Origin of the sequence: Paraburkholderia mimosarum LMG 23256 = NBRC 106338 (assembly GCF_000739815.1) — a bacterium.
Classification (GTDB): domain Bacteria; phylum Pseudomonadota; class Gammaproteobacteria; order Burkholderiales; family Burkholderiaceae; genus Paraburkholderia; species Paraburkholderia mimosarum.
Genome location: NZ_BBJJ01000043.1, coordinates 1 through 56771, shown reverse-complemented (window position 1 = coordinate 56771; position 56771 = coordinate 1). Strand labels below are relative to the sequence as shown.

49 protein-coding genes and 3 pseudogenes (1 of these 52 running past the window's edge) are annotated in these 56771 nt (G+C 66.1%); 32 read left to right on the top strand and 20 right to left on the bottom strand.

What is annotated here, in order from left to right:
- Positions 1 to 869, top strand: the 3' portion of a protein-coding gene (locus BMI01S_RS25380) for an MFS family transporter (RefSeq protein WP_028231872.1). Its footprint begins 436 nt before the window's first position; the window shows 869 of its 1305 coding nt (coding positions 437-1305); its start codon lies off the left edge, out of view; its stop codon occupies positions 867 to 869.
- A gap of 24 nt (positions 870 to 893) precedes the next feature.
- On the opposite strand, the gene BMI01S_RS25375 is transcribed toward BMI01S_RS25380, so the two are convergent.
- Complete coding sequence (locus BMI01S_RS25375) at positions 894 to 2312, bottom strand: aminotransferase-like domain-containing protein (protein ID WP_028231873.1); 1419 nt, start codon at positions 2310 to 2312, stop codon at positions 894 to 896.
- 83 nt (positions 2313 to 2395) lie between these two features.
- On the opposite strand from BMI01S_RS25375, the gene BMI01S_RS25370 reads away from it, so the two are divergent.
- The 4 genes from BMI01S_RS25370 to kch all read left to right on the top strand — a co-directional run bounded on the left by BMI01S_RS25370 (position 2396) and on the right by kch (position 6213).
- Positions 2396 to 3355, top strand: a complete 960-nt coding sequence (locus BMI01S_RS25370; RefSeq protein ID WP_255217823.1) for a DMT family transporter — start codon at positions 2396 to 2398, stop codon at positions 3353 to 3355.
- A 108-nt stretch (positions 3356 to 3463) separates the two neighbouring features.
- The gene (locus BMI01S_RS25365) at positions 3464 to 4006 is read left to right on the top strand and encodes a GNAT family N-acetyltransferase (RefSeq protein ID WP_028231875.1); all 543 of its coding nucleotides are present in this window, start codon (positions 3464 to 3466) and stop codon (positions 4004 to 4006) included.
- Between the two features lie 141 nt (positions 4007 to 4147).
- A complete protein-coding gene (locus tag BMI01S_RS25360) occupies positions 4148 to 5035 on the top strand; it encodes a mechanosensitive ion channel family protein (RefSeq protein ID WP_028231876.1) in 888 nt (295 codons plus the stop codon).
- Complete coding sequence (gene kch, locus BMI01S_RS25355) at positions 5032 to 6213, top strand: voltage-gated potassium channel protein (RefSeq protein WP_028231877.1); 1182 nt, start codon at positions 5032 to 5034, stop codon at positions 6211 to 6213. The genes BMI01S_RS25360 and kch overlap by 4 nt, the downstream gene beginning before the upstream one ends.
- A gap of 33 nt (positions 6214 to 6246) precedes the next feature.
- Here the strand turns inward: kch and BMI01S_RS25350 are convergent, their stop codons facing one another.
- Positions 6247 to 6828, bottom strand: coding sequence for a putative glycolipid-binding domain-containing protein (locus BMI01S_RS25350; protein WP_028214167.1), 582 nt, complete (start codon positions 6826 to 6828; stop codon positions 6247 to 6249).
- A gap of 281 nt (positions 6829 to 7109) precedes the next feature.
- Between BMI01S_RS25350 and BMI01S_RS25345 the strand changes: the two genes are divergently transcribed.
- The 7 genes and pseudogenes from BMI01S_RS25345 to BMI01S_RS25320 all read left to right on the top strand — a co-directional run bounded on the left by BMI01S_RS25345 (position 7110) and on the right by BMI01S_RS25320 (position 13011).
- Positions 7110 to 8075, top strand: coding sequence for an urea transporter (locus tag BMI01S_RS25345; protein WP_063619613.1), 966 nt, complete (start codon positions 7110 to 7112; stop codon positions 8073 to 8075).
- Between the two features lie 10 nt (positions 8076 to 8085).
- Positions 8086 to 8862, top strand: a complete 777-nt coding sequence (locus BMI01S_RS25340; protein ID WP_028214166.1) for a class II aldolase/adducin family protein — start codon at positions 8086 to 8088, stop codon at positions 8860 to 8862.
- 45 nt (positions 8863 to 8907) lie between these two features.
- Positions 8908 to 9096 (top strand): 4-oxalocrotonate tautomerase, encoded by a 189-nt coding sequence (locus BMI01S_RS25335; protein WP_028214165.1) that lies wholly within the window; start codon positions 8908 to 8910, stop codon positions 9094 to 9096.
- A gap of 400 nt (positions 9097 to 9496) precedes the next feature.
- A pseudogene (locus tag BMI01S_RS42045) lies at positions 9497 to 10933 on the top strand (cytochrome ubiquinol oxidase subunit I); the annotation flags it as partial.
- 39 nt (positions 10934 to 10972) lie between these two features.
- A complete protein-coding gene (cydB, locus tag BMI01S_RS42040) occupies positions 10973 to 11977 on the top strand; it encodes a cytochrome d ubiquinol oxidase subunit II (RefSeq protein ID WP_167334433.1) in 1005 nt (334 codons plus the stop codon).
- The gene (locus tag BMI01S_RS25325) at positions 11952 to 12143 is read left to right on the top strand and encodes a hypothetical protein (RefSeq protein ID WP_028231878.1); all 192 of its coding nucleotides are present in this window, start codon (positions 11952 to 11954) and stop codon (positions 12141 to 12143) included. The genes cydB and BMI01S_RS25325 overlap by 26 nt, the downstream gene beginning before the upstream one ends.
- Before the next feature lie 88 nt (positions 12144 to 12231).
- Positions 12232 to 13011, top strand: a complete 780-nt coding sequence (locus BMI01S_RS25320; protein WP_154671344.1) for a hypothetical protein — start codon at positions 12232 to 12234, stop codon at positions 13009 to 13011.
- 7 nt (positions 13012 to 13018) lie between these two features.
- On the opposite strand, the gene BMI01S_RS25315 is transcribed toward BMI01S_RS25320, so the two are convergent.
- On the bottom strand, positions 13019 to 13696 hold the full coding sequence (locus tag BMI01S_RS25315) for a methyltransferase family protein (RefSeq protein ID WP_028214160.1): 678 nt from the start codon (positions 13694 to 13696) through the stop codon (positions 13019 to 13021).
- A 96-nt stretch (positions 13697 to 13792) separates the two neighbouring features.
- Positions 13793 to 14659, bottom strand: a complete 867-nt coding sequence (locus BMI01S_RS25310) for an arylamine N-acetyltransferase family protein (RefSeq protein ID WP_028231879.1) — start codon at positions 14657 to 14659, stop codon at positions 13793 to 13795.
- 305 nt (positions 14660 to 14964) lie between these two features.
- Between BMI01S_RS25310 and BMI01S_RS25305 the strand changes: the two genes are divergently transcribed.
- From BMI01S_RS25305 to BMI01S_RS25280, 6 genes and pseudogenes are all read left to right on the top strand, one after another.
- Positions 14965 to 16479, top strand: coding sequence for a carbohydrate porin (locus tag BMI01S_RS25305; RefSeq protein WP_028231880.1), 1515 nt, complete (start codon positions 14965 to 14967; stop codon positions 16477 to 16479).
- 92 nt (positions 16480 to 16571) lie between these two features.
- Positions 16572 to 17732 carry an NHL repeat-containing protein gene (locus tag BMI01S_RS25300; RefSeq protein ID WP_042290943.1) on the top strand — a complete coding sequence of 387 codons (1161 nt, stop codon included), beginning with the start codon at positions 16572 to 16574 and terminating at the stop codon, positions 17730 to 17732.
- Positions 17733 to 17734: 2 nt separating this feature from the next.
- Positions 17735 to 19042: an iron uptake transporter deferrochelatase/peroxidase subunit gene (gene efeB / locus BMI01S_RS25295; RefSeq protein WP_028231881.1), complete on the top strand. Its 1308-nt coding sequence runs from the start codon at positions 17735 to 17737 to the stop codon at positions 19040 to 19042.
- A 32-nt stretch (positions 19043 to 19074) separates the two neighbouring features.
- Positions 19075 to 20094 (top strand): iron ABC transporter substrate-binding protein, encoded by a 1020-nt coding sequence (locus BMI01S_RS25290; protein ID WP_028231882.1) that lies wholly within the window; start codon positions 19075 to 19077, stop codon positions 20092 to 20094.
- Positions 20095 to 20149: 55 nt separating this feature from the next.
- A pseudogene (locus tag BMI01S_RS25285) lies at positions 20150 to 21791 on the top strand (ABC transporter permease).
- Positions 21792 to 21809: 18 nt separating this feature from the next.
- The gene (locus BMI01S_RS25280; RefSeq protein ID WP_028231883.1) at positions 21810 to 22859 is read left to right on the top strand and encodes an ABC transporter ATP-binding protein; all 1050 of its coding nucleotides are present in this window, start codon (positions 21810 to 21812) and stop codon (positions 22857 to 22859) included.
- Here the strand turns inward: BMI01S_RS25280 and BMI01S_RS25275 are convergent.
- Positions 22847 to 23716, bottom strand: a complete 870-nt coding sequence (locus BMI01S_RS25275; RefSeq protein ID WP_028214153.1) for a LysR family transcriptional regulator — start codon at positions 23714 to 23716, stop codon at positions 22847 to 22849. The two genes, BMI01S_RS25280 and BMI01S_RS25275, sit on opposite strands and share 13 nt — an antisense overlap.
- Positions 23717 to 23862: 146 nt before the next feature.
- Between BMI01S_RS25275 and BMI01S_RS25270 the strand changes: the two genes are divergently transcribed.
- Positions 23863 to 24789, top strand: coding sequence for a DMT family transporter (locus tag BMI01S_RS25270; protein ID WP_028231884.1), 927 nt, complete (start codon positions 23863 to 23865; stop codon positions 24787 to 24789).
- Between the two features lie 28 nt (positions 24790 to 24817).
- Here BMI01S_RS25270 and BMI01S_RS25265 read toward each other — a convergent pair whose 3' ends face one another.
- Complete coding sequence (locus BMI01S_RS25265) at positions 24818 to 26119, bottom strand: MFS transporter (protein ID WP_028231885.1); 1302 nt, start codon at positions 26117 to 26119, stop codon at positions 24818 to 24820.
- A gap of 217 nt (positions 26120 to 26336) precedes the next feature.
- On the opposite strand from BMI01S_RS25265, the gene BMI01S_RS25260 reads away from it, so the two are divergent.
- Genes BMI01S_RS25260 through mdcH form a run of 8 tightly spaced genes read left to right on the top strand, consistent with a single transcriptional unit; the run spans position 26337 to position 33342 of the window.
- The gene (locus tag BMI01S_RS25260; RefSeq protein ID WP_028214150.1) at positions 26337 to 27116 is read left to right on the top strand and encodes a GntR family transcriptional regulator; all 780 of its coding nucleotides are present in this window, start codon (positions 26337 to 26339) and stop codon (positions 27114 to 27116) included.
- Positions 27100 to 28773: a malonate decarboxylase subunit alpha gene (gene mdcA, locus BMI01S_RS25255; RefSeq protein WP_028231886.1), complete on the top strand. Its 1674-nt coding sequence runs from the start codon at positions 27100 to 27102 to the stop codon at positions 28771 to 28773. Before BMI01S_RS25260 ends, mdcA begins: the two co-directional genes overlap by 17 nt.
- A gap of 5 nt (positions 28774 to 28778) precedes the next feature.
- Entirely contained in the window at positions 28779 to 29735 is a 957-nt protein-coding gene (locus BMI01S_RS25250; RefSeq protein WP_042290947.1) for a triphosphoribosyl-dephospho-CoA synthase, read from the top strand.
- Complete coding sequence (locus BMI01S_RS25245) at positions 29723 to 30037, top strand: malonate decarboxylase subunit delta (RefSeq protein WP_028214148.1); 315 nt, start codon at positions 29723 to 29725, stop codon at positions 30035 to 30037. Before BMI01S_RS25250 ends, BMI01S_RS25245 begins: the two co-directional genes overlap by 13 nt.
- On the top strand, positions 30034 to 30915 hold the full coding sequence (locus BMI01S_RS25240) for a biotin-independent malonate decarboxylase subunit beta (RefSeq protein WP_028231887.1): 882 nt from the start codon (positions 30034 to 30036) through the stop codon (positions 30913 to 30915). Before BMI01S_RS25245 ends, BMI01S_RS25240 begins: the two co-directional genes overlap by 4 nt.
- Positions 30912 to 31727, top strand: a complete 816-nt coding sequence (gene mdcE, locus BMI01S_RS25235) for a biotin-independent malonate decarboxylase subunit gamma (protein WP_028231888.1) — start codon at positions 30912 to 30914, stop codon at positions 31725 to 31727. Before BMI01S_RS25240 ends, mdcE begins: the two co-directional genes overlap by 4 nt.
- Positions 31727 to 32413, top strand: a complete 687-nt coding sequence (locus tag BMI01S_RS25230) for a malonate decarboxylase holo-ACP synthase (RefSeq protein ID WP_028231889.1) — start codon at positions 31727 to 31729, stop codon at positions 32411 to 32413. The genes mdcE and BMI01S_RS25230 overlap by 1 nt, the downstream gene beginning before the upstream one ends.
- A complete protein-coding gene (mdcH, locus tag BMI01S_RS25225) occupies positions 32410 to 33342 on the top strand; it encodes a malonate decarboxylase subunit epsilon (protein WP_036020518.1) in 933 nt (310 codons plus the stop codon). Before BMI01S_RS25230 ends, mdcH begins: the two co-directional genes overlap by 4 nt.
- A gap of 142 nt (positions 33343 to 33484) precedes the next feature.
- Here the strand turns inward: mdcH and BMI01S_RS25220 are convergent, their stop codons facing one another.
- A complete protein-coding gene (locus BMI01S_RS25220) occupies positions 33485 to 34093 on the bottom strand; it encodes an alpha-ketoglutarate-dependent dioxygenase AlkB family protein (protein WP_028214143.1) in 609 nt (202 codons plus the stop codon).
- Positions 34094 to 34187: 94 nt separating this feature from the next.
- Entirely contained in the window at positions 34188 to 34520 is a 333-nt protein-coding gene (locus tag BMI01S_RS25215) for a hypothetical protein (RefSeq protein WP_028231890.1), read from the bottom strand.
- A 409-nt stretch (positions 34521 to 34929) separates the two neighbouring features.
- Here BMI01S_RS25215 and BMI01S_RS25210 point away from each other — a divergent pair, with 409 nt between their 5' ends.
- Together BMI01S_RS25210 and BMI01S_RS25205 are read left to right on the top strand one after the other, a co-directional pair.
- Positions 34930 to 36099, top strand: a complete 1170-nt coding sequence (locus BMI01S_RS25210; protein WP_028231891.1) for a metallophosphoesterase — start codon at positions 34930 to 34932, stop codon at positions 36097 to 36099.
- A gap of 111 nt (positions 36100 to 36210) precedes the next feature.
- The gene (locus BMI01S_RS25205; RefSeq protein ID WP_036045867.1) at positions 36211 to 37302 is read left to right on the top strand and encodes an AI-2E family transporter; all 1092 of its coding nucleotides are present in this window, start codon (positions 36211 to 36213) and stop codon (positions 37300 to 37302) included.
- A gap of 45 nt (positions 37303 to 37347) precedes the next feature.
- On the opposite strand, the gene BMI01S_RS25200 is transcribed toward BMI01S_RS25205, so the two are convergent.
- The 6 genes from BMI01S_RS25200 to BMI01S_RS25175 all read right to left on the bottom strand — a co-directional run bounded on the left by BMI01S_RS25200 (position 37348) and on the right by BMI01S_RS25175 (position 46947).
- On the bottom strand, positions 37348 to 38790 hold the full coding sequence (locus BMI01S_RS25200; protein ID WP_042290939.1) for a heavy metal sensor histidine kinase: 1443 nt from the start codon (positions 38788 to 38790) through the stop codon (positions 37348 to 37350).
- Complete coding sequence (locus BMI01S_RS25195) at positions 38787 to 39476, bottom strand: heavy metal response regulator transcription factor (RefSeq protein ID WP_028214139.1); 690 nt, start codon at positions 39474 to 39476, stop codon at positions 38787 to 38789. Before BMI01S_RS25195 ends, BMI01S_RS25200 begins: the two co-directional genes overlap by 4 nt.
- 156 nt (positions 39477 to 39632) lie before the next feature.
- Positions 39633 to 41144 (bottom strand): efflux transporter outer membrane subunit, encoded by a 1512-nt coding sequence (locus BMI01S_RS25190; RefSeq protein ID WP_042290937.1) that lies wholly within the window; start codon positions 41142 to 41144, stop codon positions 39633 to 39635.
- A gap of 2 nt (positions 41145 to 41146) precedes the next feature.
- Positions 41147 to 42418, bottom strand: a complete 1272-nt coding sequence (locus BMI01S_RS25185; protein ID WP_042290935.1) for an efflux RND transporter periplasmic adaptor subunit — start codon at positions 42416 to 42418, stop codon at positions 41147 to 41149.
- Positions 42415 to 45645, bottom strand: coding sequence for an efflux RND transporter permease subunit (locus tag BMI01S_RS25180; protein WP_028231892.1), 3231 nt, complete (start codon positions 45643 to 45645; stop codon positions 42415 to 42417). The genes BMI01S_RS25185 and BMI01S_RS25180 overlap by 4 nt, the downstream gene beginning before the upstream one ends.
- Before the next feature lie 246 nt (positions 45646 to 45891).
- A complete protein-coding gene (locus BMI01S_RS25175; protein ID WP_081723502.1) occupies positions 45892 to 46947 on the bottom strand; it encodes a LysR family transcriptional regulator in 1056 nt (351 codons plus the stop codon).
- 387 nt (positions 46948 to 47334) lie between these two features.
- Here BMI01S_RS25175 and BMI01S_RS25170 point away from each other — a divergent pair.
- Together BMI01S_RS25170 and BMI01S_RS25165 are read left to right on the top strand one after the other, a co-directional pair.
- Positions 47335 to 47739: pseudogene (locus BMI01S_RS25170) on the top strand (MgtC/SapB family protein); the annotation flags it as partial.
- Positions 47740 to 47926: 187 nt separating this feature from the next.
- On the top strand, positions 47927 to 48178 hold the full coding sequence (locus tag BMI01S_RS25165; RefSeq protein WP_028214136.1) for a GlsB/YeaQ/YmgE family stress response membrane protein: 252 nt from the start codon (positions 47927 to 47929) through the stop codon (positions 48176 to 48178).
- Positions 48179 to 48268: 90 nt separating this feature from the next.
- Here BMI01S_RS25165 and BMI01S_RS25160 read toward each other — a convergent pair whose 3' ends face one another.
- The 3 genes from BMI01S_RS25160 to BMI01S_RS25150 all read right to left on the bottom strand — a co-directional run bounded on the left by BMI01S_RS25160 (position 48269) and on the right by BMI01S_RS25150 (position 52552).
- Positions 48269 to 49801: an acetyl-CoA hydrolase/transferase family protein gene (locus tag BMI01S_RS25160; protein ID WP_028231893.1), complete on the bottom strand. Its 1533-nt coding sequence runs from the start codon at positions 49799 to 49801 to the stop codon at positions 48269 to 48271.
- Positions 49802 to 49995: 194 nt separating this feature from the next.
- Positions 49996 to 50217 (bottom strand): hypothetical protein, encoded by a 222-nt coding sequence (locus BMI01S_RS25155; RefSeq protein ID WP_028214135.1) that lies wholly within the window; start codon positions 50215 to 50217, stop codon positions 49996 to 49998.
- Positions 50218 to 50347: 130 nt separating this feature from the next.
- Complete coding sequence (locus BMI01S_RS25150) at positions 50348 to 52552, bottom strand: FUSC family protein (RefSeq protein WP_028231894.1); 2205 nt, start codon at positions 52550 to 52552, stop codon at positions 50348 to 50350.
- A gap of 169 nt (positions 52553 to 52721) precedes the next feature.
- Here BMI01S_RS25150 and BMI01S_RS25145 point away from each other — a divergent pair, with 169 nt between their 5' ends.
- Entirely contained in the window at positions 52722 to 53735 is a 1014-nt protein-coding gene (locus tag BMI01S_RS25145; protein WP_042290931.1) for a LysR family transcriptional regulator, read from the top strand.
- Between the two features lie 73 nt (positions 53736 to 53808).
- Here BMI01S_RS25145 and BMI01S_RS25140 read toward each other — a convergent pair whose 3' ends face one another.
- The 3 genes from BMI01S_RS25140 to BMI01S_RS42590 form a co-directional block, all read right to left on the bottom strand.
- On the bottom strand, positions 53809 to 54915 hold the full coding sequence (locus tag BMI01S_RS25140; RefSeq protein WP_028231895.1) for a cupin domain-containing protein: 1107 nt from the start codon (positions 54913 to 54915) through the stop codon (positions 53809 to 53811).
- Positions 54916 to 55173: 258 nt separating this feature from the next.
- Complete coding sequence (locus BMI01S_RS25135; RefSeq protein ID WP_051381479.1) at positions 55174 to 56262, bottom strand: amino acid permease; 1089 nt, start codon at positions 56260 to 56262, stop codon at positions 55174 to 55176.
- A 313-nt stretch (positions 56263 to 56575) separates the two neighbouring features.
- Positions 56576 to 56771, bottom strand: a 196-nt coding sequence (locus BMI01S_RS42590) for a hypothetical protein (protein WP_042290929.1), incomplete at its 5' end; no start/stop codon positions are given.

The following is a 56771-nucleotide window of genomic DNA, read 5'->3' as shown; positions in this document are numbered from 1 at the left end:
ATATGAGCGAAGTCGCGCTCAAGGGCCGACGCGGCTTTTTCGCCTCGTTCCAGTACGTCACGCTGATCGGCGGGCAACTCTGCGCGCTCCTCGTGCTCGTGATCCTGCAGCAGACGCTCTCCACTGAAGAGCTGAAAGCGTGGGGCTGGCGCATTCCGTTCGTGGTCGGCGCGTGCGCCGCGCTGGTCTCGCTCTACCTGCGCAAGTCGCTCGACGAAACCTCGACGAGCGAGTCGCGCCGCAAGCGCGACGCGGGCACGATCCGCGGCGTGTGGCAGCACAAGGTCGCGTTCTTCACGGTGGTCGGGTTCACGGCGGGCGGCTCGCTGATCTTCTACACGTTCACGACCTACATGCAGAAGTACCTGGTCAACACGGCCGGCATGCACGCGAAAACCGCCAGCAACGTGATGACCTGCGCGCTGTTCGTCTACATGCTGATGCAACCGGTGTTCGGCGCGCTCTCCGACAAGATCGGCCGCCGCACGTCGATGATCCTCTTTGGTTCGCTTTCGGTGCTCGCCACCGTGCCGATCATGCACGCGCTCAAGGACGTCTCGAGCCCGGTGGCCGCGTTCGTGCTGATCATCGTCGCGCTTGCCATCGTCAGTTTCTACACGTCGATCAGCGGCCTCATCAAAGCCGAGATGTTCCCGCCCGAAGTGCGCGCGATGGGCGTCGGCCTCTCTTATGCGGTCGCCAACGCGCTGTTCGGCGGCTCGGCCGAGTACGTCGCGCTGTGGTTCAAGTCGGTCGGCAGCGAGACCACGTTCTACTGGTACGTCACGGCACTCTGCGCGGTCGCGCTCGTGGTGTCGTGCCGCATGCGCGATCCGGGCAAGGAAGGGTATCTGCGCCACGAGCCGTGATCCGGCGCTCGCGCAGCCGGTGTCTCACGCCGGCTGCGCCGCGCGCTCCATCGCACGCTGCAACGTCTCATAGACTTTCGGTCGATTGCACTGCGAAACGTTGAAACGCAGAAACGCGCCCGCGCCGCGCGACACGCTGAACACATTGCCGGGCGCGAGCACCACGCCGTCCGCCAGCGCCTCGCGCGCGATGCGGGCGGCGTCGAGCCCGTCCGGCAGCTGTGCCCACACGAAGAGTCCCGCCTGGGGTCGCGTCCACGCGGTCAGGCCCGCCGCCGAAAGCCGCCGCAGCGTCTCGCCCATGGCATCGGCCAGCTTCGCGCGCAGGCCGTCCATGTGCCGCCGGTACGTGCCGTCCACGAGCAGCCGGTGCACCAGCTCGGCCGCCATCTCCCCATTGCCGAACGAAACCGCCAGCTTGAGATCCACGAGCGGCTCGATCCAGTCCGCGCGCGCCGCAATGAAGCCGCAGCGCGCCGCGGCCGACATCGTCTTCGAGAAACTGCCGATCGTGACGACGCGCGCGAGCCCGTCGAAGGCCGCGAGACGCGGCGCGGGCTCGATCTCGAAGTCGGCGAAGATGTCGTCCTCGACGATCAGCAGGTCGTGCTCCTCCGCGAGCTTGAGCAGCCGATGCGCGACAGCGGGTGCGAGCACCGCGCCGGTCGGGTTGTGGATCGCCGAATTCGTGACGTAGAGGCGCGGTCGCGATTCGGTCAGCGTGCGCTCGAACGCGGCGAGATCCGGTCCCGCTGGCGTGTACGGCACGCCGACCACGCGCACGCGGTGCGCGCGCAGCAAGGCCTGGAAATTGAAATAGCACGGGTCGTCCACCAGCACGGTGTCGCCCGGCTCCAGCAGAAAGCGGCACACGAGGTCGAGCGCCTGGGTGCCGCCGTCGGTCAGCACGATCTGCTCGGGCGCGGCCTCTACGCCGTGCTGGCCAAGCCGCCAGGAGAGCTGCTGGCGCAGCGCGGACAGGCCAAGCGGCGAAGCGTAATCCGTGAGTTGCGCCCGCGGATCGCGCGCGATGGCGCGCAGTGCGCGCCGCACGGCGTCCTGCGGCAGCCACGAGGCGGGCAGCCACCCGCAGCCGGGCCGCAGCGCGCCAGGCTCGGTCTCGAGCGACTGGCGCGTGAGCCAGAGCGGGTCGATCTCGCGGTCGAGCTGCGGCCCGAGCGCGGCAAGCGCGAGCGGCGGCGCGTGCCCGGCCACGAAAAACCCCGCCCCGCGCCGCGCGACGAGCACGCCTTCGGCGACGAGGCGCTCATAGGCGTCCACCACCGTCGAATTCGATACGCCAAGCTGCTCGCCCATCGCGCGGATGGACGGCACGCGCGCGCCCGCCGCCAGCGCTCGCGCGGCAACGCGCTCGCGCAGCGCGTGCATCACCTGCTCGACGCGCGTCATGGGCACGGGTTCCACCGCCGTTTTGCCATTCATCTGTACTGCTCCATGTTCAATACAGATCGGACGAATTGTACTGATCTGTAGCTTACCTTCTACCGGCGAGGCGCGCATCATCGATGCTGGTTCCCGTTGCCTTTTCCGGCTCAGCACTCATGCGCAAAACGCTCGACTCCACCACCGACGGCTGGCTCTGCGGCCTCGCCGGCGTCCTCATCTTCAGCGGCTCGCTGCCCGCCACGCGGCTCGCCGTGCTCGGCCTCGACCCGCTCTTTATCACCGGGGCGCGCGCCACCATCGCGGGCGTGCTCGGCGCGCTGCTGCTTCTTGCGCTTCGCGCGGCGCGGCCCGCACGTGCCGAGGTCGGGCCGCTCGTCATCGTTGCGCTCGGCGTGGTCGTGGGTTTTCCGCTCCTCACCGCCCTCGCGCTTCAACACGTGAGTTCGGCTCACGCCATCGTGTTCGTCGGCTTGCTGCCGCTCGCCACGGCCGTGTTCGGTGTGCTGCGCGGCGGCGAGCGTCCGCAGGCCGCGTTCTGGCTCTTTTCCGCGGCGGGCAGCGCGGCCGTGGTGGCCTTCGCGATGCGCCACGGCATCGACGCCTCCCCGCTGGGCGACGCGCTGATGCTCGCTGCGATCGTCGTCTGCGGGCTCGGCTATGCGGAAGGCGCGCGCCTCTCGCGGCGCCTGGGCGGCTGGCAGGTGATCTGCTGGGCGCTCGTGATCTCGCTGCCCGTCATGGCGCCGCTCGCGTGGTGGCTGTGGCCCGCATCGCTCGCCGCCGTGGGCGCCACCTCGTGGTGGGGGCTCGCCTATGTGTCGCTCTTCAGCATGCTGATCGGCTTCGTGTTCTGGTATCGCGGGCTCGCGCTCGGCGGAATCGCGGGCGTCGGGCAATTGCAACTGCTGCAGCCACTCTTCGGCTTCGTGCTCGCCGCGCTGCTGCTGCACGAAACCGTGCCGCCCGCGATGATCGCCGTCACCGCGGTCGTGATCGCGTGCGTGGCAGGGGCGCGACGCTTCGGGCGCGCAACGGCCGCCTCCCCGTCCCGCAACGGCACGCAGACCCAGCGCGCATGACGACGGTTTGACGACTTGCGAGCCGCCTGTTTTTTGGCGCGCTTCAAAAGCGCGCCAGGGCGGGGCATAGTGCGAGTTGCCACTCTCCTTCGCGTCTTGCTCGAACCGATGAACCCACACTCCGCCGCGCCAGCGCATGTGCGCGACGCCACCACAGACGACTTTCCCGCCATCGCCGCGATCTACGCGCACCACGTGCTGCACGGCGCGGCCTCGTTCGAGGAAACACCGCCCTCGCTCGACGAACTCCTGCGCCGTCATGCCGCCGTGCGCGAACACGGCCTGCCCTGGCTCGTCGCGGAGATCGACGGCCGCGTGGCGGGCTACTGCTACGCCACGCCTTACCGGCCGCGCCCGGCGTACCGCTTCACGGTCGAAGATTCGATCTACATCGACGAGGCCTTTCGCGGACGCGGTCTCGGACACACGCTCCTCGGCGCGCTGATCGATCGCTGCGAGGCGGGCCAGTGGCGGCAGATGATCGCCGTGGTCGCCGACCCGCGCGGCGGCTCGCTGAAGTTGCACGAGCGCCACGGCTTCGTGCTGACCGGCACGCTGCGCGGCGTCGGCTTCAAGCACGGCGAGTGGCGCGACACGGCGCTCATGCAGCGCACGCTCGGGCAAGGCGCGGACGCACCGCCCAAAGGCTGACACAGCGGCTGACACAGCGCCCGAAAACGCCCGGCGTTCGGGCGCGCGCGCGCCGCAAGTGAAACGCCGCTCGTACAATACGTCCTTTCGCAACGGAGCCGGGCCTCGCGCCGCTGCTCCGAAGACAAGGACTTTTCACCCATGCAATCCCTCCTCGTCCAGGTACACCCGTCGAACTGGAGCTTCCTGTGGGACGCGCTCGCCGCGCTCGCGCTGCGCCTGTGCGCGGCCGCCGCGATCCTGTGGATCGGCTGGTGGGTCTCGCGGCGCGTGGCCAACTGGATCGCGCGGCGCGGCGGCGGCATCGACCCCACGCTGCGCCCCATCGTGCGCGATACGGCCGTGTGGGGCGTGCGCCTCATCGCCGTGATCGGCGCGCTCTCGCAGATCGGCATCCAGACCGCCAGCATCGTCGCGGTGCTCGGCGCGGCCGGTCTCGCCATCGGCCTCGCGCTGCAAGGCACGCTCCAGAACATCGCGGCCGGCATCATGCTGTTGCTGCTGCGGCCCTTCAGGGTGGGCGACTATATCGACGGCGGCGGCGGGAGCGGCGTCGTCGCGGGCACCGTCGAGGAAGTGAATCTCTTCACCACGCGCCTCACGAAACCCGACGGCATCTGCGAATACGTGCCGAACGGCGCGCTGTGGAGCAATTCGATCCGCAATTACAGCCGCAATCCCACGCGGCGGCTCGACCTCGAAGTGGAAGTGTCGGTGCGCGACGACGTGAACCACGCGATCGACGCGCTGCGCGCGCTGGCCGCCGCCGACCCGCGCGTGCTGGCTTCGCCCGCGCCGCAGGTGATGGTGATCCGCTTCGACGACAGCATCGCCGTGCTCAATGTCCGCGTGTGGTCGAACATCGACACGTTCTGGGAAATGCGCTGGGAGCTTTCCCGCAAGGTGCGTCAGACGCTCAATGACGCGCAATGCTCACTGCCGCTGCGCACGCGCGAGCTGCACATCGTGCAGACGCAAGCGGCCGATGCCGGACAAGACCAGCGACAGGTCCAGCAATCGCCGCAATGAAGGCGTTCGCACGCCGCCTGCGCGGCTACGCCAGAGGAGTCGTGCCGCACGGCTACCTGGCCTTGCTGATGGTACTGGACGGCCTGTTGCTGGTGCGCCCCGTCGCACGGAAGGCGCTCGAACACGCGCGCGGCAACTGGTTCGACGACTGGATCACGCTCATCAACGCGTTCGGCGTGCTCGCCCTGCCGCAGGCGCTGGCCGCCACCGGCCTCACGATGATGTCATTCGGCATCGCGCTGCGGGCCCGCGTGGCGTGGGTGCTCTCGCTGGTGCTGCTAGCCGGCGCGGCCAGCATTTGCCTATGGGGCGACTATCGCAGCCACGCGCTCGCCGCCTTCTCGCTTGCAATCGCCTGCGCGCTCATCTATTACTGGCGCCGTTTCGATCGCGCGAGCGTCGCCGCGGGCTCCTTGTTCGCATTCCTGAGCATCGGCTCGTTGATCGTCTACGCGGTGTTCGGCGCGCTGTATCTCGGCGACGACTTCGCACCGCCCATCCGCAACCTCGTCACTGCGTTTTATTTCTCGATCGTGTCGATGTCCACGGTCGGCTACGGCGATATCGTGCCGCACTCGGACACCGCGCGGCTGTTCACGGCTTCGGTCATCGTGCTGGGCATCACCGTGTTCGCGACCTCGATCAGCGCCGTGATCGGGCCCGTGATCGGCGGGCATCTGAAACGCATCGTGAAAGGAGGGATTTCCAACGTGACCCGCAAGAACCACTATCTGATCGTCGGCGCGTCGCCGCTCGCGCATAGCGTGTACGCGGGGCTCCTCAAGCGCGGCTATTCGGCAACCGTGATCGTCGCGCCCAATAGTCCCCACACTTATCCGAACGAGGCGGACCTCATCGTCGGCGATGCGAGCGACACCGCCACGCTGCACAACGCGGGCGCAGAGACGGCGCTCGCCGCGCTCGCGCTGCGCTCGGACGACGCGGAAAACGCCTTCGTGATACTCGCGATCAAGGAGATCGCGCCGAAGGTACGCACCGTGGCTCTCGTGAACGACAGCCGCAACCTGCAGCGGCTGCGCCTTCTGCAACCCGACATGGTGTTTTCGCCGCAACTGCTCGCAGGCGAACTGCTCGCGCGCACGCTCAACAACGAGACCATCGACAACACGCTGATCGAGCAGTTGCTGTTCGGCAAGAGCACAGGCGCCGCGGCTTGACGTTTTGCGTCTTTCGTTTCTCCTGGCCCGGCCCTACCGCTGCGGCAACGGCAAGCGCCGGAACAGCGTGGGATAGTCGATGACGAGGCCGTCTTCGTCCACACGCAGATTCGCCGTGAAGTCGCGGAAAATGCCCTCGTAACGGTATTCCCGGTCGCGCTCGATGCAGACGTACGCCTGCTCGACGGGCCTCGGCTCCAGTTCGGGCGCGGCGATGTACACGACGCGGATCGGCTGTCGCTCGCCGCGTGCGAGGCCGAGGCGCCGGATGGGCAGCGTGTTCGTGAACGGCGTCGCGGCGATATCGATGTCGATGCAGCCTTCGAGCGCGTGCAGCACGCGCCCCTCGCCGTCTTGCCAGTGACCCTCGCCGTCGCCGTGAAGCACGAGCGAGCGGCCGCCCATCACGCGCAGCGCGGCCCAGCGCACGCGCCAGCGCGCATCGCACTCGATCGCGTAGCACAGGCCATAGGACTTGCCGTAGCGCTCGCCTGCGACCACGCTTTCGGCACGGATCGTGGCGCCTTTCTCGCCAGACTTCGGGCCGTAGTTCGCATCGAACGCCAGGTGCTCGATGCCCTCGCCCGTCTCGGATGCCCAACGCACTTCACGCATTGCTCGCCTCCTGTTCGGCGGAGTGGGTGCAAAGCCCTTCTCCGGCCCCATGCGGAGCTGTGGTAACAGTCATCGCCGCTTGCGTATCGTAACGCGGGTGCTCGCGAAGCGAATACGGCGTGGCCACCCGCATGGCCCGCGCGAAAAATATCGACTATCAACCTGCGAGCATGCCCGAGACCGCCTGCATCGCCTATGATCGCCACTCCGGCCGTCCGCGCGCGCCTCGACGGCTCAGGATCCGGCCTTATCCACCCATACCCGCAAGCCACGCGTTCGCGATGCCCGCCCGTTCTCCCGCCGATTCCGGCACCATCGCATCAGCGCAACCGGCCGACGCCGCCGGCAGCGCTTCGGGCGCGCTGTTGCGCAGCCTGGGCCAGGTCGTGCTGCAAGCGCATGCGGGAACGGGCGCGTGCCTGCTCGCGGCGCTCGCGCTCACCGACTTGCAGCTCGCCCTGGCCGCGCTGCTCGGCGCCGCCGCGGCCAACGTCTGCGCGCTCGTGGCGGGCCACGCGCAAGCGTCGATCCGCGACGGCCTCGCGGGCTACAACGGCGCGCTTGCCGCGCTCGCGGCGTACACCTTCGTCGGCGATGCGGGCACGGCGGCGGCCATCGCGCTCATGGCGGGCGGCGCGACTGCGTGGATCGCCGAGCCGCTGAGCCGGCACCTCCTGCGCGTGCGGCTCGCGCTCTATTCCGCGCCCTGCCTCGTTGCGACCTGGATCTGGCTGCCGCTGCATCCCGGCCCGGTAACCACCGCTGCAGCGAACGCCGCTGCACTGTCCGCCCCGGATGGCACGCTGCTCGTGCTCGCTACGCACGCCGCAGCCGGCGCATTGAGCGGCCTCGCGCAAACCACGTTCGCCTCGGGCGCGGCGGCCGGTCTGTGCGTGTTTGCGGGGATCGCGTGGTCGTCGCGGCGCGCGGCGGCTTATGCGCTCTGCGGCGCGGCGCTCGCAAGCGTCGTCGAACTCGCTTGCGGCACGACGCCGGACGCCGTCGGCGCGGGTCTCGCGGGCTTCAACGGCGCGCTCGCCGCACTCGCGCTCTGCGCGCTCGGCGCACGCGCCGCGATCTGTGCGACCATGCTCGCTGCGGCTCTGCATCTGGCCGCCGTGCGCTGCGGACTGCCCGCGCTGAGCGCGCCGTTCGTGCTGGCAAGCTGGTGCGCGCAAGCCGCGTCGCGCCGCTCGCGGCCCATGCGCGCGCCACTGAGGCCATCTGAAACGCCCATCGCCCGCTGAAGGAGTCGCCATGTCTTTCGCCCATCGCCCGACGAGCACCTGCGCCGAAACCGCGCCCCGCTCGGCCGCCGAGCAGCAGTTGCGCATCGATCTCGCCGCCGCTTACCGCCTCATCGCGCTCAACGGCTGGGACGACCTCATCTATACGCACGTCTCGGCTGCGGTGCCCGGCGAGCCCGGCCGTTTTCTCATCAATCCCTTCGGACTCGCCTTCGACGAAGTGCGCGCCTCGAATCTCGTGAAGATCGACACCGAAGGGCGCATTGTCGGCAAGAGCGAGCACCCCGTGAACGCGACCGGCTTCGCGCTGCACGCCGCGGTGCATCTCGCGCGGCCCGACGCCGTATGCGTGATGCATCTGCACAATACGGCGGGCATCGCGGTATCGATCCAGCGCGACGGCCTGCTGCCGGCCTCGCAGCACGCGCTGCGCTTTTACCGCCAGCTTGCGTGGCACGACTACGAAGGCCTCGCCTTCACGCCCGCCGAAGCTGCGCGCCTCACGGAGAGCCTCGGCGCGCACCCGGCCATGCTGCTGCGCAATCACGGCACGCTCACGACCGGCCGCACGGTGGCCGAGGCCTATGTGCTGATGGCGACGCTCATCAAGGCCTGCGAAATCCAGCTGCAGGCGCAGGCCGGCGGCGTGCCGCTCGTCGTGCCGCCGGCCGGGGTCGCCGAACGCGCAGCGGAGCAGTTGCGCGACGGCGGCGCCGTCGAAGGCGCGCTCGAATGGCCAGCGCTCCTGCGCAAACTCGATCGCATCGATTCGTCGTATCGCGACTGAGGCCTCTTTTTTCATCGCCATGCCAACCTTGCCACGGAGACCCCCATGCCGACTTTCCATATCGAGATGTTCGAAGGCCGCAGCGTCGAGCAAAAACGCCAGCTCGCCGCGGCGTTGACCGAGACGACCTGCAAGGTGCTCGGCGTCGAGCCGCAATCCGTCGACATCGTCTTTCACGACGTGAAGCCGGAAAACTGGGCGACGGCCGGCAAGCTGTGGAGCGATCCGCGCTGACGCCTCGATTTCAATCGGATTCCTTATCTTTCCTTGCCGCGTTCGCAGCGCTCGCGCGGCAAGGCGCGCCTGAATTCCCACACGATAGCCTGGCGCCGCACGCCGAGGCCCATCGACGCACCCCGCTCCACCGCGCGGTCTATTGACGCAGCGAGCCACCCTTCTGCCGCCCCTCAGCGCAATGAACGTTTAATCTAAATTGATCGTTATCAATGCGTTAGCGCATGTTTTAGTTTCATCGAGCTTGACCAGTGCGACATGCTGGCACACGTCGCAGTGCAGCAGAATCGCCACGGTTCCCCTAGGCTTACGTCCATCGCACGCAGAGCCGCGCCCCGCTAAAGGCGCCTCGCGAAGATTTCACCAGCGTTACTCCGGTACGTAAGCAACAGGCACGCACATGCACACGTCACTTTCCGCCTTCGACCTGGCCCGGCTGCAGTTCGCCTTCACCGTCTCGTTCCATATCGTCTTTCCGGCGCTCTCCATCGGTCTTGCGAGCTTCATCGCCGTGCTCGAAGGCTGCTGGCTCAGAACGCGCCAGCCGTTCTACAAGGACCTTTGCCTCTTCTGGTCGAAGGTCTTCGCCGTCGCCTTCGGGATGGGCGTCGTTTCCGGCGTCGTCATGAGCTACGAGTTCGGCACGAACTGGGCGGGATTCTCGTCGTTCGCGGGCCCCGTCACCGGGCCGCTGCTCATGTACGAGGTCATGACCGCGTTCTTTCTCGAAGCGGGCTTCCTCGGCATCATGCTGTTCGGCTGGAACCGCGTGAGCCCGCGTGCCCACTTCGGCGCGACGCTGATGGTCGCCGTCGGCACGCTCATCTCCACATTCTGGATTCTCGCCTCGAATAGCTGGATGCAAACGCCACAAGGCTTCGAAATCATCGACGGCCGGGTCGTGCCGACTGACTGGTTCAAGATCATCTTCAATCCGTCGTTTCCGTACCGTCTCGCGCACATGGCGATCGCCGCGTTCATCGTGGCCGCGCTCGTCGTGGCCGCGAGCGGCGCGTGGCACCTGCTAAAGGGCCGGCGTGACCCCGCCATCAAGAAGATGTTTTCGATGGCGCTCGGCCTCCTGCTCGTGCTCGCGCCGGTGCAGGCCTTCGTCGGCGATGCGCACGGCCTGAACACGCGCGAATATCAGCCCGCGAAAATCGCCGCGATCGAAGGACTGTGGGACACCGAACAGGGCGGCACTGCGCTCAACCTCTTCGGCATTCCCGACATGCAGGCGGAAACGACGCGCTACGCGGTTTCCGTTCCGCACCTGGGCAGCCTGATCCTCACGCACAGCTGGGACGGCGAGATCAAGGGCCTCAAATCGTTTCCCGCCGACGAGCGGCCCAATTCGCTGATCCTGTTCTGGAGCTTCCGTGTCATGGTTGGCTTAGGTATCCTGATGATCGCGCTCGGCGTGACCGGCTGGGTGCTGCGCCGCCGCGGCACGCTCTACGAATCGCGCGGTTTCCAGCGCTTCGCACTCGCGATGGGGCCGACCGGCTTCATCACGCTGCTCGCGGGCTGGGTCACGACCGAAGCCGGCCGCCAGCCCTGGGTGATCTATGGCGTGATGCGCACGGCGCAAGCGGTGTCGCCGCTCACGGCGCAACAGGTGGGCGTTTCGCTGATGGCGTTCGTGGCCGTCTATTTCCTCGTGTTCGGCACGGGCATTTACTACCTGCTCAAGCTCCTTCGCACCGGCCCTGCGCTGCCCGGCGAGACGCCGCACGAGCCGCACGAGCCGCATGAACCGCGCCTTGCCCGCCCGGCGCTCGCCGCGAATCAGGCAGCACGCCGCCCCATGTCCGCCGCCGATCAGCTGATCGACGCTGAGGCTCCCCGCATTCATCGTTACGAGGCTAGCAAGCAAATGGATGTCACCGTCATCTGGGCCGCGATCATCGCGCTCGGCGTTCTTCTCTATGTGGTGCTGGACGGCTTCGACCTCGGCATCGGCATCGTGTTTCCGCTGTTCCCCGACGAGGAGGAACGCGACCTCATGATGAACACGGTCGCACCCGTCTGGGACGGCAACGAGACCTGGCTCGTGCTCGGCGGCGCGGGGCTCTTCGCCGTGTTCCCGGTCGTCTACTCGACCGTGCTCTCCGCGCTCTACCTGCCGCTCGTTTTCATGCTCGCGTGCCTGATCTTCCGCGGCGTGTCGTTCGAGGTTCGCGCCAAGGCCAATCGTACGAAACATCTGTGGGATCTCGCGTTCATCGGCGGCTCCACGGGGGCGGCGTTTTTCCAGGGCATCGCGCTCGGCGCCTTCCTGCAAGGCATTCCGATCGACGACGGCCGCTTCGCCGGCGACGCCTTCGGCTGGCTCACGCCGTTCAGCCTGCTCTCGGGCTTCGGGCTCGTCGCGACCTATGCACTGCTCGGCTGCTGCTGGCTGGTGGCGAAAACCGAGGGCGACCTGCAACGCCGCCTGCACAAGCTCGTGTGGCCGCTCACGGTCATGCTGCTCGGCTTCATCGCGCTCGTCAGCCTGTGGACGCCGCTGCAGGACCCGGCGATCGCAGAACGCTGGTTCGGCTCGGGTCTCTTCTGGCGGCTCGCGCCGGTGCCGCTGCTCGTGCTCGCGTGCGCCGCATGGATGCGCTGGGCCGTGCACGCGCGCCATCACAAGACGCCGTTCATCGCGGCCATCGGCCTCGTGCTGCTCGGCTACGCGGGCCTGCTCGTGAGCCTGTGGCCCTATGCGATTCCGCAAAGCCTCACGCTCTGGGAAGCGGCCGCGCCGCGCGAAAGCCAGGTGTTCACGCTAGCGGGCGCGGCGTTCATTCTGCCCGTCATCCTCGCGTACACGGCGCTCAGCTACTGGGTTTTCAGAGGGAAAGTGCGTCATGGCGACACCCATCACTACCACTAATGCGAAGCGCGGGCGCCTTCGCCGCTCGAGTCGCTCCAGCCGAGCCTTCCCTGGCTGGCTCTGGTTCGTACTTCTCTGGTGTGCGGGCGCCGGCGCGGCCGTCTCGCTCGGCTTCGCGTTCAAGGTCTTCATGAACCTCACGCTGTTCGCCGTCAACCAGGCGTAAAAGCGAACGGAACCTGGCGGCAGGCGCACCTTCGTTTCCGGCGTGCCGCGTTAGACTGTAGGCTCTCTGTTATCCGTGTCAAAAGTCCATGCAACAGATGACCTTCATGGAATGCGTCAAGCGCGCGTGGGCGAGCGCCTGGCAGGCCGCCGTGCAAATGCCGCTGCTCGTCGTGGGCACCTTCATCGCCTACGCGGTGCTCGGCTGGTTCGGGCTCGCCGGGCGGCCCGTGCCGGCCGAGGGCGTGGCTCCCTCGGGCGCGCTCATCGCGCTCGGCAATCTCGCTTCGCTTCTGAATTCACTGATCTACCTCTGGTTCACGCTCAAGATCTCGCGCTTCGTGCTGCTGGGCGAGCGCACCACGCCGCTCATGCCGGCGCGAGCGAGGCCGTTCCTGCGCATATTCGCGGTCGGCCTCATTCTGGCGGTCGCGCTCATCGGGTTCGCGCTCACGCTCTGGTTCGTGCTGCGGCCTCAATACCAGGGCGGCGCGGCGTTTCTCATGCTCGTGGTCATCGCGGCCTGGGTGTTCGTGGCCGTGCGCCTTTCGCTGCTTTTTCCGGCACTCGCGATCGGCAGCCCGATTGCCTTCGGCGCCGCCTGGCGCGATAGCCGCGGTCACTTCTGGAGCCTCTTTGGCGTGATATTCGTCGCCGCGCTGCCGGTTGCCGTGTGCGGCCTGCTCGTATTGATCGTCATGGGCCTCGCAGGCGTTTCCCCTGCGATCGTGCAGAAGCCCGGCTGGCTCACGGCGCTCGCGATCGGCCAGAGCATCGGCAATATCGTGTTCGCGCTGCTCACCACCACGGCGCTCGCCTGGCTTTATCGCCGTTACGCCGACGCCCTGGCCGCACCGGCCACGCCATAGCTGCGCACTACCACACGCCCGGCACGAAGCGGTAACGCACGCGGTCCAGATACGCGCGGTATCCGGGCAGGTTCTCCGCGAGCGTCTCTTCCTCGCGCACGGCGCGATAGCCGAGGCCCACGACCATGAACGGCACGCACGCGAGCCCCCACCACGATCCGAGCATGAGCGGCGTGCCAACGAGAAAGAGCAGCGCGAAGCCATACATCGGATGGCGCACGTAGCCATATGGGCCGCTGTCGCTGACCGTATGTCCGCGCTCGCGCTGGATCTTTACGACCGGCGCCGCATAGCGGTTCGCCGCGAAGACCGCACGCGTCGCATAGATATCGACGAAGATGGCGACGGCGCCCAGCACGCTTAGCCACAGCGGCACGCGCGACCAGCTCATGCGCACGGCGTCGATGCCCATCAGGCAAAGCCACGCGCAAAACCCCACGGACACGCACAGCATGAACACGCGGTCCCACGCCTGCTGCTCGCGTTGCGCAAGCGGCGCGAGGCGCTCGGCCAGCAAGCCGGGATCCTCGCGCGCGAGCCACAAGCCGATCCACACGCCGCAAGCGGCCCACTCGAGCAGCCAGAGCCAAGCCGCCGTCCACGCGATCGTGCCCGCGGAACCGAAGAGCAACACGCCCATCAGCCCGAACCAGATCACGATTTTCACGATCAGCTTCGTCATCAGCGGTTTGGTCATCTGCGGCTCAGTCATGATGCCCTCCTTGCGCGGCGGCGCAGTGTGCGCTTCGCACGGTGCGCGACTGCTTGCGCTCGCTCGCGCTTATCGCTTCTCCATATGCGTCGACATGCGTGCGAAGAGCGCGTCGGCGTCCAGGCGCTGCGCCGCATCGCCACGCGCGCAGTCGATGCCGAAGCGCTCACGCAAGCATTGCGCGAGTTCCTCGCCATTGGCGATCGTACGTTCCTCGCTTACGCGGCCCTGGGCGTCGCGCTCGGTAAAGCGCTCGTTGAACAGGATCACCCGACCGCCTTCGCGCGCAATACACGCGATCACGCTGAACGTGAAGAACGAATCGGGCGAAGCGGACGTGTACCAGTTCGCCATTTCGTAATCGACCCACTCGGCAGGCGTCAATTCGAAGCGGTAAAGGTCGATCCATTCGTCGCCATCGTGCAACTGCAACTTGCGCTCGTTCGCCGACAACGTCACGAGCCGCGCCGGTTCATGCGGCGTTGGCTGTGGCGCGTCGGTCGAGAACGAAAGCGGTGCGCGCAGCGTCGCGGCGCCGAAGCCCACGTCGACGAGCCACGCGTCGCCTTGCGCCTCCACGCGCAGCAGCATATGCGTGCGCGGCGTACGCGCTTGCGGTTCACGTCCGTACAGCACACGTGCGGCGAGCGGTGTCACCGTAAAGCCCAATTGCATGAGCGCGTGCGCAAGCAACGTGTTGTGCTCGAAGCAGTAGCCGCCGCGACGCCGCGTCACGAGCTTCGCGACGATGTCCGGGAGCTTGATCGACACGCGCCGCCCCGCCAGCGGATCGAGATTCTCGAAAGGAATGGCGAGCGGGTGCAACCGGTGCAGTTCGCGCAGCACGGCGAGTGTCGCGGCGCGCGGACCGTCATAACCGATGCGGGCGAAGTACGCGTCCAGATCGAGTTCCTGGCGAGTCGTGAGGTCGGTCATGGGCTCTTCTTGTTGACGAAATGATTGATGTGCATACGCTCCCGCCTTTGATGATAAGCGAGTCCGGCCATCTGATCGATTCGGTGGGACTGACTATCTGTAATGGCAAACCTCAGCAAAGAAAGCGATATGAAAGAATATCGCCGCACCACGTAAGGCGATTGCGAATCATTCTCGTTTTTGTTGACGATCGCATTTTCTATCAGTACGATGGCGCCGTCTGGGATCTCGGGTATTCAGCGATTCGCGAATAACAAACGCCAGCGCGACCGATCTAGCATTCATTTCAATAAGTAAGGAATCCGATGAAATTGAGCCGATCCGTCCAGGTCACTTCGCCGGCCTGCTCGCGCAGTGCGGCGCGCCGCCGTCCGGCGCCGCGGCGTGCGCCGGCGTTGCACGCCATCGCGGCGCTCGCCGCCAGCGCGACATTCGCCTGCGGTGCGGCGCATGCGCAAAGCACTGCGAATCCCGACGCCGCCCCTGAAGCGCCCGAGGCCGATCTCGCCATCCAGGCGCAGCCGTCGAACTTCTGGACCGGCTTCTGGACTCGCCAGACCATGCTCGGCGACATGGGCGGACTGCGGCCGTGGCTCGGCAAATACGGCGTGACCTTTCAGCTCACGGAGACGAGCGAATACCTCGCCAACCTGCGCGGCGGCCTCAAGACTGGCGGCGCATATGACGGCCTCACGACCGCGACCGTGCAGGTCGATACGAGCAAGGCGCTCGGCATTCCGGGAGGTCTCTTCAACGTGAGCGGCCTGCAGATTCACGGCACCAACCTGAGCACGTCGAACCTCGGCACGCTGAACACGGCGAGCGGCATCGAAGCCACGCCCACCACGCGCCTCTGGGAGCTGTGGTACCAGCAATCGTTCCTCGACAAGCGCCTTGACGTGAAGATCGGTCAGCAGAGTCTCGACCAGGAATTCATCACGAGCCAGTATGCGGCGCTCTTCATCAACACGATGTTCGGCTGGCCCGCGCTGCCTTCGTACGACATGCCCTCGGGCGGGCCGGCCTATCCGCTCGCGGGTCTCGGCGTGCGCGTGCGCGGGCAGATCACGCCATCGCTCACCGCGCTCGCGGGCGTGTTCGCTGGCGACCCGCTCGGCAACGACCCGAATAACCTTAGTGGTACGAACCTCAATCTTCGCAACGGCACGTTGTGGATTGGCGAGCTGCAGTACGCCATCAACCAGCCGTCCGAAGGCGAGCTCGTGAGCGCCGACGGTCGCGGCCTGCCGGGCACCTACAAGATTGGCTTCTGGTACAACAACAACCCGTTCGACGACCAGCGCCACGACAACACCGGCCTTTCGCTCGCGAATCCGGCCTCGACCGGCATTGCGGCGACCCATCGCGGCAATTACAGCGTCTACGCGGTGGCCGACCAGATGATCTGGCGTCCCGATCCGGACGAACCGCGCAGCATCGGCGTGTTCGCGCGCGTGATGGGCGCGCCCGGCGACCGCAATCTGGTGAGCCTCGCGGCCAACCTCGGCATCGTCATGAAGGCGCCGTTCAAGGGCCGCGACAACGACAGCGTGGGCCTTGCCGCCACGTACATCAAGGTTGGCAACAACGTGCACAACCTCGACCTCGATCAGCGATTCTTTAGCGGTGGCCCATACGGCGTGCGCACGCAGGAAACGGCACTCGAAGCCACCTATCAGTACCAGGTCACGCCGTGGTGGATTCTCCAGGCCGACGCGCAGTACACGTTCAACGCGGGCGCAGGCCAGAACCCGCAAGACCCGACGGCGCCGCTGCGCAACACGTTCGTGATCGGCGTGCGGACCAACATCACGTTTTAACCCGGGCAAGCGCTACCGGTCCATATCCACCCCAAGTCCTCGCGTATTTCCGCCGGCCGGCGCGCCGGATTCGCGAGGCACGGAGATCCAGAATGAAACATGCTACGCGCACGCTCCTGCGATGCACGGTCCACGCCGTCCGGTCCGCACTCGCGCTTGCCGCCGCAGCCGCGCTCGCCGGCGCGCCGCTCGCGGCCCACGCTGACCCGCAGGGCCTGCTCGAGACCGTCAAGCACCACACCACGCTCATCAACACCGTACCCGACAACGGCGACCAGAACCCGTATGCGATCGTCGTGGCGCCGGTCTCGTCCGGCACAGTGAAGCAAGGCGACGTGCTGGTGGACAACTTCAACAACGCGTCGAACCTCCAGGGCACCGGCAGCACGATCGTCGACTATCGCCCGGACACGAAGCAGATGACGCTGTTCGCGACCATCCCACGCGATCTCAAGAAATGCCCCGGCGGCGTGGGTCTCTCGACTGCGATGACGATGCTCAAGTCGGGCTGGATCATCGTAGGCAGCACGCCGAGCAACGACGGCACGACCAGCACCAAGGGCGCCGGCTGCCTGATCGTGCTCGACAGCAACGGCAGGATTGCGAAGACCATCAGCAGTCCGAATATCAACGATCCATGGGGCAACATGGCCGTGCTGGACAACGGCGACCATGCCACGCTGTTCGTGAGCAATGCCGGCTTCGGCGTGAGCGGCGCGGATGGCAACCCGCCTGTGTTCAAGCAGGCGACGGTGCTGCGCCTCGATCTCGACATCCCGGGCGGCCAGGCGCCGGTCGTAAAGAGAGAAACCGTGGTGGCGAGCGGCTTTGGCGCGCAGGCAGACAAGGGCGTATTCCTCGTCGGCCCCACCGGCCTCGCGCTTTCGACGGACAACAAGCTGCTCTACGTGTCCGACGCGATCGGCAACCGCATCAACGTGATCGAAGATCCGCTCACGCGCGACACGAGTGCAGGTGTGGGCCGCCAGCTCACCGCCGACGGCCTGCTGCACCGCCCGCTCGCCATGATCGCCACGCCCCAGGGTCACCTTTTAGTGACGAACGCGCTGAACGGCCAGGTCGTCGAGATCGACCCCGTGGCGGCCAAACAGCTTTACGCGCGCTGGCTCGATACCGACAAGGCGCAAAGCCCGCCGGGCAACGGCGACCTGTTCGGCATCGCGCTGACCCCGTCAGGCGACGGCTTCTACTACGTGGAAGACGACGTGAACACTCTCGTGCTGGCTCAATAAACATGTCCTCCGACGATACCCTCGACAACCCGTCGCGCCCCGCGCGGCGCGGCTTCCTGAAAGCTGGCGCAGCACTCGGGGCGAGCCTCGGCGCAGGCGCGGCCACGAGCGGCCTCGCCCAGGCCGCCGAGGCGAAGCAGCCCGCCATGCCCGCCGACCCGATGCTCGCCGTCGAGCCGTTCTACGGCGAGCACCAGGGCGGCATCGTGACGCCGCAGCAGGCGCACACCTATGTCGCGGCCTTCGACCTCACGACGACCTCGCGCGACGACGTCATCAACCTGCTGCGCAAGTGGACGCAATCCGCCGCGCGCATGAGCCAGGCGCAGCCCGCGGCATCGCTCGACGGTACGGGCGAAGATCATCCCGCGCCCGACTCCGGCGACGCGCTGGGCCTCGGCCCGGCCGGCCTCACGGTGACGTTCGGCTTCGGCCCCGGCCTCTTCACCTCGCAGGACAAGGACCGCTACGGTCTCGCGCACAAGCGCCCTGCCGCGCTCGTCGATCTGCCGCGCTTCAACGGCGACCAGCTGATCGCGCAGAAAACCGGCGGCGATCTCTTCGTCCAGGCCTGCGCTAACGACGCGCAAGTTGCCTTCCACGCGGTGCGCCAGCTCGCGCGTCAAGGCTATGGAATCCTGACGATGCGTTGGGGCCAGGCGGGCTTTCTCTCGGGCCCGCGCGCGCAGACGCCGCGCAATCTCATGGGCTTCAAGGACGGCACCAACAATCCGCCGACCGCGGATCCGAAAGCGATGAACCAGTTCGTTTGGGCCACCGCTGCCGACGCGCCGTGGATGCAGGGCGGCACCTATACGGTGGTGCGGCGCATCCGCATCACGCTGGAGCACTGGGACCAGGTGGAGCCCGGTTTCCAGGAGCAGGTGTTCGGCCGCCACAAGTACAGCGGCGCGCCCATCGGCATGAAGAAGGAGTTCGACACCGTCGACCTCGACGCGAAAGACAAGGACGGCAATCTGCTGATTCCCGAGAACTCGCACGTGCGCCTCTCGAACCGCGCATTGAACAACGGCGCGCAGATCCTGCGCCGCTCGTACTCGTACAACGACAGCACGGACTTCTATATCGAGCGGTGGCCGCCGTGGCGCCAGGAAACCGAATACGACGCGGGCCTCATCTTCGTCGCGCACCAGAGCGACCCGCGCACGGGCTTCATTCCGATCAACGAGCGCCTCGCGAAGTTCGACATGATGAACCAGTTCACCACGCACGTGGGCAGCGCGATCTTCGCGTGCCCGCCGGGTGCGAAGCCGGGCTCGTTCATCGGTGCGGAGCTGTTCAGCGCTTGATATCGGTCGATAACATCGGATCTCTAATCAATATGAAACTTTCCTCGAAGCGCGCCGCGCTGCGCGCCGCCGCATTCTCGCTCGCCATCGCCGTCATGCTGCCGCCCGGCGCCCACGCCGCCTCAATCACGATCTACAACGCGCAGCACGAGCAGGTCGTGAACCAGCTCGCGAAGGACTTCGAGCAACAGACGGGCATTGGCGTGAAGATCCGCAGCGGCGAAGGCCCGGCACTCGCGGCGCAACTCGTCGCCGAAGGCACGAAGACGCCCGCCGACGTCTACTTCACGGAGAACTCGCCCGAGCTGATGCTGCTCGAGGAGAAGGGCCTGCTCTCGCCCGTGCAGCAAGCCACGCTCGCCGTCGTGCCCGCGCGCTACAACTCGCCGCAAGGACAGTGGGTGGGCGTGACCGCGCGCGAGAACGTGCTTGCGTACAACACCGCCAAGGTGCAAGCGGGGCAGTTGCCGCAATCGCTTCTCGATCTCGCGAAGCCGGAATGGAAGGGCAAGGTCGGCATCGCCCCGAGCGACGCCGACTTTCTGCCGGTCGTCGACGCCGTGCTCGCGATGAAGGGTGAGGCGGCGACGCTCGAATGGCTCAAGCGCCTGAAGACCAACGCGCAGATTTTCGACGACGACGAAGGCGTGGTCGCCGCCGTGAATCGCGGCGCCGTGGCGACGGGCATCATCAACAATTACTATTGGGCCCGCCTGCACGCCGAGCTAGGTGACCAGAAGACGCGCAGCGCCGTGGCGCACTTCGGCGATGGCGACGTGGGCGCGCTCGTGAACGTCTCGGGCGCGGCAGCGACGAAGTCGGCGCACAACGTGGACGGCGCGCAGAAGTTTCTCGCCTACCTCGTGAGCGAGCGCGCGCAGAAGCTCATGGCGCAGGACCACATCAGCTTCGAATATCCGTTGCGGCCCGGCGTGGCGAGCGATCCCATCAACAAGCCGTTCGACCAGCTGAAGCCGCCCGCACTGACCATCCAGCAGCTAGGCGACGACAGCCAGGCGGGCAAGCTGCTGCGTCAGGCAGGCCTGCTTTAATCACCACGGAGTCCGAAGCAAGATCGTGAGCGAAGCCGTCACTACGGTGCAAGCCGTGCCTGAGTCTCATCAAGAGACTATCGCGAGGGCGCCGTCCCAAAGCGCGCGACGCCATGCGCCGCGCGCGCTGCTCGCGACGGCCGCGCTCGGCCCGCTGCTGGTGCTGCTGCCGCTCGCGCTCACGTTCTGGCGCGCTCTCGTTCAGCTTCGCCGATGCCGCCGAGCTGATCTTCCGGCCGCTGGTTGGCGAGCTGCTCGTCAATACGCTCTCGATCACCGTTTCGGCCACGCTCGCTTCGGCCATGCTCGGCACGGCCGTGGCATGGCTCGTCGAACGCACCGATGTGCCGGGGCGGCGCGCATGGGCGCTCCTCGCCGCCGCGCCGCTCGCCATGCCCGCGTTCGTCACGAGCTATGCGTGGGTCTCGATGAGCCTGGATTTGCAGGACTTTCTCGGCGCGTTCATCGTCATCACGACGGCCTACTTCCCGCTCGTTTATCTCCCCGTGGCCGCCGCGCTGCGCGGTCTCGACCCGGCGCTCGAAGAGTCGGCGCGCGCGCTTGGCTGCAACCACTGGGCCGTTTTCGTGCGCGTTGTGCTGCCGCAATTGCGGCCCGCGCTGTTCGGCTCGATGCTGCTCGTCGCGCTCGGCGTGCTCTCCGAATTCGGCGCATTCACGCTATTGCGGTTTCGCACGTTCACCACGGAAATTTATGCTGAATACCGCACGAGCTTCGATGGCGGCGGCGCCTCGTTGCTCGCTTGCGTGCTAATCCTGCTCTGCCTCGTGTGCCTCGTGCTCGAGTTTCGCGTGCGCGGGCGCGCCCGCTATGCGCGCGTGGATCGCGGCACGCGGCGCGCGAACGTGCGCCATGCACTCGGGCGCTGGCGCTGGCCTGTCACGGCGGGCTTCGTCGCGCTCAACGCCGCCACCCTGGGCGTCCCGCTCGCGATGATCGGCTACTGGCTCACGCAGCCGGGCGCAGCGGCTATCACGCCGGCCGAGGTCTCGCCCGAGTTGCTGGTCTCGACCACCTTCGCCTCGCTGCGCCTCGGTCTGACGGCCGCATGCTTCACCACGCTGCTCGCGCTGCCGCTTGGGTATCTGCTGGCGCGTTACCCGGGCCACGCGGCCACGTTCCTCGAACGTACTGCCTTTATCGCGCAAGGCGTGCCGAGCCTCGTCATTGCGCTTGCGATCGTCTCGCTCGCCGTGCGCGCGCTCGAACCGCTGTACCAGGGCACCACGCTGCTGATCGCGGCCTACGCCATCCTCTTTCTGCCGCTCGCGCTGGTGAGCGTGCGCGCCGCGCTCATGCAGGCGCAGCAGCGCCTCGAAGAAACCGCACGCGCGCTCGGTTTGGGCTGGTTCGCGACGCTGCGCCGCGTCGTGCTGCCGCTCGCGGGCCCCGGTCTCGGCGCGGCGGCCTCGATGGTCTTCATCTCCGTGGTGACGGAACTCAACGCCACGCTACTGCTCGCGCCGATCGGCACCCACACGCTGGCCACGCAAGTCTGGACCGACACTTCTACGCTCGCCTTCGCGGCCGCAGCGCCCTACGCCGCCCTGCTCACCGCGCTGTCGCTCGCGGCTTCGGGCCTGCTGTTCGCATTTGCTGGCCGCTCGGCGCTCGCGGGCCATGCGGCCGCGCCGACGCCGGCCGCCCCTTCCGATATGCCCGCCAACGGCGCCTGAGTCCCGTTTCGCATCCCCATGAGCACACTTCGCATCTCCGGCCTTCAAAAGGCCTTCGACGGTCATCCGGTCCTGCACGGCATCGATCTCGCCGTGCGCTCGGGTTCGCTCGTCGCGCTGCTCGGCCCCTCGGGCAGCGGCAAGACGACGCTGCTGCGCTTGCTGTGCGGTTTCGAGCGTGCCGACGCCGGCACGATCACGATCGACGGCCAGCGCGTGGCTGGCGACGGCCTGCATCTGCCGACCGAACAGCGCCGCATCGGCTATGTGCCGCAGGAAGGCGCCCTCTTCCCGCATCTCTCGGTTGCCGGGAACATCGTGTTCGGGCTGCCGCGCGCACAGCGCCGTGCACGCCATCGCGTGGCCGAGATGCTCGAACTCGTCGGGCTGCCTCAAGCGTATGCATCGCGCGCGCCGCAGCAGCTCTCGGGCGGACAGCAGCAGCGCGTGGCGCTGGCCCGCGCGCTCGCGCCCTCGCCCGGCCTCGTGATGCTCGACGAACCGTTCTCGTCGCTCGACGCCGCGTTGCGCGTCGAAACCCGCGAAGCCGTGGCGCGTGCGCTCGCCGCAGCCGGCGCGACCGCCGTGCTCGTCACCCACGACCAGGCCGAGGCGCTGTCACTCGGCCATGAAGTTGCCGTGTTGTGGCGGGGAAGACTGCTGCAAAGCGGGCCGCCGCAAACGCTCTACCGCCGCCCGGCCACGCCCGAACTCGCGGCTTTCATCGGCGAGGCGGTGCTGCTGCCCGGCACGGTAGCGAACGGACGGGCGCATTGCGTGCTCGGCGCGCTGCCGATCCAGCAAGAGCAGCACGCCGAAGATGGCGCCGTGGACGTCATGCTGCGCCCCGAGCAGATCGACGTGCTGCCCGAAACCGCGCAACGCGATGGCGCGCTCGAAGCCATCGTGCGCGCCATCACCTTCCACGGCCAGGACGCCGCGCTCACGCTGCAACTGATCGATGCGGACACAACGATCCGCGCACGCGTGCCCGGCTATCGCACGCCGCGTGAAGGCAAGCGCGTGCGGCTCGCGGTGGGCGGCGAAGTGAGCGTCTACCCGCGCTGACGCGGCACCGAAAGATCCTGCACCATCTGCTGCGCGAGGTAGTCGCACGTGGGCCGGTTCGATTTGGCGCTGCGCGCCACCACGATTTCCAGCGGCTCTATTTTCGGCAGGCCCTGCGCCTCGCCGAGAATCGCAAAGCGCGGCGGCACGCTGCAGCGCGTGAGCGCCACGATCGCAATGCCCGCTTCCACCGTCGCCAGGAGCCCCAAAAGGCTCGCGCTGCTATATGCCGCCCGATAACGGATGTGCGCGGCATCGAGCGCCGCCACCGTATGCGCGCGCGCCACGCAGCCGTGCTCGTATAGACCCACCGGCAACGGCGACATGGCAAGCGGCGCGGGATCGGTGGCGGAGCCCACCCATACCAGTTCCTCAGCGCGCACGAATTCGCCGCGCAACTTGCGGTCGCGCGTCACGAAGGCGATGTCGATCTTGTTGTCCGCGAGCATGGGCCCGAGCGCCGAGCTTTGCGCGCATACGATCTCGATCTCCACATGCGGATAAAGCGTCGAAAAGCGCCGTAAAACCGGCGAGAGCAGCGAGGCCATGTAGTCGTCGGGGGCACCTAGCACCACGCGCCCCGTCACTTCCGGCCGCACCATCGCCGCCCACGCTTCCTCCTGCAAGTCCAGTGCCCGCCGCGCGTATTCGAGCAACGTGGTGCCCGGCCGCGTGAGCGCGAGATTGCGGGTGTCGCGCGTGAACAGCGTGGCGCCGAGCATCTGCTCGAGCCGTTTGACCTGCATGCTCACGGCCGCCTGCGAGCGGTGCACGGCTACGGCGGCCTTCGTGAAGCTGCCCGCGTCGGCGACGGCAGCGAAGGTGCGCAGCAAGTCGATGTCAAATTCGGGGTTCAAGCGGGGCTGGCTCCGGGCTACAGGTGGGGGCGGCGATTCATAAGCTGAATTGATGGAATTCTTCAATTTAATTCGTTTGCCCGCGCCCGGCAACTGGCAAATACTGGAGCCGTTTTCAACCCCCTTTCGATTTTGCCGCGTAAGCCATGCAATCCGATCATCAAGGTAACCGTCAGCAAGGCGTCCTCATGCTCGCGGGCGGCGGCCTCCTGATGGGCACGATCGGCGTGTTCGTCGAGGAGGCGCGCCTTGGCGCGCTCACGCTCGTGTTCTTCCGCTGCTTTTTCGGCATGCTCGCGCTCGCCGCGTACTGCGCGTACAAGGGCTGGCTCACGCCCCGGCAGTTCACGCGCCGCACGTTCGCGCTCGCGCTCATTTCGGGCGTGCTGATGGTGACGCAGTGGGTGGCCTTCTTCGACGCGATCCATCGCACGAGCATCGCGGTCTCGACGGTCGTGTTCCACGTGCAGCCGTTCTGGGTCGTGCTGATGGGCGCCGCGCTCTTCCACGAGCGGCTCGGCGCGGACCGGCTGGGCTGGATCGGCATGGCGTTCGTGGGCCTCGTGCTCGCTTCGGGCGTGCTCGCGGAAAGCCATATCGCCGATCGCACGAGCTACACGATCGGCATCGCCGAATCGCTGGGCGGCTCGCTGCTCTACGCGAGCGTCACGCTCATCGCCAAGGGCCTGCGCGATTTTCGCCCGCATCTGCTCACGCTCACGCAATGCGCGGTGGGTGCGGTGTGTCTGCCGCTCATCGCGCCGTTTTTCGCGCCGCTCCAGCTCGCGCATATCTCGGCCGTGCAATGGGGCTGGCTAGTCGGCATGGGGGTGCTGCACACGGGGCTTTCGTACGTGCTGATCTACGGCGCGTTGCCGATGCTCACCACGCCCGTGATCGCCGTGCTGCTGTTCGTGTATCCGCTCACGGCGATCGCCGTCGATGCGATCGTCTACGGGCGTGCGTTGAGCGCGCTGCAACTCGCCGGCATGGCGCTGATCGTGGCGGCGAGCCTCGGCGTGAATCTCGGCTGGCGCCTGCTGCCGCCGAGGCTCGTGAAGGTGCGCCGCTAAAGCGCGCGGCGCACGTCAAGGCACAGCCTCAGGTCGGCAGCGTCTTACCCCTGGTTTCCGGCGCGAACGGAATGATCAGGAGTCCTGCGACGAATGCCAGCGCCGTGAGCGCGACCGGCGTGCCGAGCGTGTGCATGTTCAGCACCGCGGCGCCCAGCAGGAAGTTCACCCCCGCGCCCACGAAGCGGCCGAACGACGTGCAGAACGCGAACGCCGTGGCGCGCACGCGCGTTCCGAACTGCTCGGGCAACCACAGGCTGAAGAGCGCGAAGTTGCCGCCAAAGAAGCCGAGCACGAACAGCAGCGCGATGAACGGCACCAGCCCGTTCTTGAGGTAGAACGCCCAGCCGAAGCTCGCGGCGATCGCCACGGCCATGCCCGCGAAATAGACGGCGAGCGTCCATTTGCGGCCGATGCGTTCGGCCAGCGGCGGCAGCGCGAGACAGCCCAGGATCGTGCCGATGGAGAGAATGCCGGTAGCGATCGAAGCGGTGCGGATCGCCTCGGCCTTGCTCGCGCCCGCCTTCGTCGCGAGCTGGATCACGGCCGAAGGCTCATAGACGGCGCCCGCCCACAGGCCGATGATCGCGATCGTCAGCAATGCGCACGCCACCACGGTACGCACGCGATACACGCTGCCGAAGATTTCACGCAGCGGGTGACCGTGGTGCACATGGCTCGCCTCCGACTTCTGCCACGTCTCCGGCTCATCCACGCGCGTGAGCACCAGAATCGCCACCACCACCGGCACCGCGCCCGTGAGGAACATGGCCCGCCAGCCGAAGTGCACGCCGATCGTGTAATTGAGCGCGGCCGCGATGAAAAAGCCCGCGTAATAGCCGGTCTGCAGATAGCCCGCCCCCATCTTGCGGCGATCTTCGGGCCACGATTCGGCCACGTAGGTGCCCGCGAGCGCCCACTCGCCTCCAATGCCCACGCCCGCCAGAAAGCGGTAGATGCCGAGCGCCCAGACGCTCTGCGCGGTGGCGGAGAGGCCCGTGAAGATAGCGAACATGAAGATGGTGCCGGCCAGCACGCGCGTGCGGCCAAAGCGGTCGGCGAGCGGCCCCCAGATGAACGACAGGCCCCAGCCCACGAGGAAGAGCGCGAACAGGATCGAGCCGGCGAGCCCGATGTTCGCCGCACTGGCCTCGTAGCCCGAGCGCGGCAACAGTTCGGTGAGCGCGGGCGTGAGCACGAGTGCGTAGATGAACGAGTCCATCCCATCGAGCGTCCAGCCCGCCCAGGCGCCCCAGAAACCGGCGATCTGCGACCGGTTGAGCGGTGTCTTGCTGCGAGTACGCCGCGCGGACTCGGTGATCGAATTCATGATGCTCCTCTCTCCTTTGATGTCTCGCCCTGCGCGCATGCCTGTATGCGTGCGCGCCGCGAAACGCGGAAATGCAGGCCGCTGCAGAAGCCGGCCCTCGTCAGGAACTTCCTGTAAGCCCCCGTTCTCCCTACCCGTCTATAGTGAATCCGATGCTTCTGTGGTGCGGGTTTTCGAGGCTTTCGCCTTCGTCTTTTTATATATAATATGTGATCCTATGAACGACGCAACGGATGGTTTTCCCCTGGAAGGCGCTAGCGCGCCCCGCACCAGCACCTCGCGCATGATCGCCGACGCCCTGCGCAGCGCGATCGTCGAGGGCAAGCTCGCGCCTGATGCGCCGCTGCGCCAGGACGCGATCGCGCGGCATTTTTCGGTCAGCGCCATTCCCGTGCGCGAGGCGTTGCGCCAGCTCGCGAGCGAAGGCTGGGCCAAGATCGAAGTGAACAAGGGCGCGAGCGTCGCCTCGCTCTCGGCCGACGAAGCGCGCGAGATCTACGAGATCCGCTCGGCGCTGGAGAGCCTTGCGCTCGGCCTTGCGATTCCGAACCACACGAGCGCCACGCTGCGCGAAGTGAGCGCGCTCGCCGCGGCCGCGAAGCGTGAACGCGATCCGTCGCTCTATGTCGCGCGCAACGAGGCCTTTCATATGAACCTCTACGCGCCCGCCGGCCGGCCGCAGTTGATGGAGATGCTCACGACGCTCCATCGCCGCGGCGAACGCTATCTGCGTCTGAAATTCGGCTTTCCCGAGTACAAGGGCGAATCCGATAGCGAGCACGCCGAGATCCTCGCCGCCGTGAAGCGCGGCGACGTGCCCACCGCGCAAAAGCTCGTGGCGGAGCACCTGCTCGGCACGGGCGAACTCATCTACCGTTTCCTGACCGAGCGCGCCGCGCCGCCTGCGGCGGCGACCTCAGCGCCCCCTGCTGCACCGAAGCCGCGCGCCGCCTCTTCCCGCTCACGGAGCCGAACCGCCGATGAAGCCTCAAGCTGATACGCAACCCTCGCCCGGCCTCGCGCCGCGCTCGTGGACCACGCGCCGCGACGAGAAAGCCCGCCGCCTCGCCGCCATCTCGCACTGGCTCGAAGACGGCATCCTTCCCGCCGCGCGCACGACCGAAGCGCTCGAACTGCTGATCCGCCCCGGCGACCGCGTCGCGCTGGAAGGCGACAACCAGAAGCAGGCCGACTTTCTCTCGCGCTCGCTGGCAAAGGCCGATCCCGCAAAGCTCAACAACATCCACCTCCTGATTTCGAGCATCAGCCGGCCTGAGCAACTCACGCTGTTCGAGCGCGGCATTGCGCATCGCGTTGACTTCGCGTTCGCGGGGCCGCAGAGCTTGCGCGTCGCACAACTGCTCGAAGACGGTCAGCTCGAAGTGGGTGCGATCCATACCTATGTCGAGCTATACGCGCGCATGTTCGTCGACCTGATTCCGCAGGTCGCACTGCTTTGCGCCGAGAAGGCCGACCGCCACGGCAACCTCTACACCGGCCCGAACACCGAGGACACGCCCACCATCGCCGAGGCCGCTGCGTTCAGCCAGGGCATCGTGATCGTTCAGGTAAACGAAATTGTCGACGAACTGCCGCGCGTGGATATCCCCGGCTCGTGGGTCGACGTGGTCGTGCAAGCCGACCGGCCGTTCGCGGTCGAGCCGCTGTTCACGCGCGACCCGCGTCATATCGGCGACTTGCAGGTGCTCACCGCGATGATGGTCATCAAGGGCATTTACGCGCCTTATGGCATCGCGTCGCTCAATCACGGCATTGGGTTCGACACCGCCGCGATCGAATTGCTGCTGCCCACGTATGGCGAATCGCTCGGCCTGAAAGGCAAGATCTGCCGTAACTGGACGCTCAATCCGCATCCCACGCTCATTCCCGCGATCGAATCGGGCTGGGTGGAAAGCGTGCACTGCTTCGGCAGCGAAGTGGGCATGGAGGCCTATATCGCCGCGCGGCCCGATGTGTTCTTCACCGGCAGCGACGGCAGCCTGCGCTCGAACCGCGTGCTGTGCCAGCTCGCGGGGCAATACGCCGTCGATCTCTTCATCGGCTCGACGCTGCAGATCGACGCCGACGCGAACTCGTCCACCGTCACACGCGGGCGCCTCGCGGGTTTCGGCGGCGCGCCGAACATGGGCCACGATCCACGCGGCCGGCGCCACGCGAGCGAAGCGTGGCTCAAGCTGCTCAAGGACAACGGCCCGGTTTCGCGCGGCCACAAGCTCGTGGTGCAGCTTGCGGAGACCTGGAAGAAAGGCGGCGAGCCGACCTTCGTCGACGAACTCGACGCCATCGCCGTGGGCCGGAAGAGCGGCATGCCCGTCGCCCCCGTGATGATCTACGGCGACGACGTGAGCCACGTCGTGACCGAGGAAGGCATTGCGCACCTGCATCGCGCCGAAGGCATCGACGAACGCCGCGCGGCGCTTGCGGCCGTGGCGGGCGTGACGCCCATCGGGCTGCGCGCACAGCAGCAGAAAACCGACGAGCTGCGCCGCCGCGGCATCGTGCAGTTCCCCGAGGATCTCGGCATCCTGCGCGGCAACGCCAAACGTTCGCTGCTCGCGGCGCGCAGCATCGACGATCTGGTGACGTGGTCGGGCGGCCTCTACACGCCGCCCGCGCGCTTTCGCAGCTGGTGAGCGCGATGCGCACGTTCACCCTTACGCCGCTCGCCGAGGGTGCGGCGGGCCTCGCGCGGCGCGTCCCGTGCAGCGCCGGTGCACCGTCGCCGGGTTCGGCCGCACAGCTCGCACGCTTCGCCCGCGACGCACTGATCGAAGAGGCGCGCCTCACGCCCAAGCCCGCGCTCGTGGACGCGCGCGGTAGTGGCGCGCACAACGATCTCGATCTCGCGACGATGCTGCGCTCGGCGCACGCGCTCGAACCCACGTTCGAAGCGCTCGCGCGCGCGTCGTGCGGCGCCGCGCCGGGCACGGCGCTGCGCACCGACCTCGCGCGCATCGGACGCGCCGGCGAAGCCGCGATGATGCGCGCGACGCAAGGCAGCAATGCGCATCGCGGCGCGATCTGGATCGTCGGCCTGCTCGTGGCGGGCGCGGCGATCGTGCACACGCCTCACGCCAGCCATGGCGCGTACGCCCATGCGGCGCACATCTGCGCAACCGCAGCGACGATTGCACGCTTCGACGACCTGTTCGCGCGACCCACGCAAAGCCACGGCGAGCGCGTGCGCCAGCGTTTCAAGGTAGGCGGCGCGCGCGGCGAAGCACAGGACGGTTTTCCGCACGTCGTGCGCGTGGGTCTACCCGCGCTGCACGCCGCACGGGCGCAAGGTTGCGACGAAGCCCACGCGCGCGTGGACGCACTGCTCGCGATCATGGCGTCGCTCGACGACACCTGCGTGCTCCATCGCGCGGGGCTCGCCGGGCGCGAGGCCGCGCAAGCCGGCGCGCGGCGCGTGCGCGACGCCGGTGGCGTTGCGACACAGGCCGGGCGCGCGGCCTTCGATGCGCTGGAACGCGCGCTGCTCGCGCTCAACGCATCGCCGGGCGGCGCGGCCGATCTGCTCGCCGCGACGCTCTTCATCGACAGACTGCTTCAGCACCGCATGGGCGGGAGGACGGCTTCATGGAACAACTGACATTCGACTACCCGGCGCAACGCGCCGTGACGACGCGCGCCCATGTGGGCGTGGTGGGTTCGGGCGATCTCGAAGTGCTGCTGCAACCCGCCAGCGACATGCAGGCGCGCGTGGTCGTGCATACGAGCGTGGACGGCTACGGGCACATCTGGAAGAGCGTGCTCGACCGCTTCTTCACGCGCTACGACGGCGCGGCGCTCATCGAGATCAACGACTTCGGCGCGACGCCCGGCGTGGTGGCGCTGCGGCTCGCGGAGGCTGTGGAAGCGGCTCAGGGCGGTGAACGAGGAGCACAGTCATGAGCAGCACTAATCAAGTGGGGCCGGGCGCGCTGCTGCGCGAAAGCTTCATCGAGTTGAGCGCCCGGGAGCGCGCGGCCGCCGTGCTCGACGCGGGCACGTTCCGCGAACTCCTCGGCCCATTCGACCGCATCGAATCGCCGTGGCTCCCGTTGCAGGGCATCGTCTGCCAGGCCGACGACGGCGCGGTGATCGCGCGCGGGACCATCGACGGCCAGCCCGCCGTGGTCGCCGCCATCGAATCCGCGTTCCAGGGCGGCAGCATCGGCGAAGTGTCGGGCAGCAAGATCGCCGCGGCGCTCGAACTCGCACTCGCCGACTGCGAGCGCGGCAAGATCGTGCGGCCCGTCATCCTGTTCGAAACGGGCGGCGTGCGCTTGCAGGAAGCGAATCTCGGCCTCGCCGTGATCGCGGAGATCCAGTCGGCCATCGTCGCGTTGCGCGCTCACGTACCCGTGGTCGGCGTGATCGCGGGCATGGTGGGTTGCTTTGGCGGAATGTCGCTCGCTGCGGCACTGTGTTCGATGCTCGTGATGACGAAGCAAGGCCGCCTCGGCATGAACGGCCCCGAGGTGATCGAGCAGGAAGCCGGCATCGAGGAACTCGATTCGAGCGACCGCCGCCAGGTATGGCAACTGATCGGCGGCGAGCAGCGCACGCAGACAGGCTTCGCCGATGCGCTGGTGGACGATGCCGTCGACGACGTGCGCACCGCCGTGCGCGCGGCGTTTTCGCAAGGCGTGCCGCACTCGCATCGCTCGGCGAACGTCGATGCGATGCTCGCCAGGCTCGCGCAAATCGATCCCGCCAGCGTCACCCCAGAATCGATGCGCGCGGTGTTTGCCGCATCGCCCACGAACCTCCGCGGAGAAACGGCATGAACTACACGACGACGAGCCGCGGCACACGCTGGCTGCTCGCCCTGGCGGGTGTTGACGCACGAGGCGCCTGCGTTCAGTACGCCGATGCGCCGCTCGGCGACGAAACGGCGCGCTTCATCACCGTGGCGCCCGATCCCGCGAACCGCTTTCCGCGCGCGCGCGACAACGTGGTGGGCCTCGAGCAAGGCTGGCTTCTCGCGAAGGCCGTGCGCGACGCGATTGCCGAAGATGCCGCGAGCGGCAAGCGCCGCCCCATCATCGCGATCGTCGACGTGAAGAGCCAGGCATACGGCTACCGTGAGGAGATGCTCGGCATCCACCTCGCGTGCGCATCGGCCGTGGACGCCTACGCGAGCGCGCGCCTCGCCGGGCATCCCGTGGTGGCGCTGATCGTCGGCCCCGCGATGTCGGGCGCGTTCCTCGCGCACGGCTACCAGGCCAACCGCATCGTCGCGCTCGACGCGCCCGGCACGATGGTCCACGCCATGGGCAAGGAAGCCGCGGCGCGCGTCACGCGGCGCAGCGTCGAGGAGCTCGACGAACTTGGCGAAAAGATCGTGCCGATGTCCTATTCGATGGCGTCGTTCGCGAAGCTCGGTCTGCTCGACGAGCTGATCGAAGGCGTCGACGCGGACGCGCCCAGCAACGCGCAAACCGCGCGCGTGCGCGACGTGCTCGCGAAGAAGGTGCGCGAAGCCCGCGGCGACAAGAGCGGCCTCGCGCATCGCTTGCAGGGCGAATCGGCACAGCGCACGCGTGCGGCGTCGATCGAGGTGCGCAAGCGCCTTGCGCAACAATGGGACGCTAGCTGATGCGCGTCTGCGCTGCCCCGCCCTTCGCAGAAGACGCGCCGCGCCAGGACGATGCGCGCTGGCACGCCCACGATCTGCTGCAGATTCGACGCGGCGCATCGATTGCGCACTCGAGCGACGAGCCGGACTGGGTACGCGGCGCCCTCGCGCGCGCACCCTGGGTGGTCGTGCGGCGTACGCGCGCGGCGGCAGGCTTCGTGGCGGTCGGCGTGCGCGGCAGTGCACGATCACAGCGTTTCGGCACGTGGCTCGATACTGAGGATATCGAATCGTCTTCTGCGCCGGAAGACCTGCGCGATATCGAGCCGCTGCGCGAGCGCCGCGCACTGCCCGCGTTCATCGCGCTGGCCGCCCTGCGCGAAACCGCCTCGCCGCTACGCGATTACGCCTGGGGCCCCACGGGCAGCGCGGGTTTTGAACTCGCCGCGGGCATCCCCACGCTCACGGCGTCGAGCGATCTCGACGTCCTGATTCGTCTGCCGCAACGCGTCTCGCGCGCCGCGATCGACTCGCTTGCGCAAACGCTCGCGCGAGCCGCGAGCCGCGCCGGCACGCGCATCGACGCGCAACTCGAAACGCCATCGGGCGGCGTCGCGCTGGCCGAACTCGCCGTGCACAAGCCGCGCGTGCTGGCGCGCGCTTCGAGCGGCGCGCAGCTCGTTACCGATCCCTGGCGCACACCATGACGCTCGCGCTGCTCTTTCCCGGCCAAGGCGCGCAAAGCCCCGGCTTTCTCCACAAGCTGCCGCAGCACGACGCGGTGCGGGCGACGCTCGCCGAGGCATCGGCCGCGCTTGGCCTGGACGTCCTCACGCTCGATAGCGACGACAGCTTGCGCTCCACGGTTGCGGTTCAGATCGGGCTGACGGTCGCTGGCGTTGCCGTTGCGCGCGCGCTCGCGCACGAAGGTCTCGTTGCCCAGTTCTGCGCAGGGCTATCCGTGGGCGCCTATGCGGCAGCGGTAACGTGCGAAGCCCTGTCGTTCGGCGACGCGCTGCATATGGTGCGCAAGCGCGCCGAGCTGATGGAGAACGCGTGGCCCTCGGGCTACGGCCTGGCGGCCGTCGCGGGGTTGAGCGAGACGCAGGTGGAAGCGCTCGCGCAAGCACATGCGCGCGAAGGCGGCGAACCCGTGTACGTGGCGAACGTCAACGCCCCGCGCCAGATCGTCGTGGCCGGGGCCGACGCGGCGCTCGCGGCGTTCTCCGCGCGCGCGCTTGCTGCCGGCGCGCGCAAGGCGCAACGGCTCATGGTTGCGGTTCCTTCGCATTGCGAACTATTGGCCGATGCCGCCGACAAGCTCACCGCGTGGGCGAAAGACATCCCCTTCACGGCGCCGCGCAGTGTCTACGTCGACAATCGCGGCGGCCGCCCGCTCCACAGCGCAAACGCGATCCGCGCCGATCTCGCCACCAACATGCGCTATACGGTGCGCTGGTACGACGCACTGACGGTCGTGATCGAATCGGGCGCCAGTGTGCTGGTCGAGGCGCCGCCTGGCCAGGTACTCACCGACATCGCGCGCGAGCACTATCCCGAAGAAACGACGGCGCTCGCGGCATCGACGTTGCCTCATGAGCGGCTCGTCGCTATCGTGCGGCGGCGGTTGGGTTGAGCTTCGCTTGAGTCGTGCGCGCCGCCGCCAAATAGGGCGTTTATGCGCATAAAGTCTTATTTGATTTCTACGGCGACGCGTGGAAGCTCGAGGCTAATCGCATGTTCATTGATTTCGCGGCCATCTGGCGCCATCTAGCGTCTTATTTACGCAAACCTGCGGTCACAATACGAAACGTCAGATTGACGCGCTCACCGCACACGGCGGGCTCCTTCGGCACCCGATGCCGCCACTGCGCCTGAGTCATGCCCTGCATCACGAGCAGGCTGCCGCTCGTCAGCCGGAAGGAGCGCACCACGCCCGTTGCGTTGTGGCGCAGATCGAAACGCCGCGTCGCGCCGAGGCTCAGCGAGGCAATGACCGGTTCCGGGCCCAGCTCGGGTTCGTGATCGGCATGCCACCCCATGCTGTCTGCGCCGCTGCGATAACGATTGAGCAGCACGCTGTTAAAACGCACGCCGCACAGCGCCGAGATGGCGTCGCGCAATTCGGCCACCGTGGCGGACCAGGGCTGCGGCACGTTGCGAATTCCAGAGTAGACGTAGACCGCGCCCTCATCGCCTTGCCAGGCCGTGAGACGCGGCTGGTCCACCCAGCCGCCGGGCGTGCGAATGCGCTCCTGGCGCCAGTCGGCCTCGGCGATGATGCGGGTGAGCGCCTCGGCCGCCGCATCGTCCGCGAGCCATGACGGATGCCACCTCACGTCGGGGTGAGGCGCGGACTGGGGCGTGTCGTCGAAGAGATCGAACATCGCGAACGCTTGAATCGAGCGGGAAACGCACAGTTTCGCACGGCGCGAATGCGCCCGCCGCGCGCCGCCCATTTCAGCAGTTGTGCTTGCGGGATCAGGTAAGCAGCGCGATATAGAACACCGCTGCACCGATGAGCGCGCCGACGAAACAGAAGCCCTCGGCGGGCTCGTCGGTGGTGCGCGAGCGCAGCCACGCGCCCACTACGCCGAACATGCCCGCGATACCTAACGCGACGAACAACATCACGACGTCGAATAACGCGCTTCGGCCGATATCGAGGATATCGACTCGCTTGACGGCGAAATAGACTACGACGGCCATGATCGAGAGCACGACCATCGGCAGCATGACGTGGCTGCCCTCATAACCGACGTGACGACCATGCAGACCCTCGTGCACCCCATGCGCAGGCCGGATGATTTTCATGATTCGTCTCCCCCAGGAGCGCCCGAAAAGCACGGGCCTCGATTCAAGCATAGTCCATCGCCGAGGCTAATTCAATGGACGTTTAATAGTGTGGCGCAGCCCCGCAAGAAAATAGTGCAACCAGCGAGATCGCATTGGCAATCCAGGGAAATGCCGCAGCGCCACAACCCTGCCCCGCGTACCGCGCGAGCCCCATTCATACACGCATGCATGTATGTCGAGTCCGCGTTCCTGTGGGCTTCGATGGCGCATCGCAGCAAGCACCGGGGACGCCGCCATGTCACAGCGCAAACGCAGCCGTCCCGGTAAAATCCAACGCAGCCTGCCTGAACGCCGTCCTTACGCGTTCCCGGTGTCCGGGCCTTTGCCGCAGCGCCCTGCGCCGCCCCTGCCATCCGTTCCCGCCGCCATGCCCCGACTCTCGTTTCTGGTCCGCTTCATTGCCATCGGCGTGCTGCTGCACGCCTATGTCGGCTTTCGCCTGATCCCCGATCTGCCCGTGCCGGCCGCCGGCAAGTGGCTCGCGGTGCTGTGGCTCGTGCTCTCGGTGCTGTTCATCCCGCCCGGCATGCTCGCGCGGCGCTTCAAGCGCCAGCCGCTCGGCGACCGTCTCGCGTGGATCGGCATGCTTGCCATGGGATTTTTCTCGTCGCTGCTCATGCTGACGATCGCGCGCGACATCGTGCTCGCCTCCGCCATGACCGTGGAGGCGCTGTGGCCCCGCGCCATCGATCTCGCGAACTGGCGCACCGCGAGCGCCGCCACGGTGATCACGCTGGCCTTCGTTTCCTCCGGATTCGGCTTCTTCAATGCGCGGCGGCGCGCGCGCGTGCGCAACGTCGAGGTGCCGATTCGCGGCCTGCCCGCCGCGCTCGACGGCTTCACGATCGTGCAGCTGAGCGACATTCACGTCGGGCCCACGATCAAGCACGGTTACGTCGATGCGATCGTGCGCGCCGTGAATCAGCTCGACGCCGACGTGGTGGCCATCACCGGCGACATCGTGGACGGCAGCGTGGCCCATCTCGCCGATCACACCGCGCCGCTCGGCAAGCTCAATGCCCATCACGGCGTGTATCTCGTGACCGGCAATCACGAGTACTACTCGGGCGCGGACGCGTGGATTGCCGAGTTCCGCCGCATCGGGCTCACGGTGCTGATGAATCAGCACGTGGTGATCGAACATGGCGGCGAGCGGCTCGTGCTGGCCGGCGTGACCGACTTCACGGGCGGCCAGTTCGATCCCGCGCACCGCAGCGATCCGGCCGCAGCACTGCGCGGCGCGCCCGCGGACATCCACACACGCGTGCTGCTCGCGCACCAGCCTCGCACCGCGCACGCCGCCGCCGCCGCGGGCTTCACGCTGCAACTGTCCGGCCACACGCACGGCGGCCAGATCTTCCCGTGGAATTTCCTCGTCCGGCTGCAGCAGCCGTTCACCGCGGGGCTGGAAAAGCTCGGCGGCCTCTGGGTCTATACGAGCCGGGGCACCGGTTACTGGGGGCCGCCCAAACGCCTTGGCGCGCCTTCGGAGATCACGCGCGTGCGGCTCGTGGGTGCGGTATTGAGCGCGGACTGAGCGTGCATTGCAACCGGCGACGGCCGGCACGATCTTGTCGGTATGATTGGGCAATGTCGCCACTCGTCCGCCGTTAGTCCACTATTCGGCCTCAACGGGAATTTATCGCTCATGGAAGGCAACAAGGCTCTTCACCAGACATCGTTCTACCTGCTGCTGCTGACGGTATCCGTCGCGCTGTGCTTCATCCTCGCGCCGTTCTTCAGCACGGTGCTCTGGGGCGCCATTCTCGCGTTGATCTTTCAGCCGGTGCAGCGCAGGCTCGTCGCACAGCTCGGGCGCAGGCGCAATCTCGCCGCGCTCATCACACTCATGATCTGCCTTGTGATCGTGATCTTCCCGCTCACGCTCGTCGCGGGAACGCTGGTCCAGCAGGTCGCCCTGGCCTACCAGCAGGTGCGCGCCGGCAGTCTCGATTTCGGGGCGTACTTCAGCCAGATCGTCCATGCACTGCCCGTCTCGATCCAGAACCTGCTGGCGCGCTACGACCTCATGGATCTGCCGGGGCTGCAGCAACGGCTTTCGGCGGGCGCCGCGGAAATCAGCCAGTTCATCGCCACGCGCGCGCTGAGCGTCGGGCAGAACACCTTGCAGTTCCTGGTGAGCTTTGGCGTCATGCTCTATCTGTTCTTCTTTCTCGTGCGCGACGGAAGCGAAATCTCGCGGCTGATACGCGACGCCATTCCGCTCGACAAACAGCACAAGCTGCATCTCATACGCAAATTCACGACGGTGATACGCGCGACGGTGAAGGGCAACCTGGTCGTCGCGGTCGTGCAGGGCGGGCTGGGCGGCATTGCGCTCTGGGTGCTCGGCATTCAGGGCGCGCTGCTGTGGGGCTTCGTCATGATGCTGCTCTCGCTGCTGCCGGCCGTGGGCGCGGCGCTGGTGTGGGGGCCGGTCGCCATCTATTTCCTTTCGACGGGCGCGATCGCGAAAGGCGTCGGACTCATCGTCTTCGGCTCGGTGGTCATCGGCACCGTGGACAACGTGCTGCGCCCGCTGCTCGTGGGCAAGGACACGCGCCTGCCCGACTGGGTCGTGCTGATTTCGACGCTGGGCGGTATTTCGCTCATCGGCATCAACGGCTTCGTGATCGGGCCGCTGGTGGCCGCGCTCTTCATCAGTTGCTGGGATCTCCTGCGCAAGGGTCAGCACGACATCGAAAACGAGCGCGCGCCCGTTGAGGACGAGCCCGTATGAGGTCGATCGTCTAGCCGGCGTCAGCGCCGGACGTCATGCGCAACGTCAGGGCGAAACGTGCAGCGGCAAGCCGGCGCGACCCTGACGCACGATCCCGGCATCGACAGGCGACTGCTGCGCATCGCCGCCGTCCACGGCCACCGAGAAGCCAAATGTATTCACACCGTCGGCACTGCGCACGAACACCGAGCCGCCGTGCATCTCCGCCACGGCCTTGACGATCGAAAGCCCGAGCCCGTGATTTTCGTGGCTGTTGGAGCGCGCTTCCTGAAGGCGGTAGAAGCGGTCGAAGATATGCTCGCGTACTACCGGATCGAGCGGCTCACCGGGATTCGAAACGGCGATCTCCACGTGTCCGTCCTGCGGCGCGACGGTGGCGCACAGCGTCGTTCCGGGCTGCGAATGCTGGATCGCATTGACGAACAGATTGCTCACCGCGCGCCCGATCAGCGAAGTGTTCACCCATGCGCGGGCGTCGCCCTGCACTTGCACGCGCAACTGCGCTTCTTCCAGCGGCATTTCCAGAAAGTCGAGCATGCGCTCGATCTCGGCGCGCAACGAGACTTCCGCGAGATCCGTCGCCCGTTCGCCGCGGTCGCTGCGCGAGAGAAACAGCATGTCGTTCACGATCACGCGCAATCGTTCGAATTCCTCAAGATTCGATTGCAGTGTCTGTTGCAACTGCTCGACTGAACGGTCGCGCGTGAGCGCCACCTGGGTCTGGCCGATCAGAATGCTCACTGGCGTGCGCAATTCGTGCGCCACGTCGGCGTTGAACGACTCGAGGCGCTCATAGGCCTTGTCGAGGCGCTCCAGTGCGCCGTTGAACGACGTGGCGAGTTCATGAAGCTCCTCGGGCAGCGCGTCCGAATGCAGACGCTGGCGCCGGTTCGACGGACTCAATTGCGCCGCCTCGCGCGAGAGGCGCGTGAGCGGGGCGAGCCCGAAGCGCGTGACCGCACGGCTCAGGAGCGCCACCACGATCGTGGAAAGCACGATCAGCACGCCGAGCACCATGCCGAAGCGCCGCAGCATGCCTTCGGTGCGCACGCAATCAGTGCCGACCACGAGCTTCACCTCGGGCCGCTCGCCGCTCGCCGGCACGATATAAGTCGATGTGATGATGTCGTAGCTGCTGCCGGGCGGGCGCACGCGCAGATGATTCGGGCCAACATCGCCCGTGACCTTGCCGACGATGGGTGAGCCGAAGCGAAAGCGCGGATCGGGCCCCTCGACGTAGTAATGCATGCGGCTGTCGGCGGGCGAGAGGTCGCGCAGCTTTTCCTGCACGAAGGCCCACTTCTCAACGTTGGGTGCGTGCGCAACGATCAGGTTCGCGATGCGCGCCCGCGTGTCGAGCGTCTCGCGCAGCTCGTTGAAGAGCTGACGCTGCATCAGGAGGAAAAGGCCCGCGCCCGTGAGCGTGAACACGATCAGCGACACCGCCGCGAACATCGCCGAGAGCCGCAGCGAGATCGAGCGTTTCATGGCGTCTGGCCTCCTTCCTCGCGCACTTCGAGCACATAGCCCATGCCGCGGATGGTGTGCAGCAGTTTCGCCGCATGCGGGCCGTCGAGTTTCGCGCGCAGCCGCTTGATCGCCGTCTCCACCACGTTCGCGTTGCTTTCGAAATTGACGTCCCAGACCAGCTCGGTGATGAGCGTCTTCGAGAGAATCTCGCCGCGCCGGCGCGCGAGCACGGAGAGCAACTGAAACTCCTTCGCCGTGAGATCGAGGCGCACACCGTCGCGCGTCGCCCGGCGGCTGATGAGGTCCACCTGCAGATCGCCCACCGAAATCAGCGTGGATTCCTGTGAGCGTGCGCGGCGCGTGAGCGCGCGCAGGCGCTCGACGAGTTCGAGAAACGAGAACGGCTTCGTGAGATAGTCGTCGGCGCCGTCGCGCAGGCCATGGACGCGGTCGTCCACGCGGTCGCGCGCCGTCAGCATGATGACCGGCGTGTCCTTCTTCGCGCGCACGGCGCGCAGCACGCCGAAGCCGTCGAGCTTCGGCAGCATGACGTCGAGCACGATCACGTCGAAGTCGTATTCCGTGGCCATCCACGCGCCTTCCTCGCCATCCATGGCGACGTCCACGACCCAGCCTTGTTCCGTGAGTCCGCTGCGCAGATAGTCCACGACCTTGCGCTCGTCTTCGATTACCAATACTTTCATGCCCGCCCTCCTCTTCGCGCGGTGTCCTGCGATCTCGCCCGGCGTTCTTTCATATTCCGCCAGCGGGCCGCCGCGGCTCATGACCGCGGTTTCGCGCGCTTTTTTCGGTCCTGATGCCGGGCTCGTTCAAGCCCTGCCATAAGCCTTTTTCACGACTCAGCCTCTGTCCGCCGCCTTCTGCACTTCGCGGCACGTTCCCGCGCTGCACGCCACCTCACGCTCGCTGGCGCTCCAGCCGCCGCCCAGTGCTTTTGCCAGAAAGACCACCGTGGCCACCTGCTGCCCGTGAATCTGCACTTCCTGGCGCTCGCTGGCAAGCAACTGCTGCTCCGCATTGAGCACGTCGATGAACGCGACGAGTCCGCCCTGATAACGGTCGTTGGCGAGATCGAGGGACTTGCGTGCATCATCCACGGCCGACTGCCCCTGTGTCGATGCGCGCTCCAGCACCGAGAGACCCGTTACCGCATTTTGCACCTCCTCGAACGCGGTGAGCGCGGTCTGTCGATACGATGCCTGCGCCGACTCGTAACCGCCTTGCGCGAAATCCACACCCGCTGCGCGTTTGCCGCCATCGAACAGTACCTCGCTGGCCGTCGCGCCCACGGACCACATCAGGCTCGGCACCGAGAAAAGACTGCCGAAACGCGTGGATTCCCAGCCAAACGCGGGGGAGAGCGTGATGTCGGGAAAGTACGCCGAGCGCGCGACGCCGATCTGCGCATTGGCGGCCGCCATGGCCCGCTCGGCCGACGCGACGTCGGGCCGCCGCTGCAACAGCTCGCTCGGCAGGCCGGTGGGCAGCGCCGGTACCGGCAGCGGCGTGACCTTCCGTGCGATCGAGAACTCGGGCGCGGGCTGGCCGACCAGCACGGCAATCGCGTTCTGCTCCTGCTGGCGCTGATTTTCGAGCAGATGCACCTGCGTGAGCGTCGCGGCGAGCTGCGCCTTCTGCTGCAGCAGTTCGAGACCCGAAACAGCGCCGAGATCGTGCTGCGCGGTCACGAAATCGAGCGCCCTTTGCTGCGATTGCGCCGAGCGATTCACCACGTCGATCTCATTGTCGAGTTCGCGCATGGCGAAATAGTCGGTGGCGAGTTCAGCGGTGAGCACGAGGCGCGCGTTGGCGAGGTCGTCGCTCGCCTGCTGCGTCGAGGCTTGAGCGGACTCGACCATGCGCCGGATGCGCCCGAACAGATCCAGCTCGTAGCTCACGGTCGCGCCGACGGCAACCTGGTTTTGCACCGTCGATGTATTGGGCGTCGCGTAGTTCGTGAGCGGCCGGTTTGCGGAAATGCGCTCGCGCGCGAGGCTCCCATCGACGCCCACCTGCGGGCTTTGCTGCGACGAAACCGATGCCAGCGTGGCGCGCGCCTGGGCGTAGTGAGCGGCGGCCACGCGCAGCGTCTGGTTGCCGTCGAGCGCGGCAGTTTCGAGGCGGTCGAGTTCGGCGTTGTCGAACGCCTTCCACCATTGCGGATCGAGCGGCGCATGCGAGGGCTGCGCCGCGTGCCAGTATGAATCGGCCGAATCGATTCGCCACGCCGCCGGGCTTTCGGTTTGCGGGGCGTGGTAGTCGGGGCCCACGGTGCAGCCCGTGAGACCGATCGCACTGAGCGCCGCGGCGTATGCGAGCCACGTCAGCCGTTGCGGCGTGTGTCGCGGCATGCTCACGTCGCGCTCCGTTTCGGCGCCTCGCGCGCCGCATCGGTCTTCGCTTCGCTCTTCGCTTTGGTCATGTTCGGCGCGACCACCACGACGCTGTCGCCATCGGCGATCGAATCGCTCGGGTTCAGCACGACGCGGTCGGTCGCTTCGAGCCCGCCGCTGATTTCGAGCGTTTGCCCGAGGTCCAGCGCGATTTCAACGGGTTTGAGCTTGACCTTGCCATCGGCATCGACCACTGCGAGACGCGGGCCCTCGGAGCGGAACAGTAGCGAGTTGGCCGGCACCGTGAGCAAGCCTTTCGCGTCGGTCTGCAATGCGGCCTGTACGTACGCGCCAGGCAGCAGCTTGCCGTCGTGATTGGGCAGCGCAATTTCGGCCTGCAGCGTGCGCGTAGCCACGTCGATGGCCTGTGCCGTACGCGTGACGGTGCCGTCGAAAGTGACCCCCGGCAGCTCCTGCTCGGTCACGCTCACGTGCTGGCCAACCGCCACTTGCTGCGCGTAGGTCTGCGGCACGTCGAGGTAAAGGCGCAACGGATCCGCCTGCGCGATCGAAAAGAGCGCATGCCCCGCGCCCCCATTGCCCGCGTTCACGAGGTCGCCGATATCGACGTTGCGCTGCGTGATGATGCCCGTGATGGGCGCGACGATACGCTGAAACGATTTCATCTGGGCGAGGCGGCGCACGTTCGCCTCGGCGGCGGCGAGGTTCGCCTCGTCCGTGTTGAACGCACCCTGACGATCATCGAGCTCCTGCTGCGAGACGGCATCGCGCTGGCGCAGTTGCTGCGCGCGATCGAACGAGGTCTTCGCCAGCGCAAGTGTCGACGCGGCCTGCTCGCGCTGCGCCTCGGCCTGCGCGAGTTCCTGATCGATCTCGGGCGTATCGATCTCGGCAAGCAGCTGGCCTTGCTGCACGTGCGCGCCGATATCGGCGTACCAGCGCCGCACGTACCCGTTCGCACGCGAATAGATGGGTGCTTCGACATAGCCGCGCAGCGTGCCCGGCAGCACGACGCGACCATCCGCGCCTGCCGCGACGGGTTGCACGACGCTCACGTACTGCCTCGCGTTCTGCTTCGTCGCCTCGGCGAGATGGTGGGCGTTCATGAGGTTCGAGACGACCGTGCGCGCCGCGCCCGCCGCCAGCAGCAGCGCGACCACGATCACCGCGAGGCGCGCGCGCTTGGCCGCCTGGCCGCGCGCCGGCAGGTCCATGCCCTGCTCGCCGCCCACGGTGAAGTCGAGAGATGAATGGTGGTGAGGTTCGTTCATGTCATCGGCCAGTTTTGACTTGACGTGTCGCCACGCGCACCATGCCTGCGCGCCTCGCGCTCGCGCTTCGCGACGGCACGGCGGGCGAGCCGCGTATGCACGGTCGCAAACATAAGTGGTACGAAAAATAGTGTGGAGACCGTAGCGAACAGCAGGCCGCCGATCACCGCACGCCCGAGCGGCGCATTCTGCCCGGCGCCTTCGCCGAGACCGAGTGCCATCGGCACCATGCCGATCATCATTGCGAACGCCGTCATCAGCACGGGGCGTATGCGCGTGGCGCCCGCTTCGAGCGCGGCCGCGAGCGGCGTCGCGCCGCCGGCGAGACGCTGGCGCGCGAACGCAACCACGAGAATGCTGTTCGCGGTCGCCACGCCCACGGTCATGATCGCGCCCGTGAGCGCGGGCACGCTCAGGTGCGTGCCGGTGAGAAACAGCATCCACGCAATGCCTGCGAGCGCAGCGGGCAACGCGCTGACGATGATGAGCGGATCGGCCCACGACTGGAAGTTCACGACGATCAGCAGGTAGACGAGCACCACCGCCATCGCAATGCCGATGCCGAGACCCACATATGATGAGCGCATCGTGCCGATCTGCCCGCGCATCGTGATGGTCGTGCCGCGCGGCGCGTGCGCCTGCACCTGCCGGACGATGTCGTTGATGTTCCCGCCCACGGAACCCAGATCGCGGCCCTCCACGCTCACGAGCAGGTCGATCACGGGCCGGATGTTGTAGTGGGTGACAATGGCAGGTCCATCGTGCGGTTTGAGCTGCACGAGGTTGCTCACCAGCTGCAGCGGTGCGTTGGCGTTCGCGCTGCGCGCGGAAACGGGCGTCCCCATTACCTCGTTCACGGAGGTTTCGCGATACTGCGGCGTCTGCACGGTGAGCGGGTATTCCACGCCGGTTTGCGGGCTCACCCAGAACGCGGGCGAGGTCTGCGTGCTGCCCGAGAGGGCGATCAGCACGTCCTGCGCCACGTTCTGCGGGCTCAGATTCAATTGCTGCATACGCGTGCGGTCCATCGCGAGCGTGAGCGCGGGTTCGTCGTTGCGCTGCTCGATGTGCGCATCGACGGCGCCCGGCAATTGCCGCACCTTCTTGAGCAGCGTGCTCGCAAGCGCCATGTTCTCCCCGGGATTGGCGCCCACGACCTGCACGTCGATTGCCGCGGGTTGCCCGAAGTTGAGAATCTGCGTGACGATGTCCGCGGGCTGGAAGAAGAACTCGACGCCCGGAAAGCGCTGCGGCAACAGTGCGCGCAGCTTGTCGATGTAGATGCGCGAGGGGTCATGGTCGGGCTTCAGTGCAATCTGGATCTCGCCGTCGAGCGTGCCCATCGTCCCTGCATTGCTGTACGAGAGATTGATGCCGCTATACGGCAGCCCGAGGTTGTCGACGATCGTTTCGAGCTGGTCGGGCGGCACGACTTCGCGAATCGTCTGCTCGACCTGGTCTGCGAGTCGCGCGGTCTCCTCGATGCGAAAACCCGTTGGGCCGCGCATGTGCAGTCGAATGTTGCCCGCATCGACGGAGGGAAAGAAATCGCGGCCGAGGAAGAACACGAGGCCGAGCGAAAGCAGGCAAAACGCGAGGAACGTACCGCCGAAAAACTTTCGGCGCGAGAGCAGCAGGCTCAGGAGCGCGATGTAGTTGGCGCGCACGCCCTCGAACGCGTGATCGAAGCGCCAGTGTATGCGCGCGAAGAGCGAACGATCCGCGCGCTGCGTATGCGCGGCAGGATCGTGACCCTCGAACAGCAGCATGGCGAGCGTCGGCACGAGCGTGCGCGAGAGGATGTACGACGCGATCATCGCGAACACCACGGCCTGCGCGAGCGGCACGAACAGAAATCGCGCCACCCCGGTGAGGAAGAACATCGGCACGAACACGATGCAGATGCACAGCGTCGAAACGAGCGCGGGCACCGCGATTTCACCGGCGCCATCGAGAATGCCGTCGTGCAGCCCCGCGCCCAGATGCAGGTGGCGCTCGATGTTTTCGATGGTGACCGTTGCGTCATCAACGAGTATGCCGACCGCGAGCGCGAGGCCGCCGAGCGTCATGATGTTGATGGTCTCGCCCAGTGCGTAGAGGACGATGATCGAAGCGAGAATCGACAGCGGTATCGACACGGCAATGATGAGCGTGCTGCGCCAGTTGCCGAGAAAGAGCAGGATCATCGCCGCCGTGAGCACGGCGGCGATGAGCGCCTCGCGCATGACGCCCTGCACGGCGGCGGAAACGAACACCGACTGGTCGAAGAGCGGCTTGACGACGAGGTCGGCAGGGAGCGTCTCGCGCGCCTTCGGCAAAAGATCGCTTAGTGCGCCGACCACCTGGAGCGTGGAAGCATCGCCACTTTTGAGGATCGACATCAGCACGCCGCGCTGCCCGTCCTGGCGCACGACGTTGGTCTGCGGCGTAAAACCGTCGCGCACGTGCGCCACCTCGCCTAGATAGGTGGTCGCGCCATTCACCGTCTGCACCGGAATGCGGTTCAGCCCGGCGATCGTATCGGGCGACGCATTCGTGTCGACGCGATACTCGGTTTGTCCGAGCTTGGCCGTGCCGGTCGGCAATATGAGGTTCTGCGCGTTGACGGCATTGACGATATCGGCAGGCGTGAGGCCCTTTGAGATGAGCGCGCGCGTGTCGAGGTCCACGGAGATCACACGAGTCTTGCCGCCGTACGGGTAAGGCACCTGCGCGCCGGGAATCGTGATGAGCTGCGGGCGCAGGAAGTTCATCGCAATGTCGGCCAGGGCCTGCTCGCTCATCGACTTGCTCGAGAGTCCGAGCTGGATCACCGGAGTGCTCGACGCCGAATAGCTGATGACGAGCGGCGGCGTGGCGCCGGGCGGCATCTGCTTCACCTGCGCCTGTTCGGAGGCAACGGCTTGCGCGATGGCCGTTTGCAGGCTCGCACGAGGCTGCAGGAACAGCTTGATGATGGCGATGCCCGGCAGCGACTGGGATTCGATGTGCTCGATATTGCTGACCGTGGTCGTGAGGCTGCGCTCGTTGACCGAGGTGATGCGGTCGGCCATGTCCTTCGCGGAGAAGCCGTTGTACGACCAGATGATGCTGATGACCGGAATGTTGATGTTCGGCAGCACGTCTGTGGCCATCGACATCAGCACGAACGGCGTAGCCAGCACGATCAGAATGGCCATCACGATGAACGTGTAGGGCCGCTTCAGCGCGAGATCGACAATCCACATGTCAGCGTTTTGGACAATTCAGGCGAGAGGTTGAGACGCAGACGCATTCGTCCATCGGGTGCCGCATGCCAGGCAATGGCGGTGGCAGATCGCTGGCGCCGACATGACGAAATTGACAGAGAACACACGAGCCGCGCGAGAGCGCAGAGCGATCGCTGCTAAAACGGTGGAAAGCGGCCTCGCGACGCGCCGTACGGCCATACCCGCGAGAATGGCGCTTCGCGAGCACATCCCTCTGTAACTGCTTCAATTCACGAGGCGCAATCGCTCCTGGTCGTGCAACTGGCGCCCGCTGCGGCCGCGTCTGGATTGCTCCCGCGCATGCGAACCGTGCGAGCCCGCGTGCGCCTCTGCCTGGCGGCGCACCGGCGCGTCGCGGGCGGTGAGCGCGGCTTCCTGTTCGGCAAGGACGAGCGGCACTTTTTCGCGGAGAAACTCGACGAAGGTGCGGATCTTCGCATCCAGATAGCGGCGCGAGGCGTACAGCGCGTAGATATTGAGCTTCTGAAGCGTGTGCGTGGGCAGCACACGCACGAGGGTGCCGTCGGCGAGACCGGGCAGCGCCACCGGCACCGGCAGCGGGCCGATGCCCATCCCTTCGCGTATCGCGAGCGCGAGCGCTTCCGGGTTGTTCACCTGGAACGGCGTCACGCCCGTGTGCCGGAAGGTCTCGCCGAGCGGGCCTTCGGAGACCCATTGGCCAGCGGGCAGACTCGCATCGGTGAGATGCAGGCAGGTATGCGCCGCGAGATCGTCGAAGGATCGCGGCACGCCGCGCGATTGCAAATAGGCGGGCGAGGCGCAGAGAATGGCAGCCGTGCTGCCCAGATGCTGGGAAATCAGCGCGGAGTCCTCGAGTTCTGCGGCGACCACGACCGCCACATCGAAGCCCTCCTCGATGATGTCGGGCATCTGCTGCGCGATCGTGAGGTCGACCGAGACCTCCGGCAAATGCTGCTGGTAGCGCGCGATGAGCGGCATCACATAGTGCTGGCCGAAACTCGTGCCGCCATACACGCGCAGCTTGCCCGCGGGGTTCGCCTGGGCGGCGGCGGCTTCGGCCTCCGCCTGCTCGATGTCGGCGAGAATGCGCTTGCAGCTCTGAAAATAGCGCTCGCCCGCTTCGGTGAGCGACATGCGCCGTGTCGTCCGATTGAGAAGCCGCGTGCGCAGCCGCGATTCGAGGTCGGTCACCGCGCGCGAGACTTGCGCCGTCGTCATCGTTTCGCTCGCCGCAGCGCGCGTGAAGCTGCCGGACTCCACCACCCGCATGAAGACCCGCATATTGCGCAGCGTATCCATCAGAGACTCCTGTCGATCCGAAGCTGGCGCTTTCGCGCCATGCTCCGGTCCCACGCAAGTTGATTGCTTTCCATTCGGCCAGCCCCCATCTCGAACTGGATGGGACCAGTTTCGCTCAGGAGCCGTGGCCTCATGCTGACTCGAACATGACAGCGCGGACAGCTTGGCGCAGCGCCCCGTCCCGCGTATGATCCACGAGCCCACGGGGTGTACGCCGATGCCCCCGTCAAGCTTGCGCGAGAGCCGCAAGACGTGGGCGGCCGTCTGGCGCTTTTCATGACAAAACGACATAGGCCGCGATTTGCGTCACGCCGCTCGACCCATTGCCGGTCAGCACGCCGAGCGTGACGAACAGGCACGCGCCGCTCGCCACGAGCGTGATCGTGCGTACTGTGCGGCGCCGGTCACTACGGTCCGGCGGTCGCCGGCACCGCCGTCGTGCTGCTCACGAATACGGTGCTGCGCGAGGTGAGCCGCATCATCAACGCAACGCCCGTTTCGAATGCCGACCTCGTGCGCGCCTACGTGCTGACCGTGGTTTGCCGCGAGGAAGACGAGGTGCATATCCGCACCGTGCTTTCGAATTCCATGTACTCCACGCCGCTTTCGTTTCAAAGCCTCACGAGCGAAGACATGCCCGGCGATCCGCAGCGCCTGCGCGTGACCGCGACGATGCGGCTGCATCCGAAATACCAGTCGAAGCTCGAACTCATGGCGAGCCGCCTGAGCATGGAGAAAGGCGTTTCCAGTGTGAGCTGGACCGCCGCGGAACCCGAGATCGCGCCGGAGTAATGCTGCGGGTCTGCATTCAACCGCATTCCTTACGAATGCATTTCCGATTCATTGCGATTCTTTAAATTATCCTCGGCAATATTCAGGAAGCGTCAATTCTGGGCAGGTTTCGTGGACGCGTATGCGCCCTTGGACTAAGCTCCACTCACCGTGATTCATTCACGCCAACAAAGGGGAGTCTGTTCATATGCAACACGGCATCATTGCCTGGCTCATCATCGGCGCAATCGCGGGCTGGCTCGCTGGCGTCCTCGTCAAGGGCGGCGGTTTCGGATTGTTCGTCGATATCATCGTCGGCATTGTCGGCGCGTTCATTGGCGGCTGGCTTGCGGGGCTGCTCGGCATCCATATCGGCACCGGCATGATCAGTTCGATCATCACCGCGATCATTGGCGCGGTCATTCTGCTCTTCGTTATCCGGTTGTTTAAAAGAGCATAGCGAATCCGCGGTATCAATAAAAAACGGGAGCAGCCCTTCAGCTGCTCCCGTTTTGTTTTGGATGCGTCAGAATCGCTGGCGCGTCATCCCTTATGCGTTGACGGCAAGTCCACCTTCTCCCGTCGCGTTGGGCAGCATCGAGCCGGTTTGATTGAAGCGCAAATGCATTTCGTAAGCACGTGCGAGATCGTGCGGCGTCTGACCGCCGATTTTGAGCGCATCGCGATAATAGTCGCGCAGCACGTCGCGATAGAGCGGATGCGCGCAACGCTCGATGATGAGACTTGCGCGTTCGCGGGGCGCGAGGCCGCGCAGGTCGGCGAGACCCTGCTCGGTCACGATCACGTCCACGTCGTGCTCGTTGTGATCGACGTGCGGCACCATCGGCACGATGCTCGAGATGCGGCCGTCCTTTGCGATGGCCTTCGTCGCGAAGATCGCGCACGAGGCATTGCGCGCGAAATCACCCGAGCCGCCAATGCCGTTCATCATGTGCGTGCCGCCCACATGCGTGGAATTCACGTTGCCGTAGATATCGCATTCGAGCGCGGTGTTCAGCGCGATCAAGCCGAGGCGGCGAATCACTTCCGGATGGTTGCTGACTTCCTGCGGGCGCAGCACGAGCTTGTCGCGATAGCGGTCCAGTTCGGCTAGCACCTGGGCCTGGCGCGAGGCGGAAAGCGTCATCGAAGCGCCCGAAGCGAACACCATCTTGCCCGAGTCGATCAGATCGAACGTCGAGTCCTGCAATACTTCGGAGTACATCGTGAGTGCTTCGAATGGCGAATCCACGAAGCCCGAGAGCACCGCGTTCGCGATGGTGCCGATGCCGGCCTGCAGCGGCGGCAGTTGCGCGCTCATGCGGCCATGCTTCACCTCATGTTGCAGGAACTCGATGAGGTGGCCTGCAATGCGCGCGGTTTCCTCGTCGGCCGGCAGCACCGTCGAAGGGCTGTCCGCTTCGTTCGTGATGACGATGGCCGCGATCTTCTCGGGCGGGATCTCGATGGCGGTCGTGCCCACGCGGTCTTCGGGCCGCACGATCGGCAGCGGATCGCGATGCGGGCGGCGGCCGGGGATCCACACGTCGTGCAGGCCTTCGAGCGCGAGCGGCTGCGCGAGGTTGATCTCGACGATCACTTTTTCCGCGAGAATCGCGAAGCTCGCCGAATTGCCGACCGAAGTCGTGGGCACGATCGCGCCGGTTTCGGTGATCGCCGCGGCCTCGATGATCGCGAGGTCCAGCTTGCCGAGCAGGTTCGCACGCAGCATCTCCACGGTTTCCGAAAGATGCTGGTCGACGAACATCACCTCGCCGCGGTTGATCGCCTTGCGCAGCGTGGCGTCGACCTGGAACGGCAGGCGGCGTTCGAGCACCCCTGCTTCGGTCAGCATGCGGTCGACGTCGTGCCCGAGCGACGCGCCCGTCATCAGCGTGATGCGCAACGGCTCTTTCTCTTCGCGTGCGCGGCGCGCCAGTTCGATCGGCACGGCCTTCGTGTCGCCGGCGCGCGTAAAGCCGCTTGCGCCGACGCGCATGCCATTGCGCACGAGTTGAGCCGCCTCGGCGGCCGACGTGATCTTTCCGCGCAAAGCGGCACAACGAATACGGTCTTCGTACATCATAGTCTCCACAAACTCTCTGATCGCCTGGTGGCCATTTTCAGGTCTCGGATCGGCGGCCGTGCACTGCGGTTTGACAAAACACTGTTGCAAGTTTTTTGCAGCCACAATGCGCAAAGCCGCGGCGCCCCTGTGAAGGCGTCGCGGCGAAAGATGTCAGCGTGCGCCGGCACATGGTGTGCGGGCTCCCGGTCTCAGCTACCGAAGTAGATCGTGCAGAAGCTGACCGGGCCAACGCATTCGTCCTGACCTGCGGGCTTCGCGATAGCGCGATTGGCGGGCGCCTGCGCGGCCTGCGGGGCAGCCGATTGCGCGACCTGCCCGGGACCGCTCGCTGCCGGTGCCTCGTTCTGTGCATGAGCAGCGGCAGCGGCAAACAGCGAACAGACAACAACAGCGATCTTTACGGACTTCATTTTCCTCTCCAGTGCTAACGGGTACTGCGAAAGCAGTGATGTGACTATATGACTCGGGGTCGTATTGATTAAGCAGGCTGGTTGGAACGGATACTTCCAGACTTTGGCAAGATCGCGCGAGCCGCCTTTTTCATTGTGTTTTCAACGACCTGGCAAGCTGGCGGCGCGCCAAAGGACCAAGCGGCGCGTCGCGGTCGAGCAGCGCGCTACGGATGAAGTGCAGATGGCTGAGCAGTCGCTGCACCTCGTGCCGCCGCTCGCGCTCGTGATGCACCGTTGCCAGGGCCTCCTGGCCGATCCAGGTCGCCGCACGCACGGAGATGAGCGCGCATTCGAGCAAGGCCCCGTCCGGATGCTCAAAAAGGCGTGCAAGGTCTTCAAGCACACGTTCTAGCGCGGCGTTCCAGCGCGGGTCATGACGGCCGAGCCAGGCGGCCGTCTGTGCCTCGTTGCGCAGATCGACGACGGCATGACCCACTTCGAGGGTGACGAGCATCCACCGCAACGCGCGCCGGTGAGCCTGATGACGTCCGCTCAGCAGCAACCTCAACTGGTGCATCAGGTCATGCGTACCGGACTGGAATCGCTGCCCGAGGCCTTCTATGTCGCCATGGCAAGCCAGGACGACCTGGCCGCGCAACGACACGCATATGCGCTCGACGAGCCAGTCCATATGCGGCGGAAATACCACCAGGAAGGCTAGCGAGGCCACCAGCATCGCGGCGACGACGGCGATGCCGTTGTTGAGCAGCAGATCCGGCGTGTAGGCGATCACGTTATCCGGCCCCGCGAGCAGACAGAAGAACACCGCGAAACCGATGCCGTAGCCCGCTATGCGCGGCCGGGTGGCGAGAAAGGCGCCGATTGCCAGCACCGGGGCGAGCGTTGCACACAGCAGGGGGAAGCCATCGACATTGGGGTACACGTAGCAGGTGAAGAGATAGCCGGTCACCGCGGCAAACGCCGCGCCGACGGCCATCTGCACGGCCATGCGCGACGCGCTCGGCGACGAAGAGGTCAGCGCGCAGGTGATCGCGGCGGCGATCATGGCGAGGCCGCCGCTCGGCCAGTCGGTCTCGACCCAGAACCAGCCCAGGGCCGCCACCACCACGGCCGTGCGCACGAACGTGAACGCCACGACGTACCAGCTCGTGCGGGGCATGTAGCGCGCGACGCGTGACTCCTGCGCGGGCCACGCCTCCATCAGCGACGCCCAGGTGCGGCTGTAGCGCACGATCTCGGTCGTGAAGCGGTAGATGAGTTCGGCCGAAGTATCGAAGTCAGGAAGCGCATCGGGCAGCGCGCTTTCGAGTGGACGGCGCGTCTCACGCACGTGACGCGGCAAGGTGCGCTGGAAGGCCTCGAGTCCTTCCGCAAGTCGCAGGGCGTAGGTCCGATCGCTCTCTTCGCGACGCGGCCGCTGCGCGAGCAGTGCCGCGAGCTCGCTGAAATAAGGCGCGAGCGGCGCGATCGCCGCGTCGCTCCAATGCAGCCGTTTGAGCAGCTGACGCAACGCATGCAGCCGCGCGCAAGCGTCCATGAACTCGGAGTTCAGGCGCGAGAGCAGCCCGCTGCGCGAGCGCATCGTCGGGTCTTCGAAAAACGAGAAAGCGCGCGTGGCTTCGAAACCGACGACATCGTCGACGAGGCTTGCAAATCGCCCTTCGAATACGCCCCTTTCGAGCCGCCCGGCCAACACCGCCGAGGCGAACGCAGTAAAATTAACATAGCGTGATCGCAAGGTGCGATCGAGTAGCGAGCCCAGCTGCCGGGGCACGATCACCGCACTGACCATACCGGAGCAAAGAATCCCCACGGCCACTTCGGCCCCGCGCCCAAGCGCGGCAAGAAAGAGACCGTTGGGCTGCATCACGAGCGGAATACCGATCAGCGCCGCCGTATAGCCGGCGAGCACGAAACCGTACCAGCGAAAATGGCGATTTCTCATTGCAGCGGCCGTACAGGCGGCCACCCAGCCCGTCATCCCAAGAATGTAGAGTTCGGGCTGCTGGACGAACACGGCGCCCAGCACCACCGCCGCGATCATTCCCACGGCCGTGCCAACGATGCGATAGACGCTCTTCGCGAACACCATGCCCGAGAGCGGCTGCATCAGCACGAACACCGTCGTCATTGCAATGCGGGGCTGCGGAAGATCGAGCAGCATTGCAATGCCCATGGCGAGCAGTCCGGCGGCGACCGTTTTCAGCAGATGAATCCAGATCGTGCCATCACTGACATGCCAGTCGCGCAGCGCCCTTCTGGCGGCGCGCCATATGATTTCCGCGCGCCGACGCGAGTCGATCGCTCGATGTATCGCAGGCTGGCGGCTCATGAAAAACGCTCGGGCTGTTTCGAAGACAGGGGCCGATTGTAGGAGCGTCAATGCGCCGCATTAATGGGACGCGCGGGGAACCTCCGTTCCAGAACGCTCAACAATGGCGAGGCCCGGCAGGCGGACAATATCGTTTCTGTACCGAATAAAACAAGGTCAAGAAGGTCTGATGGATACGTTACAAAACATGCGCGTGTTCGTTCGGGTCGTGGAAGCGGGTAGCTTCACCGCTGCGGCCCAGTCACTGAACTCGACTACCGGCGCGATGTCACGCGCGGTATCCGAACTCGAGGCGCATTTGCGCACCCGCCTGCTCAACCGCTCGACGCGCCGGCTTGCGCTCACGCCAGCGGGGGAGCGTTATCTCAAACGCTGCTCGCAGATTCTTGCGGACGTCGATAGCGCAGAAGAAGAAGCGAGCTGCGCGCACGAACGCCCGGCCGGCGCGCTGCGCATGCACAGCTTCGCGAGCATTGGCCAGCAGTACGTGCTGCCCGCAATTTCGCGTTACCGCGCGCTGCATCCCGAGGTAACGGTCGAGCTGACGCTCTCGCAACGCATGCCGGATCTCTTCGAAGGCAGCAGCGATGTCTCGGTGGTGACGGCGTCGTCTTTGCCGAACTCCGATCTCGTCTCGCACCAGCTAGGTTCGACGTACAGCATCTTGTGCGCATCGCCGGGCTACTTGCATACGCACGGCGCGCCGCTCACCCCCGCCGATCTCTCGCATCACGATTGCTTGATCCTGAAGTCGCCGGCGTTTCCGGCGCACGAGTGGACGCTCGAAGGGCCCGAGGGCAACGTCGAGATGCACGTGGACGGACCTGTGCAGGTGAATATCGCCGAATCGCTCGCCGTCGCAATACGCGAAGGCATGGGGATTGGCATGCTGCCGGTCTACGCGGCAATCGAAGGGCTGCGTAACGGGACACTCGTGCGGGTACTGCCGCTGCACAAGCTCCAGAAGTCGAACGTGTACGCGCTCTATCCATCGCGTAAGTTCGTCGATGCGAAGACGAAGACGTGGGTGGAATTCCTGCGCGCCCATCTTCCGCAGGTCATCGCGCGCGATCTGGCGCTGCTCGAAGAGCTGACGCAAGAGCAGCTTGCGGACGAGGTGGAGCATGTGGCATTGGCGAAGGACGCGGCGCTCGCAGCCGCCGGACCGAAAGCCGTGCAATAGGTTGCGTCATTGAATGCTGCGGACACAAAGAGCCGTCCAAAGGACGGCTTCTTTGTTTGCCGGCGCGTGTCGATCAGGCCAGTTCGAACGTGGCAGGCAGTGTCACTTCGAGCAGTTCGAGATCCGCGCTGCAATCGGCAAAACCATATGCGAGACCGCCAGGAAGAGTCAGACTGTCGTCCGCGCGCAGCGCGTGCGAACGACCCTCATGCTCGAGAGTCAACGACCCGCTCAGCACGAAGAAGAAGCAAAACTCGGTGGCATGGCAGCGCACCGTTGCCGGTTTCGCCTGCGCCGGCCGGACAACGCGAATGCCGGCGAGCCCATTCGTCGCAGCACCAATTCCCGTGTCGGTCATCACGAATCCGTCTGAATTCCAGGGCCGCCATCGCGCTTCCCCGGCGATATGGCGCACAAAGCGCTGGCCGCCGAAATCATGATCGCGCGGATAAATTTCCGTCGGCAATGTCATCTGGTGATCGGCCATCGTAATGTGTTCGGCGGGACTACTGATTTCGATGACCTCCGCACCTGCCGAACTTTCAAGCACGCGATGACGGATTTCCGGAGGCTGCAGCACGCAATCGCCGGATTTCATCACGATCGGTTCGCCCTGACCTTCGTAGACAACGCGCACCCAGCCCTTACGGCAGAAGATCGCCTGGAACCGGACCTTGTGATAATGCACGTAGTCCGGCACCGGACCTCCTTCAAGAATGCGGATGTGCGACGCAATAAAAGCTCCGCCGTGCCGGTTCGGGAGCAGGTCTCGATAGCGCAGGCCAGCCCGGCCGATGCTCCACAATACGTTGTCAGTCGCCGAAGCCAGCACCAATTCCTGGCGGGTGGCCGGCAGCCGCATCGGCGGGTCGGCATGGACAAGCCGGACGACAACGCCATTCGGCGCAACCAGTTCGCGCTTGCCATCGAGGTGTCGCCCAGGATCGACGCACAACAGTTGTAGCTCACGCACGCCACGATCAGGTATGCCAACCGAAAGCCGCAGCGTCAAGTTGTGTGCCGACAGGATCGCTGTCTTCGGGCTGTCGGCCGGAAAAATCGCGTCGATCCGAAAGCCGAGCTGGGCAGTGAAAAACTGCATCGTTTCAACGAGATCCGTGCAGGTCATCGGAACGTGGAAGCCGCGGATATCGTCGATCAAAGATTGGGAATCGGTCATGATTTCGTGTCACATTAAGTAAAGACGGCCGCCGGGCGGCAGCATTGACGCCGGAAGAGTGCCATCTGCCCGGTGGCGGCCCCGTCAGGACGCACGAGATGCCGACACGGCGCGGGGCCCGCGACTCGGGCCTGCAATGTGACAATCGGATAAGTTCCACAATCGCAGCATGAGGCGCCCCAACGTTGCGGTGTTGCTCGACATCCGCTGAGAACTGCTCTCGTAATTGACGCATGACCCCCTCTTCCTCGTCCAGAATCAGGTGCCAGCGACATCGGCGAGCAGAGCCTGCGCAATCCGCTTGCGATAGACGAAGTAGACCACCGAGACCGCCGCGAGCCATGGCACACCCACGATCCACGAGATGTTCCAGAACTCGGTGTCGAGGCCCATTGTGACGAGAATCGCCACGAGCAGCGCGATGCCCGTGATCTGCGCCACCGGAAAGAACGGCATCCGGACCGGCAGCGTGCGGCCACGCCACGCGCGCCGGAAACGCAGGTGCGTGACGAGAATCACGATCCACACGAAGATGCCGCCGAAGAGCGCGATGCCGAACAGGTAGTTGTACGCGAGCGGGCTGAAGAACGACACCCCTGCGGCAACCAGCGTGCCGACACCCGAAATCAGCGTCGCGACAAGCGGCGTGCCGTTGGCCGAGAGCTTGCCGATCCACGACGGCGAGTAGCCGCCACGCGCCAGCGAAAACAGTGTGCGCGACGACAGATAGATATTCGTATTCATGCTCGACAGGGCCGCCGTGATCACCACGAAGTTCATGACACCTGCCGCGTGCGCAATGCCAGCATGGGCGAACAGTTTCACGAACGGGCTTTGCTGCACGACCTTCGCCCCCGCTTCCGTCCATGGCAGATACGCCAGCATGATGCCCAGCGCGAGAATATAGAACAGGGTGAGACGCAGCACCATCGAGCGCAATGCTTGAGGAATCGCCTTCGATGGATCCTTCGCCTCGCCCGAGGTCACTGCCACGATCTCCACGCCATAGAACGAGAAAATCGCCATCAACACGCCCATCCAGACGCCACCAAAACCGTGCGGCATGAAGCCCCCCGGGAGCCCTGTGAGGTTGCGCATGCCCACCGCCGCCGTGCCCGTGCCGATGCCGAACAGATGCGAGAGACCAACCACGATAAAGGCGAGAATCGCCACCACCTTGACAAGTGCGAACCAGTACTCGAACGATGCGAAGTTTTTTACCGAGCGGCAATTCACGTACACAAGCGCGATGCCAAACGCGATCGACCACATGCAGACGGGCACGCCCGGAAACCGGAAGCCCATGTAGATGCCCACGGCGATGGCCTCGCCACCCACCGCCACCACTTCAATGACCCATTTGACGGGTGCTAGCGTATCCGCAGAGGCCCTCGCAAAAACTCGAGGAGCGTCTCAACACACGGAGTTTCTGCAGAGCATACTGACAGAGGCCGCCTACAGTGAATTCGCACGCGACTGCGTCAAAAGAATAGATCGTATGTATTCCTATGTATTCTGAACCCGGGTCGACAACACAGCCCACGCGCGTAGTATGCGGAGCAATCAAATGTCTTCGAGACGAGGGAACCTTAGTGGGGTCGGGCTGTTGTTAGCGTCAAGTTAAGCGCGGCCGTGATCGCGTGTCTCTTGCGCAAGGTCATCAAGCGATCTCGCGCTGCTCGAATAGCTGACTCAAGATCAAGCAGGCGAACGACGCGGCGCGCGCAGCCGGCGTGCCGAAGGCCGTACAGAAGACCATATTGAGAATTGGGTCGAGGATGGCTGGGGCGGCATCAGAAAGGTGTCGCAGGCAAATCCGCAGGGGCATTTTCCGGCTGCTGCTTTTGCGCACGCAC

Bases quoted from the DNA above. Each gene is read 5' to 3' on its own strand.
- BMI01S_RS25300 (WP_042290943.1), top strand. From the start codon at position 16,572: ATGAAACATGCTACGCGCACGCTCCTGCGATGCACGGTCCACGCCGTC.
- BMI01S_RS25240 (WP_028231887.1), top strand. From the start codon at position 30,034: ATGAGCAGCACTAATCAAGTGGGGCCGGGCGCGCTGCTGCGCGAAAGC.
- BMI01S_RS25180 (WP_028231892.1), bottom strand. From the start codon at position 45,645: ATGTGGATTGTCGATCTCGCGCTGAAGCGGCCCTACACGTTCATCGTG.
- BMI01S_RS25210 (WP_028231891.1), top strand. From the start codon at position 34,930: ATGCCCCGACTCTCGTTTCTGGTCCGCTTCATTGCCATCGGCGTGCTG.
- BMI01S_RS25290 (WP_028231882.1), top strand. From the start codon at position 19,075: ATGAAACTTTCCTCGAAGCGCGCCGCGCTGCGCGCCGCCGCATTCTCG.
- BMI01S_RS25350 (WP_028214167.1), bottom strand. From the start codon at position 6,828: ATGCGTGAAGTGCGTTGGGCATCCGAGACGGGCGAGGGCATCGAGCAC.
- BMI01S_RS25260 (WP_028214150.1), top strand. From the start codon at position 26,337: ATGAACGACGCAACGGATGGTTTTCCCCTGGAAGGCGCTAGCGCGCCC.
- mdcA (WP_028231886.1), top strand. From the start codon at position 27,100: ATGAAGCCTCAAGCTGATACGCAACCCTCGCCCGGCCTCGCGCCGCGC.
- BMI01S_RS25220 (WP_028214143.1), bottom strand. From the start codon at position 34,093: ATGTTCGATCTCTTCGACGACACGCCCCAGTCCGCGCCTCACCCCGAC.
- BMI01S_RS25215 (WP_028231890.1), bottom strand. From the start codon at position 34,520: ATGAAAATCATCCGGCCTGCGCATGGGGTGCACGAGGGTCTGCATGGT.
- BMI01S_RS25345 (WP_063619613.1), top strand. From the start codon at position 7,110: ATGCCCGCCCGTTCTCCCGCCGATTCCGGCACCATCGCATCAGCGCAA.
- BMI01S_RS25140 (WP_028231895.1), bottom strand. From the start codon at position 54,915: ATGACCGATTCCCAATCTTTGATCGACGATATCCGCGGCTTCCACGTT.
- BMI01S_RS25245 (WP_028214148.1), top strand. From the start codon at position 29,723: ATGGAACAACTGACATTCGACTACCCGGCGCAACGCGCCGTGACGACG.
- BMI01S_RS25205 (WP_036045867.1), top strand. From the start codon at position 36,211: ATGGAAGGCAACAAGGCTCTTCACCAGACATCGTTCTACCTGCTGCTG.
- BMI01S_RS25325 (WP_028231878.1), top strand. From the start codon at position 11,952: ATGGCGACACCCATCACTACCACTAATGCGAAGCGCGGGCGCCTTCGC.
- BMI01S_RS25340 (WP_028214166.1), top strand. From the start codon at position 8,086: ATGTCTTTCGCCCATCGCCCGACGAGCACCTGCGCCGAAACCGCGCCC.
- BMI01S_RS25165 (WP_028214136.1), top strand. From the start codon at position 47,927: ATGCAACACGGCATCATTGCCTGGCTCATCATCGGCGCAATCGCGGGC.
- BMI01S_RS25335 (WP_028214165.1), top strand. From the start codon at position 8,908: ATGCCGACTTTCCATATCGAGATGTTCGAAGGCCGCAGCGTCGAGCAA.
- BMI01S_RS25250 (WP_042290947.1), top strand. From the start codon at position 28,779: ATGCGCACGTTCACCCTTACGCCGCTCGCCGAGGGTGCGGCGGGCCTC.
- BMI01S_RS25160 (WP_028231893.1), bottom strand. From the start codon at position 49,801: ATGTACGAAGACCGTATTCGTTGTGCCGCTTTGCGCGGAAAGATCACG.
- BMI01S_RS25150 (WP_028231894.1), bottom strand. From the start codon at position 52,552: ATGAGCCGCCAGCCTGCGATACATCGAGCGATCGACTCGCGTCGGCGC.
- BMI01S_RS25270 (WP_028231884.1), top strand. From the start codon at position 23,863: ATGCAATCCGATCATCAAGGTAACCGTCAGCAAGGCGTCCTCATGCTC.
- BMI01S_RS25305 (WP_028231880.1), top strand. From the start codon at position 14,965: ATGAAATTGAGCCGATCCGTCCAGGTCACTTCGCCGGCCTGCTCGCGC.
- BMI01S_RS25310 (WP_028231879.1), bottom strand. From the start codon at position 14,659: ATGACCGACCTCACGACTCGCCAGGAACTCGATCTGGACGCGTACTTC.
- BMI01S_RS25200 (WP_042290939.1), bottom strand. From the start codon at position 38,790: ATGAAACGCTCGATCTCGCTGCGGCTCTCGGCGATGTTCGCGGCGGTG.
- BMI01S_RS25195 (WP_028214139.1), bottom strand. From the start codon at position 39,476: ATGAAAGTATTGGTAATCGAAGACGAGCGCAAGGTCGTGGACTATCTG.
- mdcE (WP_028231888.1), top strand. From the start codon at position 30,912: ATGAACTACACGACGACGAGCCGCGGCACACGCTGGCTGCTCGCCCTG.
- BMI01S_RS25375 (WP_028231873.1), bottom strand. From the start codon at position 2,312: ATGAATGGCAAAACGGCGGTGGAACCCGTGCCCATGACGCGCGTCGAG.
- BMI01S_RS25145 (WP_042290931.1), top strand. From the start codon at position 52,722: ATGGATACGTTACAAAACATGCGCGTGTTCGTTCGGGTCGTGGAAGCG.
- BMI01S_RS25370 (WP_255217823.1), top strand. From the start codon at position 2,396: ATGCTGGTTCCCGTTGCCTTTTCCGGCTCAGCACTCATGCGCAAAACG.
- BMI01S_RS25365 (WP_028231875.1), top strand. From the start codon at position 3,464: ATGAACCCACACTCCGCCGCGCCAGCGCATGTGCGCGACGCCACCACA.
- BMI01S_RS25320 (WP_154671344.1), top strand. From the start codon at position 12,232: ATGCAACAGATGACCTTCATGGAATGCGTCAAGCGCGCGTGGGCGAGC.
- BMI01S_RS25190 (WP_042290937.1), bottom strand. From the start codon at position 41,144: ATGCCGCGACACACGCCGCAACGGCTGACGTGGCTCGCATACGCCGCG.
- cydB (WP_167334433.1), top strand. From the start codon at position 10,973: ATGGATGTCACCGTCATCTGGGCCGCGATCATCGCGCTCGGCGTTCTT.
- BMI01S_RS25230 (WP_028231889.1), top strand. From the start codon at position 31,727: ATGCGCGTCTGCGCTGCCCCGCCCTTCGCAGAAGACGCGCCGCGCCAG.
- BMI01S_RS25185 (WP_042290935.1), bottom strand. From the start codon at position 42,418: ATGAACGAACCTCACCACCATTCATCTCTCGACTTCACCGTGGGCGGC.
- BMI01S_RS25155 (WP_028214135.1), bottom strand. From the start codon at position 50,217: ATGAAGTCCGTAAAGATCGCTGTTGTTGTCTGTTCGCTGTTTGCCGCT.
- kch (WP_028231877.1), top strand. From the start codon at position 5,032: ATGAAGGCGTTCGCACGCCGCCTGCGCGGCTACGCCAGAGGAGTCGTG.
- efeB (WP_028231881.1), top strand. From the start codon at position 17,735: ATGTCCTCCGACGATACCCTCGACAACCCGTCGCGCCCCGCGCGGCGC.
- BMI01S_RS25280 (WP_028231883.1), top strand. From the start codon at position 21,810: ATGAGCACACTTCGCATCTCCGGCCTTCAAAAGGCCTTCGACGGTCAT.
- BMI01S_RS25175 (WP_081723502.1), bottom strand. From the start codon at position 46,947: ATGGATACGCTGCGCAATATGCGGGTCTTCATGCGGGTGGTGGAGTCC.
- BMI01S_RS25360 (WP_028231876.1), top strand. From the start codon at position 4,148: ATGCAATCCCTCCTCGTCCAGGTACACCCGTCGAACTGGAGCTTCCTG.
- BMI01S_RS25265 (WP_028231885.1), bottom strand. From the start codon at position 26,119: ATGAATTCGATCACCGAGTCCGCGCGGCGTACTCGCAGCAAGACACCG.
- mdcH (WP_036020518.1), top strand. From the start codon at position 32,410: ATGACGCTCGCGCTGCTCTTTCCCGGCCAAGGCGCGCAAAGCCCCGGC.